Below are 54,816 nucleotides of genomic sequence, written 5' to 3' on the forward strand. Positions count from 1 at the left end.
CCCTCCCGCTCACCGCGGGAGGGGGCCCGGCTCCGTCCGCTCAGCCGCCGGCGCGCAAGGCCTTCTTGAGGACCTTGCCCATGTCGTTGCGGGGGAGGGCGTCGAGAAGGCGCACCACCCGGGGCCGCTTGTGCGGGGCGAGCAGGCTCGCGACGTGGTCGGCCAGCTCCTCCGCCGTCGGGGGCTTCTCCTCGTCCTCCGGCACCACCCAGGCCACGATCCGCTCGCCCAGGTCCGGGTCGGGTTCGCCGGTGACGGCCGCCTCGCGCACCCCGGGGTGGTCGAGGAGCGCGTTCTCGATCTCGCCCGCCCCGATCTTGTAGCCGCCGCTCTTGATCAGGTCGGTCGCCCTGCGGCCGACGAGCCGCACCGCGCCGTCCGCCTCCCGCACCGCCACGTCGCCGGTGCGGAACCAGTCGCCGTCGAAGGCCGCGGCCGTCGCGTCGGGCCGGTTGAGGTAGCCGGAGAACAGGTTCGGGCCGCGCACCTGCACCTCGCCGACCGTCTCCCCGTCGAGCTCCGCGAGGACGGAGCCGTCCTCCTCGACGAGCCGCAGGTCCACGCCCGAGAGCGGCGGGCCGACGGTCCCGGGACGCGGTTCGCCGCCCGGCCGGACGCTGGTGTTCATGAGCGTCTCCGTCATCCCGTACCGCTCCACGACCGTCCGGCCCGTCGCCGCCGCGATCCGCTCGTGGTCGTGCACCGGGAGCGCCGCCGACCCGGAGACGAGGAGCCGGGCCCCGGCCAGTGCCCGGACCAGCCCCGTGTCCTCGGTGAGCGCGTCCGCGAGCCGGTGGTACATGGTCGGTACGCCGAACAGCATCGTGCCGCCGCCGCCCAGCTCCCGCGTCACGCCCTCCACCGAGAACGCGCCCAGGTGCCGGACCTCGCCGCCCCGGCGCAGCGGCCCCAGGATCCCGAGGATCAGCCCGTGCACATGGAACAGCGGCAGTGCGTGCACGAGGACGTCGTCGGCCGTCCACGACCAGGCCTCGGCGAGCGCGTCGAGCGAGGCGGCGACCGCCCGCCGGGACAGCAGGACGCCCTTCGGCGGGCCGGTGGTGCCCGAGGTGTAGACGATCAGGGCGGGGGACTCGGCGTCGGCCGTCTCCGCGACCGGCGGACCGCTCACCGCCAGGTCGACGACGATCCGGGGCAGCCCGGCGAGGCCGGCGGGCAGCACGTCCTCGGCGCCGGCGAGCACGGCCGTGGGCTTGCTGTCGTCGAGTATGTGCGCCAGCTCGCGCTCGCCCGTCCGCGGATTGAGCGGCACGGCGGGCACCCCGGCGAGCAGGGCCGCGACGACCGCGACGGCCGTGTGCGCGGTCGGCGTGGCCCAGACGGCGACCCGTCCGGTCCCCCCGATCCGGGCGGCCAGGGCCCCGGCGGCCCGCGTCAGTTCCTCGTACGTCAGGGTGACAGGGCCGCAGCGCAGCGCGGGCCGGTCGGAAGGGGCCGCAAGGGCCGGGAAGAGCGCACTCACCGGTCGTACTCCTCGGGTCGATGTCGAGATCGAGGGTTCCGGGAGGCATTCTGCCGTCCGTCAGGGGCGGCCCGCCGTGACCTTCGTCGCCTCCGGCGCCGGGTCCTCGCCCTCCGGGCGGATGCCGCGCATGCGGCCCCACGCGTACACGCATCCCGCCAGCGCCAGGTCCGACAGCAGCATGAAGCCGATCGAGTACGAGCCCTTCGCGCTGTAGATCGCGCCCATCACCAGCGGCGGCAGGAACCCGCCCAGCCCGCCCATCGCACCGACGATCCCCGTCACGCTGCCGACCTTCGCCTGCGGGGTCACCTGTGAGACCAGCGCGAACACCGAACCGCTCGCCGTGCCCAGACCCGCCGCCATGATCAGCAGGGCGGTCGTGCCGCCCGGGTTCAACGGCGGGTCGAAGGCCTGGACGATCGCGAGGAGCGCCACCACGCCGAGCGCGGCGGCCGTGACGAGCGCCGGATGGATCCGGTCCGAGAGCCAGCCGCCGATCGGCCGGAAGACGACCGTCACCAGCGCGAATCCGGCCGCCTTGGTCCCCGCGTCCGTCGGGTCGAGCTCGTACCAGGTCTTCAGATACGTCGGCAGATAGACGCCGAACGCCACGATGCCGCCGAAGCCGATCGCGTACAGCGCCGACAGCTCCCACGTCACCCGCAGCCGCCCCGCCGCGCCGAGCCGGGTCGCCAGCGAGGCGGTGGGCACGGGCCGGTCGGGCCGGTCGGTGATGAGGAACGTCGCGAGCACCGCGTACGCCGCGAGCGCGATCGCCACCACGATGAACGGCAGGTTCTCGCCGTGCTTCGCGATCCGCGGCGTGAAGTAGCCGGAGAGCGCCACACCGCCCATGCCCATGCCGAACACGCCGAGCGCCAGACCGCGCTTCTCGGGCGGGAACCAGGAGTTGACCAGCGGGATGCCGATCGCGAACGTCGTGCCGCCGAGGCCGAGGAGGAACGCGACGACCAGCAGCAGGCCGTAGTTGTCCTTGACCACGATGAGCAGCAGGACGGGGATGATCGTCAGTGCCGAGACCAGCGGGAACATCAGCTTCGCGCCGTACCGGTCGGTCAGCGCGCCGGCCGGGATGCGGCCGAGCGAGCCGACGAGGACCGGGACCGCGACGAGCAGCGACTGCTCGAAGGAGCTGAGCCCGAGCCGGTCGCCGTACCAGCTGGCGAGGGGCGCGATCAGGTCCCACGCCCAGAAGGTGAGCGTGAAGCCGACGGTGGCCGTCACCAGGTTGCGGTAGGCCGCCGCGTTCGGGAGCTTGGTCTCGGTGTCCACGCCTCCAGTCAAGATCGGGGAGGGGTGGGCGGCGCGCGGGACTGCTCCGTACGAGTGTCCCCGAACGGGCAGGACCTACGGCCAGGTCACCGCCGTCGGCGGCGTGCCGTCGTCCGTGACCCGCAGCCGGGCCCCCTCGTCCCCGACCGACACCTCCACGGTCAGCGCGCCGACCCCCGACCGCCGGTGCGCCGCCGCGAGCGCCCCGCGCAGGGCGGCCAGGAGCCGGCCGGCCGTCTCCTCGTCGATGAGGGTGTCGACGGCTCCGGCGAAGTGCACGGACGGCTGGAAGCCGAGCAGGACCGCCGCCCCGCCGGTCTCCCGCAGCACCTTCCCCCGGAAGGACGTCGGAGCGTCCGCCGGGGGCTGCTGGAGGGCGAAGATGGTCGTACGGACCTCCTGGATCGTGGAGTCCAGCTCGTCCACCGCCCGCCCGAGCAGCGCGTTGTCCTCGGAGGAGTCGACCGCCCGCCGCCGGGTGGACTCCAGCATCATCTCGGTGGCGAACAGACGCTGGACGACCAGATCGTGCAGATCGCGGGCGATCCGGTCCCGGTCCTCGTACACCGCGAGCCGCTCCCTGTCGTGACGGGCGTCGGCGAGGACGAGCGCGAGCGCCGCCTGCGAGGCGAACTGCGAGGCGAGGAGCCGGTCGACGGCCGAGTACGGCCGGTCGCCGCGCCGCCGGGGGAGGGCGAGCGTGCCGATGAGCTTCCCGCCGCTCTGCAGCGGCAGCATCATCGACGGTCCGAATCGGGACCGGACGGGGGTGGTCATGCGGGGGTCCGTCGCCGAGTCCTCGACGAACACGGGCTCCCCGCCGAGGAGCTGGACGAGCACGGGGGAGCCGGGCGCGATCGCCGTCCCCACCAGATCGCCCGGGTCGTCCGTCGTCGAGGCGGCGACGATCTCCATCCCGCCCTCGACGGTGGGCTGGAGGACGACTCCGGCCGAGGCGCCGGCGAGGATGCGGGCCTGCTCGGCGACGGTCGTCAGCGCGTTCTCGGCGGACGCGCCGGTCAGCAGGGCCGTGGTCACCGCCGCCGCGCCCTCGATCCAGCGCTCGCGCTGCCGGGCGGTCTCGTACAGCCGGGCGTTGCCGATGGCGATGCCGGCCTGCGAGGCGAGGACCCGGAGCAGGGAGAGGTCCTCCTCGGTGAATCCGCCGTCGCGCTTCTCCGTGAGGTACAGATTGCCGAAGACCTCGGTGTGGACCCTGATGGGGACGCCGAGGAAGGAGCGCATCTCCGGGTGCCCCTCAGGCACGCCGGAGGAGCGCGGGTCGGCCGTCAGATCGTCGATCCGCAGCGGTCGCTGGTCCTGGACGAGGACGCCGAGGAGCCCGGTGTGACCGTCGGGGAGACCCCCGACGAGCCGCCGCTCCTCGTCCGTCATGCCGGCGGTGAAGAGCTCGGTGACGCGGCGGCGCTCGGGGTCGACGACCCCGAGCGCGCCGTAGCGGGCCCCGATGAGCTCGGCGGCTGAGTCCACGATGTGCTGGAGGGTGGCGCGGAGTTCGAGGTCCGTGCCGACGCTGAGGACCGCTTCGAGCAGCATGGGCAGGCGGGGCGCGTCCTCGTCCGTGTCCCCGTCCCTCTCCTCGTCCATGATCGTCATGGTCTCATTGTCGTACGAATCGTTCGGTTTCGCGGGATTGTGTCCGGCCGGTCCTCAGTCCTCGTCGGCCAGCGGGTTCCGCTCCGACAGGGGGTCGAGGACCATCGGCTGGACCTTGCCCTCCAGCATCGCGCCGAGGCCCAGCACCGCGCAGACGTCGGGCCGTTCGGCGATGTGCACCGGCATGCCGGTCGCCTCGCGCAGCATCTGGTCCAGACCCGGCAGCAGGGCGCTGCCGCCGACCATCATGATCCCGCGGTCCGCGAGGTCGGCCACCAGATCCGGCGGGCAGTCCCGCAGCACCTTCCCGATGCCGTCGAGGACCGCCGTCAGCGGGGTGTGGATGGCCTCCCGCACGGCGGCGGTGTCGACGGTCACCGAGCGGGCCAGGCCCGTGGCGACGTCCCGGCCGTGGATCTCGGTCCAGGCCGGACCGTGGGGCGTCAGGCCGTTCCCGCTGAGGGCGAGTTGGAGCGGGCGGACCGACTGGCTCGGCAGCATCAGCTCGTGGTGGTGGCGCAGGTGCTGGATGACGGCGTGGTCGATGGCGTCGCCGCCCACCGGCATCCGTTCCGCCGTGACGATCGAGCCGAGCGAGAGCACCGCGACCTGCGTGGTCGCCGCCCCGCACACCAGGATCATGGTGGCGGTCGGCTGCTCGACCGGCAGTCCGCAGCCGACGGCCGCCGCGATCAGCGTGTCGACCAGCTCGACGCGACGGGCCCCGAGACCGACGAGGGTCTCGACGGCGGCGCGCTGGGCGAGCGGGTCGCTGTCGTGCGGGGTGCAGGCGGCGGCGCGCAGCCGGGGCTTGCGGCGGAGCTGACGGCGCAGCTTCTCGCCGAGGAGGTGACGGAGCATGCGCTGCGCCATCTCGATGTCGACGACCGTGCCGCCCGAGACGGGGCGGACGACCCGGATGTAGTCGGGGGTGCGGCCGGTCATCTTCTCGGCCAGCGCGCCGACGGCGATCAGCGCTCCGGTGCGGGTGTTGACGGCGGCGACGCTCGGCTCGTCGACGACGAGTCCGGCGCCCTTGACGAAGACCCGGGTGCGGGCGGCACCCAGGTCGACGGCGACATGGCAACGACGCAGCTGCTCAAGGCTGACGGTCACGGCGGATCCTCCGGAGTGCGGTGCTGGCACGGGCGAGGTGGGTTCGCGTTACGCGTTCCTCCTGGAATCGTCCGGCCGTTCGGGGCTCGGCGCGCGTTGGGCTGCGCCGCCCGGGGCCCGCTCGGGCGGGCCCGGCAGGACGTACCGAAGCGGGAGAATCACGACGCACCGCCGACGACCTGCGGTTTCCTCACAGAATCCTCACTTCCGCGCCTACCTGTGGCCGTGCCCGGCCGCATAGCCTGCGGGCCCCATGGACTACTGCCACGCGTGCCGGCGGCATCTCAACGGGGCCCTCGCCTGTGCCGGGTGCGGGACTCCCGTCGAGGAACTGCGGTACGAGACCCCCCACATACCCGGCCGGCCGGCCGAGCCCGTCCAGACGTTCCCGCCGGCCCAGCCGGCACGGCCCGCCGGGCCCGGGTACGGCACCGGGCCCGGGTACGGCGCCGGGCACACGTACGGCGCCGGGCCCGAGTACGGCGCCGGACCTGAGTACGGTCCCGGGCACGAGACCAGCACCGGGCATGAGACCGGCACCGGGCATGAGACCGGCACCGGGCACGAGACCGGCACCGGGCATGAGACCGGTCCCGGGCGCGCGTACGCGCCGACGCCCGACCACGTCTACGAACTCGACGTCCTCGAACCGCCCCGCCCGGCCCCCGCCGGCCGCCGCGCCGCGCGCGGTGCCGAACAGGGCCGGTCCGCCGACCGGGGCCGCGCCGCCGCGCGCAAGGGCGGCCGTCGCGGGCGGAGCCGCCGGGGCCGTACGGTCCTGGTGGGAACCCTCGGCCTGGTGCTCGCGGCCGCCTCGCTGAGCATGGCCCGGCTCGCCATGGAGGAGCCGGATCAGGCGGGCGCCGCCACGGCGGTGGAGGAACTCGACGTCACCGAGTCCCCGCTTGCCCCCGAACCCGTCGGGACCACGGCCGCCCCGGACGGCGGCGCCCCGTCGCCGGTCACGTCCGCACCGACCCGCCCCCGCCAGGTGAGCGCGGACACGAGCACGGGCCCGGGCACGGGTTCGGGATCCGGGCCGGGCACAGGACCGGGTACGGGCTCCGGCACGGGTTCGGGTACGGGCACGGGCTCCGGCACGGGGAGCGGGGACGGGGGAGTCCCGCAGCACTCGTCGACGCCCACCGACCCGGTGACCCGGCCCGCGACCCCCACCGCGACCCCGTCGGCCACGAAGCCCCAGACGCCTCCGGCCGGCACGCCCACGGCCACCGGTCCGACCCCGTCGAGCACGGCCACGACCGCCACGCCCACCCCCACCCCGACTCCGACCCCGAGCCCGACCAAGACGTGCACCCCGTTCCTCTGGTGGTGCGTCTGAGCCGCGGCGGCCCGGTGGAGGCCCTTCGGCCGGTGTGAGCCGGCGTCAGTCGGCCTCGGGCCTGCCGAACTCCTCGATCAGGACCGGGTACTGCTCGCCGCCGTGGCCCGCCGCGATCGCGCGGTCGGCCATGGCCTTGAACAGCTTCGGGAGTTCGGCGTTGACACCCAGCGCCTCGCTCTCCCCGATCAGGTGCTCCATCGCCCGCGCGTCGGTCTCCAGGGCCGACACCTCGGCCGGGAAGGAGCCGGCGTCGATCTGCTCGGCGTACCCCGGGAGCCAGTCGGCGACTCCTGCGGCGATCTGCCGGGCGAACGGCGCGTACGTGGCCGCGTCGACGCCCGCCTTCCTCAGCATGGCCGTGCCCTGGAGCCAGGCGTTCAGGACGCTCCACATCATGGCCAGGCCCGCCACGTCGTACAGGGACGCGAGTCCGTGGTCCTCGCCGAGGTGGGTGACGGTGCCGAGCGCTTCGAGGGTGGGGCCGTGGGCGTCGAAGTCCGCCTTCGGGCCGCTGTGCAGGATGACCGCATCGGCGGTGCCGATCACCGGCGGGACGGCCATGACGGCGCCGTCCAGGTAGCGGGCGCCGCGCCGCTCCGCCCAGCGGGCGGTTTCGCGGGCCTGCGCCGAGTCGCCCGAGGTGAGGTTGACCAGGGTCGTGCCGTCGAGCTTCACGTCGTCCGGGGCGAGCAGCTCGTGCACGGCGTCGTAGTCGGTGAGGCAGACGATCGTCAGAGGGCTCGCGTCGAGCGCGGCGCCGATCGAGGGCGCCAGGTGTGCGCCCTGGGCCACCAGCGCGGCGGCCTTGGAACTCGTGCGGTTCCACACGGTGGTGGGATGTCCGGCCCTGAGGAAGGCGCCGGCGAGGGCCCGGCCCATCAGTCCGAGTCCGATGACGGTCACGGGTGCGGTGGCGGATGCGTTCACGGGTGCGGCTGTTCTGTCGGTCATGGCAGCATCGTGAACCTTGATACCGGTGTGAAGGTCAAGCGGGCGCGTGAGCGGACGAGGGCGAGGTTGCTGTGCGGATCGGGGAGTTGGGCCGTCGGACGGGTGTCCACACCCATCAGCTGCGTTACTACGAGGCTCAGGGCCTCCTGGAGGCCGACCGGGGCTCCAACGGCTACCGGGAGTACGACGAGAGTGCCGTGCTGCGGGTGAGGCAGATCCGGCATCTGCTCGGCGCGGGGCTGTCCTCGGAGGACATCGCGTACCTGCTGCCGTGCGCGGTCGGCGAGGTCCCGGAGCTGGCCGGCTGCCCCGAGCTGCTGGCCGCCATGCGGTCGCGGATGGGGCGGATCGAGGACCAGATGGAGCGGCTGGCCAGGTCACGCGACGCGCTCGCCGTCTACATCGACGCGGCCGAGCGCACGGGGGCCGAGAACTATCCGCCCTTCGACGGCTCGGACCGGGAGTCCGTCCCCGCCTGAGCGGCACGGGTTCCCCCGGTGTTACTGGACGTCCGGCTGGACGCCCAGCATCCGCTTCAGCAGGTCCCGCAGCAGCGTCCGCTCGGTCTCCGTCAGTTCGCCGAGCGGCTCGCGCGCGAAGTCCAGGGACTCGCGCAGCCGGTGGGCCGTCGCGCGGCCCTCCTCCGTGGGGACGGCCAGTTTGACGCGGCGGTCCGCCGGGTCGGGCCGGCGCTCCACCAGGCCGCGGGCCTCCAGACGGTCCACGATCCCGGTGATGTTGGACGGCTCGCACTTCAGCTTCTGGGCGATCCGGCGCATCGGCAGCGGATCCAGGGAGAGCAGGCCGAGGACACGGGCCTGTGCGCCGGTCAGCGCGTGCTGCGCGGCGGCCTGCTCGTACTCCTCGTAGTAGCGCGCGACGACCGTGCCGATCAGTTCGACGACTTCGAGGGTCACGGGGTCCGTGCGTGGGGTGGCCATGCCCTCCATCCTACCCAGATACTTGACAACATAAAATATCTAGGTGCATGGTTGTTTCAGGTAGTGAACCTTTTGTGATCTGAAGCTTTTCGTACGTTCTCTGGAGGCCGTGCTCATGTCCGTTCTTCCCGCGTCCAGCCGTGAGTGGCACCTCGTCGCCCGTCCGCACGGCTGGCCGACCCCCGCGGACTTCGCGCTCCGTGAGGCCCCCGTCACCGAGCCCGCCGAGGGCCGGATCCTGGTCAGGAACCTGCACTTCTCGGTCGACCCGTATATGCGCGGCCGGATGAACGACGTGAAGTCGTACATCCCGCCGTTCAAGCTCGACCACCCCATGGACGGCGGCGCGGTCGGCGAGGTCATCGCCTCGAACGCCGAGGGCTTCTCCGTCGGCGACCACGTCCTGCACGGCCTCGGCTGGCGCGAGTACGCCGACGTCCCGGCCCAGCACGCCACCAAGGTCGACCCGGCGCTCGCCCCCCTCTCCGCCTACCTCGGTGTCCTCGGCATGACCGGCCTCACCGCCTACGCCGGCCTCTTCGACGTGGCCTCCTTCAAGGAGGGCGACGCGGTCTTCGTCTCCGGCGCCGCCGGTGCCGTCGGCAGCCAGGTCGGCCAGATGGCCCGCCTCAAGGGCGCCTCCCGCGTGATCGGCTCGGCCGGCTCCGACGAGAAGGTCAAGTTCCTCGTCGAGGAGCTCGGCTTCGACGCCGCCTTCAACTACAAGAACGGCCCGGTCAAGGACCAGCTCCGCGAAGCCGCCCCGGACGGCATCGACGTCTACTTCGACAACGTCGGCGGCGACCACCTCGAAGCCGCGATCTCCTCGCTCAACGTGCACGGCCGCGCCACCATCTGCGGCATGATCGCCCAGTACAACGACACCGAGCCGGTCCCGGGCCCGCGCAACATGGCGATGATCATCGGCAAGCGGCTGCGCCTCCAGGGCGTCCTCGTCGGCGACCACTACGGCCTCCAGCAGCAGTTCGTCCAGGAGGTCGGCGGCTGGCTCGCGGCCGGCGAGCTCAAGCACCGCGAGACCTTCGTCGAGGGCATCGAGAACGGCGTGGACGCCTTCCTCGGACTGCTCCGCGGTGACAACACCGGAAAGATGATCGTCTCGGTGACCGGTTAGTCTTCCCTCAGCCGCCGCGATCGTGGGCGCGAGTCGCGGCGAACCCATGAAGGAAGTACCTCGCATGCCGATCCAGCACTCCGACGTCCTCTACACCGCCGTCGCCACCGCCGAGGGCGGGCGTGACGGCCGTGTCGCCACCGACGACGGCAAGCTCGACTTCGTCGTGAACCCGCCCAAGACCATGGGCGGCTCCGGCGAGGGCACCAACCCCGAGCAGCTCTTCGCGGCGGGCTACAGCGCCTGCTTCCAGGGCGCGCTCGGTGTCGTCGCCCGCAACGAGAAGGCCGACATCTCCGGCTCGACGGTCACCGCCGAGGTCGGCATCGGCAAGAACGACGACGGCTTCGGCATCATCGTCAAGATCTCGGCGTCCATCCCGAACGTGGACGCCGAGACGGCGAAGGGCCTGATCGAGAAGGCGCACCAGGTCTGCCCGTACTCCAAGGCGACCCGGGGCAACATCACGGTCGAGCTCGCCGTCTGAGCCCACCGGCCGACGGCTCGATCCACGGCTCGATCCACGGCTCGATCCACGACTCGATCCACCCCTTGATGGACGACGTGATCGACGACCTGACCGGCCACTGATCGACCGCTGCCCGAGGACCGCCCCCCGACCGCCGTCGGGGTGCGGTCCTCGCTGCGTGCGGGCCGCCGCGAGGGCCCCGATAAGGTGATCCTCATGCGCGATCTCGGGGTGGGTTTCGGTTACCTGGTAAAGGGCCAGAAGTGGGTGGGCACACACGGGCGGTGGTTCGGTTTCGGGCTGCTGCCCGGACTCGTGACCCTCGTCCTCTACGCGGGCGCCCTCGTCGGTCTCGGTTACGGCGCCGACGACCTGGCCGCCTGGGTGACCCCCTTCGCCGACGACTGGACCTCTCCCTGGCTCGGGATATTCCGCGGCACCCTGACCGCTCTCGTCGTCGCCTTCGGCCTCTTCCTCGCGGTCATCACCTTCACCGCGGTGACCCTGCTCGTCGGCCAGCCGTTCTACGAGTCGCTCTCCGAGGAGGTCGACCGCAGCGAGGGCGGCGAGGTGCCCGAGTCCGGGCTTCCGCTCTGGCGCGAGCTGTGGATCTCGGCCCGTGACAGCCTGCGGGTCCTGCTGCGGGTCGCGTTCTACGGCGTCCTGCTCTTCGCCTGCGGCTTCATCCCGGTGATCGGCCAGACCGTCGTCCCCGTCATCGGCTTCTGCGTCTCCGGCTTCTTCCTCGCCGAGGAGCTGACGTCCGTCGCGTTCCAGCGCCGGGGCGTCGAGCTCAAGGAGCGGCTCCAGCTGCTCCGCGGGCGCCGGATGGCCGTGCTCGGCTTCGGCGTCCCGCTGACCCTCGCCTTCATCGTGCCCTTCGTCGCCGTCTTCCTGATGCCGGGAGCCGTGGCCGGGGCCACCCTGATGGCCCGCGAGCTGGGCGGCGAGACCGGCGGCGACGACCGGGACGAGAACTCCCGGGACAACGATCACCCGGGCGGCAACCTTCCTTCCTCCGGTGGCGACCAGGGGGTGCACCACCTCCCCCACTGAAGGAAGAAGCATCATGACGTCAGCGTCACACCAGCGGAAGACGGGCCGCCGGCGGGCGGTCATCGGCGGTCTGAGCGCCCTCGGGGTCACCGGGGCCGCGATCGTCACCACCACCCTGCTCGCCCCGGCGGGCGCCGCGAGCGCCCCGCCCGCCTGGCCGCAGGCCAAGGGCGGCAAGCCGGTCCCCGCGTCCATCGAGGTCTCCGGCACCTACGACGGCAGGCTCCAGCGCTTCCACGGCACCGGTGAGCTCGGCTCGGACGGCCAGGACGAGAGCCAGCAGCCGCTCTTCGTCCTCGCGGACGGCGCGGTCCTGAAGAACGTGATCATCGGCTCTCCGGCCGCCGACGGGGTCCACTGCCTCGGCAGCTGCACCCTGCGGAACGTCTGGTGGGAGAACGTCGGCGAGGACGCCGCCACCTTCAAGGGCACCTCGGCGTCCTCGGTGTACACGGTGTACGGCGGCGGCGCGAGGAGCGCGTCCGACAAGGTCTTCCAGTTCAACGGCGCGGGCAAGCTGGTCGTGACCAGGTTCCAGGCCTCCGGCTTCGGCAAGCTCGTCCGGTCCTGCGGCAACTGCAGGAAGCAGTACACGCGGACGATCCTGGTCAGCGACGTCGACATCACCACGCCCGGCAAGTCGATCGTCGGGGTCAACGCCAACTACGGCGACACCGCGTCCCTGCGGAACGTCCGGATCCACGGCGACACCAGGAAGAAGATCAAGCCGTGCACCCGCTTCACCGGCAACAACACCGGCAAGGAGCCCGAGGAGACCGGCACAGGACCGGACGGCACGACGTGCCGCTACGCCGCCGGAGATCTCTCGTACGACTAGGCGGGCGCACCCGGTCCCCGGCGTCGTCTCAGACGTCGAGGACCGGGTGCAGTTCCGGCCGGGCGTCCCACCACTCCCGGTAGAAGGCGTTGTTGCCGACGTTCGCCAGATAGGCGTGGACCGCCGCCCGGTACAGCAGCTCCGCCTGCCGGGCGGGGACCGCCGCCCTGTTCCAGGCCAGCCGGATCCGGCCCAGGACCGGGTCGCCCTCCAGGGGGCGCAGGACCGTGCCCTCCGCGTGCGGGGCGGTCGGCTGGCTCATGGAGATCGCCCGGCCCGAGGCGATCAGGTCGTAGTGCATCTTCCGGTCGGCGACCCGGTGCCGCAGCGAGGGCGTGAACCCGGCCTTCGCGCAGGCGGCGACCAGCGCCTCGGGGCCGCCGTCGTCGTCCTCCACCAGCGTCATCCAGGACTCGCCGGCCAGCTCGGCCAGCGCGATCCGCTCCTTCCCGGCCAGCGGGTGCGCGGCCGAGAGGCGCACGCAGAACGGCTCCCTGGGAACCAGGGTCCTGGCCGTGGTGCCCTCGGGCAGGGCGACCTCGTGCTCGTTGACCTCCCCGTACAGCACGGCGTCGTACCGGCCCGCGCCGAGCTGCCGGGTCAGGGTGGTGGCCGAGTGCTCCACGGTCACCGAGATGTCCTGACCTGCCATCACCCGCTCCAGCTGCCCGAGCAGTCCGTCGACCAGGACGAGCAGGATGCAGCCGAGCCGCAGCGGGGTGCCGGGGGCGACGGCCCGCGCCCCGGCGGCGAGCGCGTCCATCTCGCCGAGCACGAGCCGCGCCTTGGAGAGGACGAACTCGCCGAGCGGAGTGGGCTCCACGCCGTTGCGGCCGCGCAGGAAGAGCTCCCCGCCCGCGACCCGCTCGATGCGCCGGAGCTGCGCGGAGAGCGCCGGCTGGGAGACCCCGAGCCGCCCGGCCGCGCGTCCCAGACTGCCCGCTTCCGCTATCCGGCAGACGGCCTCGAGATGCCTCAACTCCAGCTGCATTTCAGCAGCGTACGCAGCACCGCCCGGCCGCACCATAACCCGCGTCTTATGCCGGATGAGATGTCCCGAACCAGTCATGTCCACGCCCATACTCGGCGCGACGATCCGTCTCCCCCACCACGATCCCACCCCGATCGGAGCAGACGTTGCACCCCAGCAGAATCACGGCGGCCGTGGCCGCCCTGGCGCTCTCGGCGAGCCTCGCGACCGCCCTCGCCGGCACCGCCACCGCCACCGCCGGCGCGGCCCCGCAGGCGCAGCCCGTACCCCCGGGCCACGGCAAGTCCCTCGCGCTCGCCGCCGCCGACGGCGCCGCGGCCAGCGGCCTCGACGAACTCCGGCACGGCGCCGACGAGGACCTCGTCCGGACGTCCGTCACCCCCTGGACGAACGGCCTGTACTACGCGTCGTACGAGCGCACCTACCGCGGCCTCCCGGTTGTCGGCGGTGACGCGGTCGTCGTCTCCGACAGCTCGGGCAAGGTCCGCGAGGTCACCGGCGCCCCCGCGCCCGCCATCAAGGTCTCCACCCGGGCGAAGGTGACCGCCGCCGCGGCCCTCGCCACCGCCCGCGGCCAGCTGGCCGCGGTGGAGAGCGCGAGCGCCCCCGAGCTGACCGTGCTCCTCAAGGGCGGCAAGGCCGTGCTGACCTGGCACACGCTGGTCGTCGGCCGGACCGCGCAGGACGCCCCGAGCTCCCTCGACACCTACGTGGACGCCCGTACCGGCTCCGTCGCCCGGGCCACCGACAAGATCCTGCACGCCGACGGCCGCGGCTACCACAACGGCAACGTCACCATCGACACCGCCGCGAGCTCCATGACCGACACCAGCCGCGGCGGCTTCAAGTGCGGCGGGCAGAACGGCAGCGCGTACACGGGCTCCTCGCCCTGGGGCAACAACGGCGCCAACGACCTGGTGACCGCCTGCGTCGACATCATGTACGCGGCGCAGAAGGAACACTCCATGCTCAAGGAGTGGTTCGGCTACAACGGCCAGAACGGCCAGGGCGGCATGGTCCCGGCCCGCGCCGGGCTCTCCGAGGTCAACGCGTACTACGACGGCACGAAGACCACCTACGGGCGGGCCCAGACCGGCTCGAACCAGCTCACCGGCATCGACGTCGTGGCGCACGAGTACGGCCACGAGATCTTCGACCGGACGCCGGGCAGCGCCGGCTCCTCCAACGAGAACGGCGGGCTCAACGAGTCCACCGGCGACATCTTCGGCGCGCTCACCGAGCACTACGCCAACAACCCGAACGACACCCCGGACTACACGGTCGGCGAGAAGGTCAACTTCTTCGGCGACGGCAAGCCGATCCGGAACATGTACAACCCCTCGCTCGTCGGCAACGACCCCAACTGCTACCCGCAGTTGACCTCGGGCACGGAGGTGCACGCGGCGGCCGGACCCCAGAACCACTGGTTCTACCTGCTCGCCGAGGGCTCCAACCCGGGCGGCGGCAAGCCCAACAGCCCCATATGTTCCGGCGGTCCGTCCTCGGTGACCGGCATCGGCATCCAGAAGGCCGGCAAGATCTTCATGGGCGCCCTGCTCATGAAGACCTCCTCCTGGAACCACCTGGCCGCCCGCAGGGCGACCCTGACCAGCGCCAAGAACACCTACGGCAGCGTCGAGTGCAACGCCGTGAAGGCGGCCTGGAACGCGATCGGCGTCCCCGCCCAGTCCGGTGAGACCGACTGCGGCGGCACCACCACCCCGGACTTCTCGCTCGCCCTGAACCCGTCCTCGGGCTCGGTCCAGGCCGGTGCCTCCGTCACCTCCACGGTGAACACCAGCACCACCGGCGGCAGCGCGCAGACCGTCCAGCTCTCCGCGAGCGGCGCCCCGAGCGGTGTCACGGTCTCCTTCAGCCCGGCGTCGGTGACCTCCGGCAACGCGTCGACGATGACCGTCCAGGTCGCGGCGGGCACGGCCAACGGCACCTACCCGATCACCGTCACCGGTACGGGCTCCGCCACCCACACCGTCACCTACCAGCTGTCGGTCGGCACCACGACCCCGCCCACCGGCTGCGCGAACTCCGAGCACACCTACCAGGGCAGCCTGACCTCCGGCCAGACCGCGGTCCAGCCCGACGGCTCGTACTACTACTCGGCGACCTCCGGCACCCACGTGGGCTGCCTGCGCGGTCCGGCTGGCAAGGACTACGACCTCTACCTGCAGAAGTGGAACGGCGCGGGCTGGGTGGACGTCGCCGTCGGCGGCACCGCGACGGCCGACGAGGACACCAGCTACTACGGCACCGCGGGCTACTACCGGTACATCGTCCACGCGTACAGCGGCTCCGGCGCGTACACGCTGGGCCTGAGCGCCCCGTAACGGGGGGCGGGGCGCCGTCGCGGACCAGGGGGTTCCGTGACGGCGGTCCGCAGCCGGGCGGCCGTATGTCCCACGGCCGCCCGGCTCCTTCCCGTGAGCCGGCCGCCCACAGCCGGCCGCCCACAGCCGGCCGCCCGCAGCCGGCCGCCCGCAGCCGGCCGCCCGCAGCCGGCCGCCCGCAGCCGGCCGGCTCCTTCCGCCGCCGAGCCGGCTCCGCGGGTCAGCCGAGATCGGCGAGCACGAACCCCGGCTTGTCCGGGCCCGCGTCGGCGATCCGCTCGCCGTCCGGGCTCCAGGCCCCGGCCGCGCCGCCGCCCACGCCGTCCTCGTTGGCCCCGAGGACATTGCCGAGCACCACGTGGAGGCCGAAGTCCCGGGCCCGTACCGGATACACCGTCTCGAACGAGTCGTTGTCCGCGGAGAGCACCGAACTCGCCAGGTACACCGCGCACGTGTCGGCTGCGGCGCGCTCGGCCAGCTCGGGGAAGCGGTTGTCGTAGCAGGTGGCCGTGGCGAAGCGGACCCCGTCGAGCGTGAACCGCCCGTCGGTCGTGCCCGGCGCGAAGACCTCCTGCTCGATCCCGTACAGGTGCTGCTTGTCGTACCGGGTGAGGAGCTCGCCCTCCGGGCCGATGACCAGCGTCGTGACCGCGGGCCGGCCGTCCGCCGTCCGCACCGGCCCGTTGACGACGGCCGCCGCCGAGACGGCGCGGCAGGCCTCCCGTACGGGTTCGAGGCGGGGGTCGTCCTCGGTGAGGACCAGGTCGGGGGTGTCCCGGATCAGGGCCGGCTCGTAGCCGCTGAGGCAGAGCTCGGCGAAGACGACCACACGGGCGCCCTCGGCCCCGGCGGCCCGGACCATGTCGGCGACGGTCCGCACGTTGGCGGCGATGTCCCCGGCGACCGGGGCGAACTGGGTGGCTGCGACGATCATGCCCCCCATCATCCCGCCCGCCCGTCGCGCGGGAACCCCCGGGACCGGCCACGGAGGACGCTTCGCCGCGGGACCGGGCGGCCCTCGCCCGCTAGCCGATCTCCGGCGGGTTCCTGTCCTCGCCTCCGTGCAGCAGGTGCAGGAAGTCGCGGAAGGCGGCCGGCATGTCCACCGCAGCCGGGTCCAGGAGCCACTGGTACTGCAGTCCGTCCATCACCGCCGTCAGCAGCGGCGCCGCGCGCTCCGGGCTCAGTCCGCTGGGCAGCCGGTCGCCGAACTCCAGGCGCAGCACCTGCGCCATGTTCGCCCGCACCAGTGCGTACCGCTCGGTGAAGAACCTCCGCGCCGGGTGCTCATCCGTCACGCTCTCGCCGAGCAGCGCGGAGAAGGTCTGCACGATGCCGGGCCGCATCGCGTTGTACTCGACGAGCGATTCGAGCAGGTCGAGCCGCCAGCCCTCGCGGTCCCGGCCGCCGCTCGTGTCCCAGCGGTCGCGCTCCTCCAGAACGGCGACGAGCAGCGCCTCCTTCGTCGGGAAGTAGTGCAGGAGCCCCTGCTGGGTGAGCCCGACGCGCTCGGCGACCGAGCCGAGGGTGGCGCCCCGGTAGCCGCGCTCGGCGATCACTTCGAGGGCCGCGCGCAGGATGTCCGCCCGCCGCTCCTCGCTCCTGGCCCGCGCCATCGCCGTGGCCCCTCTCCGCTCGTCGTACCGACAGGACCGTACCCCGTCCATAAGATAACGAAAAGATAACATCACCTACCGATCTACAGGTATGTGGGTGCACGATGGCGTCATCGGGGTCATCGGTACGTCAACGAGGAGGTACGGCCATGACGGAGACCAGCGCGGACACGGCACGGGCAGCGGCGGACGCCGCACGGGAAGAGGCCGTCGAGGCGGCGCTCGCCAAGCTCGACCTGGACACCAAGACCCGGCTGCTCGCCGGCCAGGACATGTGGTCCCTGCCCGCCCTGCCGGAGATCGGACTGAAGTCCCTGGTCATGTCCGACGGCCCCATCGGTGTCCGCGGCGTCCGCTGGACCGCCGACGACCCGTCCGTCGCCCTGCCGTCCCCGACCGCGCTCGCCGCGGCCTGGGACCCCGCCCTCGCCCGCCGCGCCGGCCGCCTCCTCGCCCAGGAGGCCCGCCGCAAGAGCGTCCACGTCCTGCTCGCGCCCACGGTCAACCTGCACCGCACCCCGCTCGGCGGCCGCCACTTCGAGGCCTACAGCGAGGACCCCTTCCTCACCGGCGCCGTCGGCACCGGCTACGTCCAGGGCGTCCAGGACGGCGGCGTCGGCACCACCGTCAAGCACTTCGTCGCCAACGACGCCGAGACCGACCGCTTCACCGTCGACAACCGGATCGCCCCGCGCCCCCTCCGCGAGCTCTACCTCGCCCCCTTCGAGGCCATCGTCAGGAACGCCCACCCCTGGGGCATCATGACCGCCTACAACCGGGTCAACGGCGTGACCATGACCGAGAACCGCCACCTCGTGAACGAGGTCCTGCGCGGCGAGTGGGGCTTCGACGGCTACAACGTCTCCGACTGGATGGCCGCCCGCTCCACCACCGGCGACATCGAAGGCGGCCTCGACGTCGCCATGCCCGGCCCGCAGACCGTCTACGGCGAGGCGCTCGCCGCCGCCGTCCGCTCCGGCGAGGTCGAGGAGTCCACGGTCGACGCGGCCGTACGCAACGTCCTGCGGCTCGCCGCCCGCGTCGGCGCCCTCGAAGGCGCCCCGCCGGTCGTCACCGAACCCCCGGCCGCCCTGGACGGCGACGCGCTCGCCCGGGAGATCGCCCGCCGCGGCTTCGTCCTCGTCCGCAACGAGAACGGCGCGCTGCCCCTCGCGGCCGGAACGACCGTCGCCCTCTCCGGCGCCGCCGCCCGCGACGCCCGCGTCCTCGGCGGCGGCTCCGCCCAGGTCTTCCCCGAGCACATCGTCTCCCCGCTGGCCGGCCTCACCGCCGCCCTGGCGGCCGGTCCCGACGGGGGTGCGCTCACCTACACCGTCGGCGCCGACCCCAGCGACGAACTCACCCCCGCCGAGCAGGGGTTCACCCTCCGTGCCCGCTGCCGCGACGCCTCCGGCGCCGTGCTCGGCGAGGGCTCCCTGCCCAACGGCCAGGTCCAGTGGATCGGCGACGACCTCCCGGCCGGCGTCACCCACGAGGCCCTCGCCTCCATCGAGGTCGTCGGCACCTTCACCCCGCGCGAGTCCGGCGAGCACTCCTTCGGCACCCGCGGCCTCGGCTCCTACGCCCTCACCGTCGACGGCGAGACCCTCTACGAGGGCGTGCAGGCCATCGGCCCCGAGACCGATCCCTTCGAGGCCTTCTTCGGCTCCCCGGTCGAGCGCGCCAAGGTCGCGCTCACCGCGGGCGAGACCGTCGAGGTGTCCCTGCTCCACACCCTCGACAAGGAGTTCGCGGCCCCCCTGCCCGCGGTCATGTTCTCCTTCGTCCACCTCGGTCCGCGCCGTGACCCCGACGAACTGATCGCCGAGGCCGTCGAGGCGGCCCGCGCCGCCGACACCGCCGTCGTGGTCGTCGCCACCACCGAACGCGTCGAGTCCGAGGGCTTCGACCGCAAGGACCTCGCCCTCCCCGGCCGCCAGGACGACCTCGTACGGGCCGTCGCCGCCGCCAACCCGAACACCGTCGTCGTGGTCAACGCCGGCTCCCCGGTCGAACTGCCCTGGCGCGAGGACGTGGCCGCGGTCCTGCTCAGCTGGTTCCCCGGCCAGGAGGGCGGCGCCGCCCTCGCCGACGTCCTCACCGGCGCCGAGGAGCCCGGCGGCCGCCTCCCCACCACCTGGCCCGTCGCCCTCGCCGACGTCCCCGTCACCGAGACCACCCCCACCGAGGGAGAACTCGACTACTCCGAGGGCGTGTTCATCGGCTACCGCGCCTGGGACAAGGCCGGTGCCGTCCCCGCGTACGCCTTCGGCCACGGCCTCGGCTACACGACCTGGTCGTACGAGGCCCTGACGGCCGGCCCCGACAGCGTCACCGTCCGGCTCACCAACACCGGTGACCGCGCCGGCCGCGAGGTCGTCCAGGTCTACCTGGCGCCCGTGGACGACTCCGTGGAGCGCCCCGCCCGCTGGCTGGCCGGCTTCGCGAACGTCGAGGCGGGCCCCGGCGAGACCGTCGAGACCGCCATCGAGCTGCCCCGCCGCGCCTTCGAGATCTGGGACGAGGAGAAGAACGACTGGACCCTCGTCGCCGGAACCTACGAGGTCCTGGCGGCGCGCTCCCTCACGGACGCCCGTCTGACCACCACGGTCGAGGTCTGACCGCGGGGGTCCTCACGACCGGCCCCGGGGCGGCACCTGACAACCGTCCCGGGGTCCTCACTCCTCCGTGATCCGCCGGTACGCCAGCTCCGCGAGCCGTGCCTGCCCGTCCCGGCTCGGGTGGAAGAAGTCCCAGGGGCTCAACTGCCCGGTGTCGAAGCGGAATCCGAAGACCGCCCCGCCGTCGTACCGGCACCGGTCATCCTTCGCGCACACCTCCGAGAGCACCCGGTTGTACGCCACCACCCGGTCCTGCACCTCGGCGCGCCGCCGCTCCGCCGCGGCGCTCAGGTCCTCCGCGTCCGACAGCATCGCGCCGCAGATCCCCAGCTTCCACACCTCGAGCCCCATCGGGCTGACCCGTCCCGTGGACCACAGATGCATCAGGGACGGCACGCTCGCCACGTACACCTGCGCCTTCGGCGCTCCCTTCCGCAGCCGGGCGAGCGCCGTCTCGAAGTGCGTCCGGAAGTCGGCGACCGGGGTCATCAGGTCCGGGGTGGCCCGGCAGGCGTCGTTCGCGCCCATCATCACCGTGACCAGCTCGGGCCGTTCGGCGGCCGCCACGGCCATCTGCTCCGGAAGCTCCGCCATGCGCGCCCCGGTCCGCGCCAGGTTCCAGCTGCGGGTGGCGACCTTCTCCGGGCCGAGCAGGCGCAGCGCGAGGCTGTTCACGGCGGTGTCCGTGCCCGTCGCCCAGGACGACTCGGGGCAGTCCGCGAGGACCGCGCAGGCGTCGAAGGCGCGGGTGACGGAGTCGCCGACGGCGGCGACGGAGGCGGGGGAGACGTTCCACGGAGAGGTCGGCTCCGGAGCCGGTTCCGTTGCGGCCTTCGGTGCCGTCTTCGGTGCCGGCCCCGGGGTCGCTCTCGCCTCCGGGGTCTTCGCCCCGGGCTCCCCGGCGGTGCAGCCGGACAGCGCCCCCGCGCACAGCAGCGCCGCCGTCGCGGTGGCGACGGCGGTACGAATTCTGCGTCGGCCGCGCATCCCCGGCCCCTCCTTCGGCGTCCTGGCGGGTGAAAGCTTCGTGTTCACCCGCCCCCGGACCGACCGTACGTCACACCGATGACGGTGCGGCACGGTAGCTTTTCCCCCGTCGAACCAGAGGCACCTTTGCCGACCGGCTCCGGTAAATTACATCACGTCACATCCTGTCCCCTTTTTAAGGGTTTGTGACCTTTTGCTCCTGATGCTGTTTACTGAGGCCGCTGGGAAAGGCGAACCTCGTCCCACACTGGAGGTCCCGGTGACGACACGTGGAGTCCTGTACGTTCACTCCGCACCGCGCGCGCTGTGCCCGCACGTCGAATGGGCGGTCGCGGGTGTCCTCGGTGCGAGGGTCCAGCTCGACTGGATCCGTCAGCCGGCTTCCCCCGGCACCTGGAGAGCCGAGTTCTCCTGGCAGGGCCGTACCGGCACCGCCTCCGAACTCGCCTCCGCGCTGCGGGGCTGGCAGATGCTCCGCTTCGAGGTCACGGCGGAGCCCTGTCCCACCGCCGAGGGCGAGCGCTACAGCGCCACCCCCGACCTGGGCATCTTCCACGCCGTCACCGGCATGCACGGGGACATCCTGATCCCCGAGGACCGGCTGCGGGCGGCCCTCGCGCGCTCCGCGCAGGGCGAGACGCAGCTGGAGGCAGAGATCGCCCGGCTGCTCGGCAAGCCCTGGGACGACGAACTGGAGCCCTTCCGGTACGCGGGCGAGGGAGCCCCCGTCCGCTGGCTGCACCAGGTCGTCTGACCGGTCGTCACCGACGAGCGGTAGATTCCGCCCGGGTGCGCAGGGGGCGCGCCGGGTGGGAGAGAAGTGACGCGAGGACGTACGGCGCCGGTCACGGCCGCCGTTCTGCTGTCGGGCGCCGCGTTCGGCGCCGCGGCGACGTTCCTGGGAGCCGGGGTCGTCGCCGGTTCCTGGCCGAGGGGCTGGACGGCGCTGGGGTGCGCACTGGCCCTGGTGGCGGCGGGGGTGACGGGACTCCTGGCGGGCCGGCGCAGCCGTACGACCGCGGAGCCCCAGGACGGGGTGCCGGGCCCGGACCTCGCCAAGGCCGACGGCGGCACGACGGCAGGCCGCTCCCCGGCGCTGGTGGCCGGAGTCGTCTGGCTGCTCGCGCTCGCCGCGGCCGGGACCTGGGGCCTGACGGCGGCGGGCGACGACGAGGACGACGAAGAGGGCCGGGCCTCCGGGCAACCCGCCGCGAGCGCCTCCGCGTCGGCGGCCCCGCGGAAGGCGGGGATCGCGTGGTCCGTCCCGCCCGTCGGCGCGAAGCACGACGAGGGGGTCGGTGCCTGGGCCCTCGGCGACGCCGTCGCGCAGGGGCGGCTCGACGGGCTGTACGCGTACGACTCCGCGACCGGAGCGGTCCGCTGGAACGTTTCCGCCCCGACCCGCCAGGCCCTCTGCGGAATGTCCTCCGACGCCGAACAGGGCATCGGCCTGATCGCCCACGGCCGGCACGAGAAGTCCTGCGCCGAACTCCTCGCCGTCCGTGTCTCCGACGGCAAGGTCATGTGGCGCAGGACCCTCCCCGGCACGGGCCTCCTCGCCCGGGGCGCCGCCGTCGGCGGCGGCACCGCCGTCACCGCCGAGGACGGCGCCGTCCGGGGCCGGTCCTCCGAGACCGGCGACCAGCGCTGGCAGCGGCCGCTCGCGAAGGGCTGCCGGGTGCTCGCGGTCGACGCGGACGCCACCCGCACCCTCCTCGCCGAACAGTGCGGCACGGGGGCACGGCTCGTCGCCCTGGACACCCGTACCGGCGCGCAGCAGTGGCTGAGGGAACTCCCCGTGGAGTCCCGTGCCACGGCGGCGGTGGTCTCCGTCGCCCCGGTCGTCGTCGCCGTCCACGAGGACGACAAGCGCGGCACCCACGCCTTCCTCGGCTTCGACGGCAAGGGCACGCCGACGGTGACGATCCCGCTCTCCGGCCCCGAGGGAGAGCTGACCGCCCCCGGGGAGGCGGGCGACGGGCGCACCGCGCGGATCGTCGTCCGCGACGGTCGCCTGATCACGACGGCCGAGCGGGACGGCCTGGTGCCCGACCGGGTCGTCGCGTACTCCCTCACGGACGGCCGGAAGGCCTGGGAGTACGCCTCCGAGCATCAGACGGCGGCGCTGACGACCGAGCGGGACGGCCGGGTCGCGGTCCTGGAGGACGCCGCCGGAGCGAGGATCGTGCTCCTCGACGCCGGCACGGGCAGGCCGGGCACGGTGATCGCCCCGGAGAACACCGAGGCGCAACTCTCCATCGCACCGGAACTCGTCGTCGCCGCCGACGGCGGGCACATCGTCGTCAACCACCTCCTGATGCAGGCGGAACCGTCGGCCTTCGCCCTGCGCTGAGCACCGACACGCGAGGGAGGCCCACCCCGAGAAGGGAGCGGGCCTCCGTCGTCTGCCGGGCACGGCGAAGGCCCGGCTCCCGGGTCGGGGAGTCGGGCCTCTGCCGCGTCAGGTGCGGGTCAGATCGTGCGGAACGCCAGGACCACGTTGTGGCCGCCGAAGCCGAACGAGTTGTTGATCGCGGCGATCGTGCCCTGCGGGAGTTCGCGGGGCTCGTCGCGGACGATGTCCGCGTCGACCTCCGGGTCCAGCTCGTCGACGTTGATCGTCGGCGGGGCCAGACGGTGGTGGAGCGCCAGGACCGTCGCGACGGTCTCGATGCCGCCCGCGCCGCCCAGGAGGTGGCCGGTCATCGACTTCGTCGCGGAGATCGCGACGTGGTCCAGGTCGTCGCCCAGGACCTTCCGCAGCGCCTTGATCTCGGCGACGTCACCCTGCGGCGTCGACGTGGCGTGCGCGTTGAGGTGGACGACCTCGGACGGCTTGAGGTCCGTCGCGTCGAGCAGGTTCTGCATCGCGGCGGCGATGCCCCGGCCGGTCGGCTCGGGCTGCGCGATGTGGTGGCTGTCGGCCGACAGGCCCTGGCCGAGCACCTCGCAGTAGACGCGGGCGCCGCGGGCCTTCGCGTGCTCCTCGGACTCCAGGATCACGACGCCCGCGCCCTCGCCGAGCACGAAGCCGTCACGGCCGGTGTCGTAGGGACGCGAGGCCTTCGTCGGCTCGTCGTTGCTCTTGGACATCGCCATCATGTTGGCGAAGGCGGCGATCGGCAGCGGGTGGATCGCGGCCTCGGTACCGCCGGCGACGACCACGTCGGCACGGCCGGTACGGATCATCTCGACGGCGTAGCCGATCGCCTCGGCACCCGACGCACACGCGGAGACCGGGGTGTGGACGCCCGCCCGGGCGTTCACCTCGAGGCCCACGTTCGCGGAGGGGCTGTTCGGCATGAGCATGGGCACGGTGTGCGGGGAGACGCGGCGGACGCCCTTCTCCTTGAGCACGTCGTACTGGTCGAGCAGAGTCGTTACGCCACCGATGCCGGAGGCGATGACCGACCCGAGCCGCTCGGGCGCGATGGACGCGTCCTCGCCTGCGGGGGCGGTGTAGCCCGCGTCGGCCCAGGCCTCACGGGCCGCGATCAGCGCGAACTGCGCCGAGCGGTCCAGCTTGCGGGCGAGCGGGCGGGGCAGGACGTCACCGGGGTCGACGGCGGCGGTCGCGGCGATCTGCACGGGCAGTTCGGCGAAGCGCTCGCCCTCCAGGGGCCGGACGCCGGAGCGCCCCGCGAGAAGACCTTCCCAGGTCGACGCGGAGTCGCCACCCAGCGGTGTGGTTGCGCCGATACCGGTGACGACCACGGTGCGATTGGTCGAGCTCACAGGAATTCGTTCTCCATGTGTGTGATGGTCGGAATACGGCGCCACCGCCGGGTGGCGGACCGAGTCAGCGAGGGCCGAATCAGGCCTGGTGCTTCAGGATGTAGTCGGCAGCGTCGCCAACCGTCTTGAGGTTCTTGACGTCCTCGTCCGGGATCTTGACGTCGAAGCGCTCTTCGGCGGCGACGACGACCTCGACCATGGAGAGCGAGTCGACGTCCAGGTCGTCGGTGAAGGACTTGTCCAGCTGGACGTCCTCGACCGGGATGCCGGCGATCTCGTTGACGATCTCGGCGAGGCCTTCGACGATCTGGTCCTGGGTGGCGGCCATGGTGGCGCTCCTTCTTGTGATTACTTGTGAAAAGGCTTCCGGGAGAACCGGAGTGCCTAGGGGAGGGTAACGACCGTCGCGGCGAAGACGAGACCCGCCCCGAAGCCGATGATGAGCGCCGTGTCGCCGCTCTTCGCCTTGCCGGTCGCCAGGAGTCGTTCCATGGCGAGCGGAATCGAGGCCGCGGACGTGTTGCCGGTGGTCTCGACGTCACGGGCGACCGTGACGTGCTCCGGCAGCTTCAGCGTCTTCACCATCGAGTCGATGATCCGCATGTTCGCCTGGTGCGGGATGAAGACGTCCAGATCGTCCGCCGAGATGCCGGCGGCGTCCAGAGCCTGCTGGGCGACCTTCGCCATCTCGAAGACGGCCCAGCGGAAGACCGCCTGACCCTCCTGCGTGATGGCGGGGAACTTGATCTCGCCCTGCTCGTTGAGCGGAAGCTTGGAGACGTCGCCCACGTGGAACTCGTTCCACGGCACGGTCTGCTTGATCGTCTCGGACTTGTCGCCCTCGGAACCCCAGACGGTGGGGCCGATGTGCGGCTCGTCCGAAGGACCGACGACCACGGCACCGGCGCCGTCGCCGAACAGGAAGGCCGTCGCGCGGTCCTCCAGATCCGTCAGGTCGCTGAGCCGCTCGACACCGATGACGAGCACGTACTCCGCGGAACCCTCGACGATCATGCCCTTGGCGAGCGTCAGGCCGTAGCCGAAGCCCGCGCAGCCGGCGGAGATGTCGAACGCGGCCGGCTTGCCGGCGCCGATCTTGTCGGCGATCTCGGTGGCGACGGCCGGGGTCTGCTTGAAGTGCGAGACCGTGGAGACGATCACGGCACCGATCTGCTCGGGGTTGATCCCGGCGTCGGCGATGGCCTTGCCCGAGGCCTCCACCGACATGGCGGCGACGGTCTCCTCGGGAGAGGCCCAGTGCCGGGTGGCGATACCGGAGCGCGAGCGGATCCACTCGTCGGACGAGTCGATCGTCTCGAGGATCACCTCGTTCGGCACGACCCGGGTGGGGCGGTAGCCGCCGACACCGAGGATCCGTGCGTACGGGGCGCCCTTGCTGGGCTTGATCTTCGACATGCTTCTCGACACTCCTTGTCAGACGGCCGCGTGCTCAGCGATGAGCGTACGGGCCGCGTCGAGGTCGTCGGGAGTCTTGAGGGCGACCGTGGACACGCCCGGCAGGGCGCGCTTGGCGATGCCGGTCAGGGTGCCGCCGGGGCACACCTCGATCAGCGCGGTCGCGCCGAGCGCCTGGAAGGTCTCCATGCACAGGTCCCAGCGGACCGGGTTCGCGACCTGGCCGACCAGGCGGGCCACGACCTCGGCGCCGTCGGTGACGACCTGCCCGTCCTTGTTCGAGACGTAGCGGGTGGCCGGGGCGGCCGGGGACAGCTCCTTCGCGGCCGCTTCGAGCTTCGCCACGGCCGGGGCCATGTGATGCGTGTGGAAGGCACCGGCGACCTTGAGCGCGACGACCCGGCGGACACCCTCGGGCTTGTCGGCCTCCAGGGCGGCCAGCTGCTCCATGGTGCCGGCGGCCACGATCTGGCCCGCGCCGTTCACGTTGGCCGCGGTCAGGCCGAGCTTCTCCAGATGCGGGACGGTCACCTCGGGGTCGCCGCCGAGCAGCGCCGACATGCCGGTCTCGGTGATCGCGGCGGCCTCGGCCATCGCGAGCCCACGGGTCCGTACGAGACGCAGCGCGGCGGTGTCGTCGAGGACGCCCGCGAACGCGGCGGCGGTGAACTCGCCGACGCTGTGACCGGCGACGACGCCGGGGGAGACGTCGCCGAGGGCGGCGGCGGACAGCAGGCCGGCGGCGACGAGGAGCGGCTGGGCCACTGCGGTGTCACGGATCTCGTCCGCGTCCGCCTTCGTGCCGTAGTGGGCGAGGTCGAGCCCGATGGCGTCCGACCAGGCCGCGATGCGGTCGGCGGCGCCGGGGAGTTCGAGCCAGGGGGTCAGGAAGCCGGGCGTCTGGGCGCCTTGGCCGGGAGCGACGAGTACGAGCACCCTCACACTCTCTCTTGCGGACGGCTCCGAGCGCCCGTGGGGACAGGGACGAAGAACCGTCGGGGGAATTGTTGGTGTTCGACAAAAGTCTAGGACTGCGGATCTCCGTCGGCCAAGCGCCCGAGAATGAGCGCGATCCGCAGCGTGAACGCGGAACGGACATCAGAGGGTGACCAGCCGGTGACGTCGGTCACACGTCGAAGCCGGTAGCGCACGGTGTTGGGGTGCACGAACAGCATCCGCGCCGCGCCTTCCAGGCTGCTGGCCTGCTCCAGATAGACACTGAGAGTTTCGAGCAGCGCCGACCCGGCTTCTTCCAGCGGTCTGTAGATCTCCTCCACCAGCTGCTCGCGCGCCGAAGGGTCGGACGCGATGGCGCGCTCCGGCAGGAGATCGTCCGCGAGGACCGGGCGGGGAGCGTCCTGCCAGGCGGAGCAGGCCTTCAGGCCCGCCGCGGCGGCCTGCGCGGAGCGCGTGGCGGCCAGCAGGTCGGGGACCACCGGGCCCGCGACGACCGGGCCCGCCGCGTACGGGCCGATCAGGGCCTTCGCCACGGCCAGCGGGTTGTCGTTGCCGCCGGCGATGACGACCAGGCGGTTGCCGAGGACCCCGGTGAGGACCTGGAGCTTGGCGTGCCGGGCCGCGCGGCGGATCGCCTCCACGGTCAGCTCGCTGTCCCCGTCGGGGGCCGTGCCGAGGATCACGCACACATGGTCCGGGGAGTTCCAGCCGAGCGCCGCGGCACGCGAGACCGCGCCCTCGTCGGCCTCGCCGGAGAGGACCGCGTTCACCACGAGCGACTCCAGGCGCGCGTCCCAGGCGCCCCGGGCCTCGGCGGCCTGGGCGTACACCTGGGCGGTCGCGAAGGCGATCTCCCGGGCGTAGACGAGGAGCGCCTCGCGGAGGATGGACTCGTCGCCGGGGGCGGCGACCTCCTCGATCGCGGTCTCCATGACCTCGATGGTGGTCCGCACCATCTCGACGGTCTGGCGCAGGGTGATCGCGCGGGTCAGCTCGCGGGGCGCGGTGCCGAAGACGTCCGTCGAGATGGCCTGCGGGGTCTCCGGGTGCCGGAACCACTCGGTGAACGCGGCGATGCCGGCCTGGGCGACCAGACCGATCCACGACCGGTTCTCGGGCGGCATCGCCCGGTACCACGGCAGCGTCTCGTCCATGCGGGCAATGGCGTTGGCGGCGAGCCGCCCGGAGGACTGTTCGAGGCGCTTCAGGGTCGCGGCGTGCGGGTGAGGGGCGTTCGTGGGTTCTGGCACGGGGACAAGACTGCCTTATCGGGACGGCAGTGTGCGGGGTCGGGGCGGTTCGTCTCCGTCGGGGTCGGCGGCCGGACCCCGCAGGAACCGCCGGGAACGCCTCGCGGCGGGACCCGGCCGGAACCGCCGGGAACGCCTCGCGGCGGGACCCCGCCGGAACCACCGGGAACGCCTCGCGGCGGGAGCCGGGTACGGCCCCGGGCGGCCGCACTACCGTAGGACCCGTGATACGCATCCAGCGCGCGGCGGAGCGGTACCCCGGGGGCGACCCGGCCGCCGGGATCGAGACCCGGCACGCCCTGTCCTTCGGGCCGCACTACGACCCCGACAACCTCCGCTTCGGCGCCCTGCTCGCCTGCAACGAGGAGCGGCTGGCGCCCGGCGCGGGCTTCGACGAGCATCCGCACAGCCACACCGAGATCGTCACCTGGGTCGCCGAGGGGGAGCTCACCCACCACGACACGGCCGGCCACACCACGGTCGTCCGCCCCGGCGACCTCCAGCGGCTGAGCTCCGCCGGGGGAGTCCGGCACGTCGAACGCAACGACGCGGACGTGCCGCTCGTCTTCGTGCAGATGTGGCTCGCACCGCTGTCGCCGGGCGGGGAGCCCTCGTACGAGGTGGTGCGCGGGCTCGGGGAGCCGTACGACCTCCCGGCGGCCGGTGCGCGGCTGCACGTCCGCCGGCCGAGCGCGGGCGAGAGCGTCGCCGTACCGGCCGCCGACCTCGTGTACGTCCATGTCGTGCGCGGCACGGTGGGGTTCGGAGAGGAGGAGCCCGGCGCCGAGTCCGGCGAGGGGCCCGACAGCGAGCCGCTGCGCCCCGGCGACGCCGCCCGCATCACCGACGCCCGGGGGCACACCCTCGTCGCCACGTCCGATGCGGAGGTCCTGATCTGGGAGATGCGGGACTGGCGCAAGGCCCTCGGCTGAACGGCCGGGGGCCGGCGCTTCAGGCGAGCGCGCTCTTCTTCTTCCACTGCTCCCAGCTCAGGTTCCACGCCCCGTAGCCGTTGCCCTCGTCGACCGTGCCCTTGGTGTCCTTGCCGGTGATCTCGAAGGGGTCGCCGACGTTCACCGCGCCGTAGAAGGACGCGGCGTTCGCGTCGCTCATGCCGATGCAGCCCGAGCTCTTGTTGGCGTTGCCGAAGTACGCCGCGTTCCACGGGGCCGCGTGCGCGTACATGCCCGACCAGGTCAGCCGCATCGAGTAGTCGACCATCTTGTCGTAGGCGTCCCCGAGGCCGACCGTCTCCGAGTTCATGTTGATGGTGCCCTCCTTCGCCATCAGCACGGCCGTGCCCCGCCAGGACCGCTTGTCGCCGCCCGGGGTGCCGCCGGAGACCGGGATCGTACGGACCGTGCGCCCCGCCTTGTCGAGGGTCAGCCTGTGGCGGTCCAGGTCGACCTTGACGATCTGCGCCGCGCCGATCGTGAAGCCGGTGCGGTAGTCGCGTACGAACCAACCGCCGCCCGAGTCGGTGCCGTTCAGATTCGCCTCCAGGGTGACCTTCGTCCCGGGCTTCCAGTACGTACGGGGGCGCCAGTCCGCCCTGTCCCGGCCCGAGTAGTCCTTGACCCAGCCCCAGGAGCCCTCGGTCGCGTTCGAGGTGGTCACCTTCAGCTGCTTCTCCACGTCCGCCTTCTTCGTGACCGGCAGGTCGAAGACGATCGAGACGGGGTGGGCGATGCCGACGGTGGTGTTCTTGCCGGGGGCGAGGGTCAGCTTGTTGACCTTGTCCGCCGCCGCCGTCCTGAAGGAGGACCGGGTGGTCGACTCCCTGCCGTCGGCCGTGCGCGAGGTGACCTCCACGGTGTACGCGGTGCCCGGCGCCGCCTTGCGGTCCGAGACCCAGCGGGTGCCGCCCGCGGCCGCCCGCCCGGCGAGCGAACCGCCGTCCGCGTCCACGACCTTCACCTCGGAGATCGTGCCGCCCGTCGCGGTCACCGTCACCGGGACGCCGGCCGCCGGCTCCACGACCGTCACCTTCGCCGGCGGAGCCTTCGACGCGTCCGCCGCGGTCCCCCCGGTCCCCCCGGGACCGCTCGCCGCCTGAGCCGAACAGGCCGTCAGGGAGACGGTCAGCGCGACTGCCGCGAGAACGGGACGGGGTGTGCGTATGCGCAGCACGGGAGACCTCCGCAGTGATGAGGAGCGAGTGGGATGTTTCGGACTGTAGGTCGCTCCCCGCGCCGCACGGGGGGCCCGGGACCCGTATGACAAGGGCTGCGGCAAAACGGTCATCGTCCGGTCACATACGCCGCGCGACTCCGTCGAATTCGGCTGTGAGCCTGCTGTGCGCCCCACCACCGAGGGGCGGAACAAGGAGGCTCCCGTTGTGTCAGCCCTGCTCGTGACGGCCGCACCCACCGAGCGCCGCGCCCTGCGGCTCGGCCCCGTGACCCCCGAGGTCTACCGCGCCTTCCTCGCGTCCCGCTCCGGTGCGGACGGGCCCAGCTTCCTCCAGGTCCCGGCCTGGGCCCAGGTGAAGGACGGCTGGCAGCACCAACTGATCGGCTGGGGACCGGAGTCCGGTGGACCGACCGGCGTCGCCCTCGTCCTCCTGCGGCCCTTCCCCGGTACCCGCAAGTACTTCGCCTACCTGCCCGAAGGCCCCGTCGCCGACTGGGCAGACGCCGACATCGACAGCTGGCTCGGCCCGCTCCTCGGCCATCTCCGCTCCTGCGGCGCCTTCGCCGTACGCATCGGCCCCGGGCCCGCCTACCGGCGGTGGAACGCCGCCACCGTCAAGGCCGCCACCGGCCCCGGCCGCAGGCTCTCCGACGTCCTCGCCGACGAGGTCGACCCGCTGGGGACCGCCGTCGCCGAACGGCTCCGCGCCCGCGGCTGGCGCCGCTGCGGCGGGGAGTCGGAGGACGGGGCCGACGCCCAGCCCCGGCACGTCTTCCAGGTGCCGCTCACCGGGCGCACCCCCGACGACCTGTGGACCGGCCTCAACCAGGAATGGCGGCGCAACGTCCGCAAGGCCCGCAAGTCCGGGGTCGAGATCACCGTCGGATCCGCCGCCGACCTCCCCGAGTTCTACCGGCTGCTCCGCATCACCGAGGAGCGCGACGGCTTCCGGCTCGGCCGCTCCCTCGCCTACTACGAGCGCCAGTACGCCGTCCTCAACGCCGAGCACCCCGGCCGGATGAAGCTCTACCTGGCCCGCCACGAGGGCGAGATCCTCGCCGCCCACACCATGGTCACCGTCGGCGGACGCGTCTGGTACCAGACCGGTGCCTCCGCCGATCACCGCCGCGAGGTCCGCCCCTCCAACGCCCTCCAGTGGCGCATGATGCTGGACGCCCACGCCCTCGGCGCCGCCGTCTACGACCTGCGCGGGGTACCCTCCACCCTTGATCCGGGCGACCGGTCCCACGGGCTGCTCCGCTGGAAGCTCGGTACGGGCGGACAGGTCGTCGAGACGCTGGGGGAGTGGGAGACACCGATGCAGGGCACGACCAACCACGCGCTGTTCCGCGCCTTCCAGGCGTACATGGCCCGCCGATGACGGCCACGCTCACCGCTCAAAGGCCCGGCAGCGGCCGGGCGAAGGCCAAGCCGTCCGCGCTGCGCAGCAGCGCGCTGATGGCCGCCGGCTCGCTCGTCTCCCGTGCCACCGGCTTCGTCCGCGCCGCCGTCGTCGCCGCGGCGCTCGGCGCGGCCGCCGTCGCCGACGGCTACGCGGTCGGCAACACCGTCCCCACCATCATCTACACGCTGCTCCTCGGCGGCGCCCTCAACGCCGTGTTCGTCCCCGAGCTGGTCAAGGCCGCCAAGGAGCACGAGGACGGCGGAGCCGCCTACACCGACCGGCTGCTCACCCTCTGCGTGCTCGCCCTCCTCGCCCTCACGGCCGGCGCGGTGTTCGCCGCGCCCCTGATCGTCGACACGTACACCGACTACGTGGGCGAGCAGCGGGAGATGACCCTCGCCTTCACGCGCGCGTGCCTGCCGCAGATCTTCTTCCTCGGCCTGTTCACCCTGCTCGGCCAGGTCCTCAACGCGCGGGGCCGCTTCGGCGCCATGATGTGGACCCCCGTCCTCAACAACGTGGTCGTCGTTGCCGTCTTCGCCCTGTTCCTCGTGGTCAGCGACGGCGGCGCCCTCACCCCCGGGGAGACCGCGCTGCTCGGCTGGGGCACCACCGCCGGCATCGTGCTCCAGGCGCTCGCCCTCGTCCCCTCGCTGCGCGCCGCCCGCTTCCGCTGGCGGCCCCGCTTCGACTGGCGCGGCAGCGGCCTCGCGACGCCCCTGCGCTCGGCCGGCTGGCTGGTCCTGCTCGTCCTCACCAACCAGGGCGCGTACTGGGTGACCACCCTCCTCGCCACCTCGGCGGGCGGCACCGTCAGCGGCGGCGGCCTCGCCGCGTACAACAACGCCTATCTGCTGTGGACCGTCCCGCACGGCATCATCACGGTCTCCCTCGTCACCGCGCTGCTGCCGCGGATGAGCGCGGCCGCCGCCGACGGCGACCTCGCCGGGGTCCGCCGGGACGTCTCGTACGCCCTGCGGACCAGCCAGGCCGCCGTCGTCCCGGCGGCCTGCGCCCTGCTCGCGCTCGCCGTGCCGCTGATGACGGTCGTCTTCCGGTACGGGGCGACCACCGGCGACGACATCCGCGCGATGTCCTGGATCCTGATGGCCTTCGCGCCCGGCCTCGTCGCCCTCTCCGGGCAGTACGTGTGCAACCGCGCCTTCTACGCGCTGCGGGACACCCGTACCCCGTTCCTGCTCAACCTGGTGATCGCCGGGCTCAACGCGGGGCTGTCGTTCGCCGCCCACCACTACCTGCCCACCAGGTGGGCCGTGGCCGGCATGGCCGCCGGGTACACGCTCGCCCTCTGGGCGGGCTGGGGCCTCACGGCGTACGTGCTGAGGAGGCGGCTCAAGGGGGCAGGCCCGGCGTCCGGGACCGGCCCTGCGTCCGGAGGCGCGGGCGGTCCGGCCTCCTCGGGCGCCGGGAGTCCGGCCTCCGTGGGCGCGGCCGGTCCGGCCTCCGGCGGTTCCGTCTCCGCGATCGTGCGGCTGCTGTCCGCCGCCGTACCCGCCGCCGGTTACGGGCTCCTCATCACCGACCTCACCGGTCCGGCCGGAGCCGTCCCCTCCGGGATCGCCGGCGCGCTGACCGTCCTCGCCGTCTTCGCCGTCCTCGCCCGGCCCCTCCGGCTCACCGAGGTCCAGGCCCTCATCGGGGCCGGGACCGGCCGGCTGCGCGGCCTCGCCCACCGCGCCTGAGCCACCCCTCCGCGCAGGAGGGACCCTTCGACCTTGGATACTTCACAGATGCCCCGCGTGCTCCTGATAGAAGACGACCCCTCCGTCCGCGAAGGCGTCGAGCTCGGGCTCCGGCGCCGCGGGCACGAGGTGCGCACCGCCGCCACCGGGGAGGCCGGGCTCGACGCGCTCGCGGAGTTCCGGCCGGATCTGCTGCTGCTCGACCTCATGCTGCCCGGCATCAACGGCGTGCAGGTCTGCCGCCGGGTCCGCGAGAGCAGCCAGCTGCCGATCATCATGCTGACCGCACGCGGCGACGACTTCGACGTCGTCATAGGTCTGGAGGCCGGCGCCGACGACTACATCGTCAAGCCCGCCCGTACCGAGGTCATCGAGGCACGGATACGGGCCGTGCTGCGCCGCATCGAGGAGCCGGCCGGCGGCCGGGCCGCCGTCGAGTTCCACGGGGAGCTGGCCATCGACCGGGCCGGACTCACCGTCGCGAAGGCGGGCGAGCGGATCGCCCTCGCCCCCTCCGAGCTGAAGCTGCTGCTCCACCTCACCGCCGCGCCCGAGCAGGTCTTCAGCCGGCAGCAGCTCCTCGAACACGTCTGGGAGCACAGCTACCACGGGGACGCCCGGCTGGTCGACGCCTGCGTCCGCCGGCTGCGGAACAAGATCGAGGACACCCCGGGCGACCCCCGCTACATCCAGACCCTGCGCGGTTTCGGCTACCGCTTCGGTCCGCTGGGACCGCAGTGAAGGCCTGCGTCACCCCGGACGAGGACACCGGGGACGCGGGGCCCGGCGGCCACGCCGGTCATGACGGTCACGGAGCGACGGGGCGCGCGTCCCGGCGCGGGGGCCGGAGCCCGCGGCTGCGGCCGCACCCCTTCGGGCTCCGCACCCGGCTCGTCCTCGCCTTCCTGCTCGTCGCGGCCGTCGGCTGCGGCACCACCGCCGCCCTCACCTACCGGGCCGCCCGCAACGCCATCCTGGAGCAGACCCAGGACACCGCCGTCTCCGCCTTCCGCGAGCAGGTCGACGCCCTCGGCACCGAACTGCCCGTCAACGCGGAGAGCCTGCGGGACTCGCTCATGCTCGTCGCCCGCCAGGGCAAGCCCCGCGCCTGGCGCGTCTACGCCGAGTACGGCACCCTCCGCGTCTCCTCCACCGACCGGCCCACCTCCTCCGTCATCACCCCGGAGCTGCGGGCCCGCGCCGCCGACGACGAGGCAGTCCCGCACGGCAGTTTCCAGCGGGTGGTCAAGAACGGCACCCCGTACCTCACGATCGCCGTCCCCGCCGTGTTCCTGGCCCGCTCGGCCGACGGCCCACCGCAGCGCACCGGTCTCGTGTTCTACGCCGTCATGGAACTCTCCGAGGAGGAGGCGAACGTCGAGGCCATGGTCACGGCGGCCCGCGACGGAGCCCTGCCCGCGCTCGCCATCGCCCTGATCCCCGCCCTGATCGCCGCGCGCGGCGTGCTCCGGCCCGTGCGGGAGCTGCGCCACGCGGCCCACAGCATGGGCCGGGGCCGGCTCGACACCCGTATCCACGCCAAGGGCAGCGACGAACTCGCCGACCTCGCCCGGACGTTCAACGAGTCCGCCGCCGAGCTGGAACGTTCCGTCGCGGAACTCCGCAACGCCGAGGCACGCGCCCGCCGCTTCGCCTCCGACGTCTCGCACGAACTCCGCACCCCGCTCGCCGGGATGCTCGCCGTCACGGAGGTCCTCGACGAGGACGCCGGGAGCCTCGACAGCGACACCGCCCGCGCCGTCCGCCTGATCAGCGCCGAAACCGGGAAGCTCGCCGTTCTCGTCGAAGACCTCATGGAGATCTCCCGCTTCGACGCCCGCGCCGCAGAGCTGCACACCGACGAGGTCGACGCCGCCGACTGCGTCCGCAAGACCCTCCAGCACCGCTACTGGACCGATCCGGCGCAGGTCGTCCCGTACCTCACGGAGGGGATCAGGGCCCGGCTCGACCCGCGCCGCTTCGACGTGGTCGTCGCCAACCTCGTCGGGAACGCGCTGCGGCACGGCGGTGCGCCGGTGACGGTCCGGCTCCGGGCGGAGGGGGACCAGCTGGTGACGGAGGTCGCCGACCGGGGTCCCGGCATCCACCCGGACGTCCTGCCGCACGTGTTCGACCGCTTCTACAAGGCGGACCAGGCCCGTACCCGCTCCGCGGGCAGCGGCCTCGGCCTCGCGATCACCCTGGAGAACGTACGGCTCCACGGAGGCACGGTCACGGCCGCCAACGACCCCGAGGGCGGGGCCGTCTTCACCGTGCGGATGCCGCTGTGAACGGCCCGGATGCCGCTGTGAACGGCGCGGCTGCCACCGCCGCGCACCGCCGCCGGGCGGGGGGAGCCGCGAAGCGCCGCCGAGCGGCCGCCGCGGCCCTGCTCGCCCTGCTGACCCCGCTCGCGCTGGCCGGCTGCGGCATACAGAAGACCGATGTCGTCGAGGCGGGCGGGGCGGCGACGCTCCACGTCGGGCCGCCGCTGCCCGAGGAACGGATCGTGCTCTACTTCGTCGGCCCCGACGGCCGGTCGATGCCGGTGGTCCGCGGCTTCGGCCTGCCCTACCCGGACAACACCCCCCCGACGGGGGACTCGGGAGAGCATGTCCCGACCGATGTGTTCGGTCCCGGCTACGAGATATCCCGCGACGACCTGAACCGCGGCGGGATCGTCACCGACAAGATCCTCGCCATGCTCCTCGCCGGCCCCAGCGAGCACGAGAGGGCGGCGGGCATCACCACCGCCCTGCCCGAGGCGAAGGGGGACACCCCGACCATGCTGCAGGCCTCCAAGGGGACCACCTCGCCGGGGAACCCGGCGCGCCGGCTGGTCTGGGTCCGTACGCCCTTCCCGGTCAAGAAGCTGTCGGAGGCCGCCGTCCGCCAGCTGGTCTGCACGGCCGCCTACGCGGAGCACCCGGCCGGCCTGGTCGAGGTGTCGCTCAGCGGCCCGGACGGGATCCTGCCCACCACCCGCTGCGACGGATAGCGGCGTCCGCGGACAGCCGCGCCTCAGGCCGTCCGCAGGTCGGCGAGGACCGCGTCGGTGAACGGCGGCCAGGCCTCGACCGCCCACGCCCCGAAGGGCCGGTCGGTCAGCGCCACGCACGCGGCACGCGCGTCCGGGTCGATCCACAGGAACGTGCCCGACTGCCCGAAGTGCCCGAAGGTACGCGGCGAGGACGTGGCGCCGGTCCAGTGCGGGGACTTGCCGTCGCGGATCTCGAAGCCGAGGCCCCAGTCGTTGGGCCGCTGGTGCCCGTAGCCGGGCAGGATGCCGGTCAGACCGGGGTACGCGACGCTCATCGCGTCCAGGACGGTGCGCGGGTCGAGCAGCCGCGGCGCCTGCACCTCGGCGGCGAACCGCACCAGGTCGTCGACGGTCGAGACGGCGTCCTTGGCCGGCGAGCCCTCGAGCGTCGTCGACGTCATGCCCAGCGGCGCGAGGACCGCCTGGTGCAGGTACTCGGCGAAGGGGATGTCGGTCGCCTTGGCGAGGTGGTCGCCGAGGGCCTCGAAACCGGTGTTGGAGTAGATCCGGCGGGTGCCCGGCGCGGCCATGACCCGGTTCTCGTCGAACGCGAGCCCCGAGGTGTGGGCGAGGAGATGGCGCACGGTCGCGCCCTCGGGCCCGGCCGGCTCGTCGAGGTCGATCGCCCCCTCCTCGTACGCGACGAGGACGGCGTACGCCGCGAGCGGCTTGGTGACGGAGGCGAGCGGGAAGCGCTGCCCGGTGGGGCCGTACGCCCCGGCCAGGGTGCCGTCCGCGCGGACCACGGCGGCCGCCGCGGTGGGGACGGGCCAGTTCTCGATCGACGCCAGGCTCGGCACGCTGCTCTGCATGGGGCCGAGCCTACTTGCTTGGAGTGCACTCCAACGTTTTAGCGTGGGGGCATGAGCGTGATGGCGAGCACGAGCACGACGACAGGCACGAGTACGAGCACCGGCACCAGCGGTACCCGGATCCCCCGGGCGTACTACACGATCAGCGAGGTCGCGGCCCTGACCGGGCTCACCGCCCACACCCTGCGCTGGTACGAGCGGATCGGACTCATGCCGCACGTCGACCGCTCGCACACCGGCCAGCGCCGGTTCACCGAGCGGGACCTGGGCTGGCTCGCCTTCGTCGGCAAGCTGCGGCTGACCGGGATGCCGGTCGCCGACATGGTCCGGTACGCGGAGCTCGTCCGCGAGGGAGACCACACCCGCGAGGAACGACGGGAACTCCTGGAGACCACCAGGCGTGACGTGCTCTCCCGGATCACCGAACTCCAGGACACGCTCGCCGTGCTCGACATCAAGATCAGTCATTACGGGACCGCATGCGGAGGCACATCTTCATGACCAGCGTGACCAGGATCGACACCGTACGGCTCGGCGGCCAGGACGGACCCGCGATCGGCGTCCAGGGCTTCGGCGCCATGGGCATCAGCGAGTTCTACGGCGACACCGACGAGGCCGCCGCCCGCGACACCCTCGACGCGGCCCTGGAGGCCGGCGTCACCCTGATCGACACCGCCGACGCCTACGGCAACGGCGCCAACGAGCGGTTCCTCGCCCCGTTCCTCGCCGCCCACCGCGACGAGGTCACCCTCGCCACCAAGTTCGCCCTGGAACGGCGCGCCGACGACCCCGCCTACCGGGGGATCCGCAACGACCCCGCGTACATCAGGACCGCCGTCGAGGGCAGCCTGAGCCGCCTCGGCATCGAGACCATCGACCTCTACTACATGCACCGCCGCGACCCGGACGTCCCGCTCGCCGAGTCCGTCGGCGCGATGGCCGAACTCGTCCGGGAGGGCAAGGTCAAGCACCTCGGCCTCAGCGAGGTCACCGGCCCCGAGCTGCGCGAGGCCCACGCCGTCCACCCCATCGCCGCCCTCCAGTCGGAGTGGTCGCTGTTCTCCCGGGACGTGGAGCGCAGCGCCGTCGGCGCCGCCGCCGAACTCGGCGTCACCGTCGTGCCGTACTCGCCGCTCGGCCGCGGCTTCCTCACCGGATCCTTCGCCGACGCCGGCAAGGACCTGACGGGCGGCGACTACCGCCGGCACCAGCCCCGGTTCACCGGCGAGAACGCGGAGCGGAACGCGGCCCTGCTCGACCCGGTCCGCAAGATCGCCGCCGCGCACGGCGCGACCCCCGCGCAGATCGCCCTCGCCTGGGTGCAGCAGCGGGCCTCCGTCCACGGTCTGACGGTCGTCCCGATCCCCGGCACCCGCAAGCGCTCCCGCCTGGAGGAGAACGCCGCCGCCACCCGGATCACCCTCACCGCGGCCGAACTCGCCGAACTCGAGCCGATCGCCGGTCTGGTGGCGGGCGACCGCTACCCGGACATGCGCTTCACGGCGGTGTCGCGCGAGGTCTGAGGGACCGCGCGTCACGCGATCCCCAGGGGCGCGCGTCACGCGATCCCCAGGGCGAAGGCCGCGAATCCCGCCGCCAGCAGCCCCGCCAGGGTGCGCCGGCCCGGGCCGGTCCTCGCCCACGGCGACTCGAACCCGCGCGCGTACCGCCCGATCAGGACGAGGAGTCCGGCGAAGACCGGCATCCACGCAAGCCGTGCCAGGATCCAGCCGACCGAGTCCGGTGCGCCGACCAGACCCGGGACCTCCCCGAGGAACGAGGCGGGGACGGCCGCGGCGAGCATCGCCGTCTGGTGCCAGCACAGGATCGTCATCGCCGAGAGGTTGACGACCACGACCGGCGCCCACAGCGCGGGCCGCTTCAGGAGCCTGCCGAGCCGGTCCCTGAGCAGGATCGCGGCGCCGCTCTGCGCGGCGGCCAGGGCGAGGACGAGCAGCGACGGCGGGTGGGAGTTGGTGCGGGCCTCGCCGGGGACGCCGACCATCGAGGCCGGGTAGCCGAAGGCGAGCAGCAGGGCGGCGAAGAGCGCGGCCCCGCCGATCAGCAGCGCCCAGGCGTGCCGCCTGGTGACCCGGCCCTCGCCCCAGGAGACGCCGAGCTGATAGGCGAAGAGCCAGCCGGGCAGGATGTTGAGGAGGCTGAGCCAGGACGGTACGGCGTCGGCGTACGGGCCGTACCGCAGGAAGTCGACGACGGCCACCGAGCCGAGCAGTGGGGCCGCGGCCCACACCCCGAGGCGGCGGGCGGCCCGGACGCACAGCGGGGTGAGCGCGGTGACCACCGTGTACACCCCGACGAACCACAGCGGCTGGATCACCAGCGTGGACGCGGTCCGCAGGGTGTCCACGGGCACGTCGAACCCGAAGTGCAGCACGGGCAGCAGCGCCGCCCAGACGGCCGTGACACCGAGCACCGGGCGGCCGAGCCGCGCGAGCCTGCCACCGAGCCACGCGCGCGTGGAGCCCTTCCTGCGCCGGTACGAGAGGACGGAGGCGTAGCCGCCGACCAGGAAGAAGATCCCCAGCATCTGGAGGACCCAGCTGACCGGCGCCAGTCCCGCGAACGCACCCAGCGGGCTGGCGTTGTGGACGGCCCCGTCGGAGGAGAGCGTGAAGCCGCCGAGCAGCCAGTGCCCGGTGGGCACGGCCAGCAGGGCCAAGGCGCGCAGCCCGTCGATCGCCCGGTCGCGGTGGGCGGGAGTGCCCGACTCGATCTTCCGGGTCGTGCGGCGGGCCATGGTCGCGAGGGAGCTCATCGGACGTCTCCCTCGGTGCGGGCGCCGGCGGTGGTGCGAACGTCGTCGGTGCCGCGGACGGAGCCGTCCGCGATCGCGGCGAAGGTGCGGAGCGAGGAGGTGCCCGGCGCGAAGTAACCGCCGTGGCCGGCCGCGTCGTCGGCCGCGATCCGGCGGGCGCCGAACGCCGCGTCGGTGGGGTCGGCGCCGTGCCCGAGGTCCCCGACCTCGACGTTCGGGATCCGGTCGATCCAGTCGGTGGGATCCTTCGCCGCCCAGACGCGTGCTGCGGTGCCGAGCTCGTTCACGTTCCCGGCGCGCATCCCGGGGGAGCCGAAGACCACCAGGTCCTTGGCCTTCAGATCATGGGCGGCGAGGCCGCAGACCACGGAGCCGTAGCTGTGGCAGAACAGGGACGGCTCGGGCGCCCCGACGGCCGCGAGACCGTCCGTGAAGCGGGTGAGCCGGTCCGCCCCCGCCTCGGCGAGCCGGCCGGTGGCCGCGTCCAGACCGACGCCGACCGGGGTGGTGTACCCGGCCCAGGCGACGACCGCCGTGTCCCCGCCGGTGGCCTGCCGCAGCGAGGCCGCCATGTCGGTGAGCGGCCGCACGTGGCCCGCGTCGATGTCCGAGCCGGGCACGATCACCGCGATGTGCTCGGCCCGGGTCAGATCCCCGTACACCAGGGCGACCTGGCCCCGGCCGCGGGTGTCGTGGGCGAGGACCCGCGCCCCGCCGAACGCCCCCTGCGTGGTGCGGGCGTTGGCCTCGTACCGCAGCTCGAGCGGTGCCCCGTCGAGGTTCCCGACGACCGTCGGGTGCGTCCGGGCCAGCTCCCGCTGCCGTACGGGGCTCAGTCCGGCGAAGAACCGCGCCACCCCGGCCGGGTCCATCCGCTCCGGGTCCGGCAGCCCGGCGGCCCGCCACTCCGCCGTACCGACCGGCGCCCCGGTGACGGCCTCCTGGCTGTCACCGGACGCCCAGCCGGCCGTCCCGCCGACCACGGCGGTCACCAGGGCCGCGGTGATCAGGGTCCTCGAAATACGGCGCATGGGGTCGCCCTCCCTCTCCGGTACTCGCTCGTTCGCTGGCGAGAGGAAGGTAGGAAGACGACGGGTGACGGCACGTCACACCGGGGAGCCAACTCCCGGTTGATACCGGGGTAGGGGGTGGAGGAGCAGGCAACACCACCCGGGGGGTGGGGTTTTCCCCCGGGGGACAGCTACCCGGCCGTCAGGACGTGCCGGGGGTCACGAGCCCCGGTAGCCGTCAGGACGTGCCGGGGGTCACGAGTCCCGACTCGTACGCGAAGACCACCGCCTGCGCCCGGTCGCGCAGGTCCAGCTTGGCGAGGACCCGGCCGATGTGGGTCTTCACCGTCTGTTCGGCGAGGACGAGGTGGTCCGCGATCTCCTGGTTGGACAGGCCGCGGGCGATGAGTTCGAGGACCTCGGTCTCGCGCGGGGTGAGTCCGTTCAGCCGCAGCGCCGTGGTGTCCTTGCGCGGCGCGGGCCGCGAGGCGGCGAAGTCGGCGATCAGCCGCCGGGTGACGGACGGGGCGAGCAGGGCCTCGCCCGCCGCCACCACCCGTACCGCCGCGATCAGGTCGGCCGGCGGCGCGTCCTTCAGGAGGAAGCCGGACGCGCCGGCGCGCAGCGCCTCGTACACGTAGTCGTCCACGTCGAAGGTGGTCAGCATGAGGACCTTCGGCCGGTGGGTGACCCCGGCCGGCGGGTGGAGGATCTCCCGTGCGGCGGCGAGTCCGTCCAGCTCCGGCATCCGGACGTCCATGAGGACCACGTCCGGGTGCGTCGAGCGGGCCACGTCGACGCCCTGCCGCCCGTCGGGGGCCTCGCCCACGACGTCGATGTCGGGCTGCGCGGCGAGCAGCGCGGCGAATCCGGCCCGCACCATGGCCTGGTCGTCGACGATGATCACGCGGATGGTCACTCGGAGTCCTCGGCGTTCGGGGGCGGGGTCGGCGGTGGGGTCGGAGACGCGGCCGGCGCCGGGTCCCGGGCCGGGGGCGTCTTCACGGCGGGGGCCGGGTCCGGGGTCAGCGGCAGCCGCGCGGCGACCCGGAAGCCGCCGTCCGGCAGCGGCCCGGTGTCGAGCGAGCCGCCCGTCAACCGTACGCGTTCCCGCATGCCGACGAGTCCGTGCCCGGTGCCGGACGCGCCGCGCTCCACCGCGGAACCCGGCTCCGTCGAGGGCCCGTTGACGACGAGGACCGTCAGCCATCCGTCGTCCGCCCGGACCGACACGCGGGTCGACGCCCCCGGCGCGTGCCGGACGACGTTCGCGAGGGCCTCCTGCACGATCCGGTACGCGGAGAGGTCCACCGCCTGCGGTACGTCGCCGAGGTCGGTGGCGAGCCGCAGCTCGGCCGGCACCCCGGCCCGTACGGTCGCCTCGACGAGCTGCTGGACCCGGTCGAGGCCCGGCTGCGGGGCCCGCTCGCCCTCGCTGCCGTCACTGCGCAGCACGGACAGCAGCCGTCGCATCTCGGCCAGCGACTCGCGGGCGCTCGACGCGATCGAGGTGAACTCCTCGCGTGCCGCGTCCGGGAGGTCCGGGATGCGGTACGGGGCCGAGTCGGCCTGCACGGTGATCACCGACATGTGGTGGGCCACCACGTCGTGCAGCTCGCGCGCGATCCTGGCCCGCTCCTCCAGGAGCGTGCGGCGGGACCGCTCGGCCTCGCTGATGGTCTCCTGCTCGACGAGGCGCCGCTGGGCGTCGCCACGCGCGCGTACCGCCGAGGTGAGGAGGAGCAGGACGCCGCTGAGGACGACGAGCAGGGTGTGGACGCTGGTGTACCCGGCCGGCCGGAAGATCTCCAGGACGTACCCCGCGACGCCGGTCGCCAGCCACACCCCGAACAGCGCCCGGCGGGACTCGCGCAGGCCGAGCGCGATCATCAGCGCGCAGTAGCCGACGACGATCGGCGGTGTCCAGGGCCAGAGTTCGGCACGCGGCCCGTCGGCGGCGAGCAGCACCACCGCGCCGAGCACGTCGGCGGCGAAGATGATCCACCAGGCCTGGAGCGGGCGGGCGACGGCGAGCAGCAGCGGCGCGGTCTGGGCGGTGCCGATGGCCCCGGCGAGCGCGCCGTTGACGCCGTAGTCCCCGGCGAGGAGGTGGACCGTGGTGGGCAGCAGCGAGGCGACGAACGCGAGGGCGACGGCGTACGGCAGCAGGCGCACCCATCGCGAGGAGGCGTCGGCGAGGAGCGGCGCCCCCGGGGTGGTGGGCGTGGTGAGCGCGGTCCCGAGCCCCTGGAACGTCTCGCGTGTCCGGGTGCTGAGCTGCCGCAGGGTGGGGGTGGGCGGCTCGTGCCGCGGTTCGGTAGCCATGACCAGCTCAGGGTAGGCAGGGGGCCCGGTCCCCGACGTCATACCGCGGACCGGGCTCTGGCCTGATACCGGGGTATGACGGCGGGGTCCGCGGGGTCTGCGGGGTCCGCCGGATCAGCCGGGTCCGCCGGGCTGCGGGATCTGCCGGGTCTGCGGGATCTGCCGGGCCTGCCGGGTCTGCCAGGTCTGCGGTGCGCGTGGTGCGTGTGGTGCGTGCGGTGCGCGTGGCGCGCGCGTGGTGCTTGTCCGCCTACAGCTCCGCGAGGAGTTCCGCCTTCTTCGCCGAGAACTCCTCGTCCGTCACCAGTCCCGCCTGGTGCAGTTCACCCAGGTGCCGAATCCTTTCAGCGACGGCCCCGGGAGCGGCGGCCGTACGGGCCGGGACGCGGTCCGAGGTCCTGATCGCCGCGAGGACCGCCGCCGCGAAGGGAAGGGACAGGTGCACCGGCCCGTATCCGAGGCCGAACACGACCGAGGCGGGGTCGCGGTCCGGCTGGGGCGCGCGGGGTTCGCCGCCTCGCGGAACCAGCCGCAGATGCCCGTCCAGGACGTCGGGCGAGCGCCACTCGACCCCGCAGAGATCCCGTACGTGGAAGAACTGGTCACCCGCCTTCCACTTCTCGGAGGACGCCCCGGTCCAGGACCAGCGGAACGAGACCTCCGACTGCCCGTCGAAGCTCGCCTTCCCGTCGTACGCCTTGAAGGACTGCGGACCCTGCGGCGGCGCCACGAGGAAGCGGTCGGCGGGCGTCACCTCGTCCCCGTCCCCGGGGTCGTCCGCGTACGCCGCCCCCTCCGTCCCGGGCCCGAGGACCGCCCGCAGCTCGTCCCGGTAGTACTCGGCGAGCGTCTCCCGGTCCGCCGGCAGCACCAGGCGGTACGGGTCGCAGTTCTCCGAGAGCTGCCCCGCGGCCGCCTCCATCAGCGGATCGGCGCCCGGTCTCGGCACGGCGTGCAGCACGACGGTGCCCCGCTTGCCGGGCGAGAGCGTCACGGACGCCAGCGCCTCGTGCGGTACACGTCGTTCGCGCAGCACGCCGAAGAGCCTTGGCGCACGGTTCCCCCGGTCGAAGCGGATGACGAGGGCGTCGCTCTCGAACTCCCAGGTGGCATGAATTCCGGCCAGCACATCACCCATACGCCTCATCGTAAGCGGCGGGTGCCCGTGCGTCGCCCCCGCGAAAGGTCCCGAAATTACGTGATCTACGCGCGTCAGCGCCCTTCCGTACCGGATATTCCCCCGTGGCAAGCGCTGTCGGCACGTGCGCAGACCAGCTCCCCGTAGGAGCCGACGCCTATCGCGGCGAAGTTGCCGAGGCTCTCGGTGCCCGGCTCGAAATAGCCGCTGTGGCCGATGGCGCCGCGTGCCGAGAGCAGTCGGGCGCCGAACTCCGGGGCCACCGGGTCGGCTCCGTGCCCGACCCCGCCCACCTCCACGTGCGGCACGCCCGCGATCCAGTCGTCGGCGTCCCGCATGGCCCACACGCGCGCGGGGGTACGGAGTTCCGTCGCCCGCTCGACCCGCATACCCGGACTTCCGGCCACGGCCAGGTCCGTCACCCGGGCGGGCAGCCGGGGCGCGGCCACCCCGCAGAGCACGGAGCCGTAGCTGTGGCAGAACAGCGCCACGCGCGCGTCGCCGGGGAGCGCCTCGGTCAGCCGGACGAGCCGCGCGGCGCCTCCCTCGGCCAGGCGGCCGGTCATGGCGTCGACGCCGACCCCGGCGGGCGCGGTGTAGTCGGCCCAGGCGATCACGGCGACCCTGGCTCCGGGGGAGGCGCGCCGCTCGGCGCGGTAGAGGGACTCGGCCATGCCGGCGGGAGCCCCGTACCGCCCGTGGGTCTTCTGGAAGGTGAGGAGGTTGGTGTCGACGCCGGGCACGATCACCGAGACGTGCCGGGCCCGCCGCAGGTCCCCGAGGACCTCGGCCGTCCGCCCCGTACCCGTCGGGTCGAAGGCCAGGATCTGCCGGCCGGGCCGCAGCAGCGAGACGAAGCGGTCGAGGCGGCGCTGCGCCTCGTGCCGTCCCTCGGGGGAGAGCCGGGTGTCGTGGATCCTGGCCCGTTCGACGGTGAGGGCGCGGCCCAGGGTGATCCGGTTGGCGCGGTAGCGCAGGGAGACCGGGGCACCGTCGAGATTGCCGACGACGAGCGGATGCCGTTCGGCGAGCCCGGCCGCGCGCGCGTGGCCGAGCCGGGCGAAGAACGCGGCTATGCCCCCGGCGGAGGTGTTCGGTCCGGGCAGGGGGCGGTGGTCGATCCGGTCGCCCGCCCAGGCGGCGAGCGCGGCCTCGCGGGACGGACCGGGCACCGGACGGTGCTTGATCGTCGTCCAGCCCGTGGTCGTGAGCAGCACGAACACGACGGCGAGCGCGAGCAGGGCGCGCAGGACGACGAGCGTGGGGGAGTCGGCTTCGACGGGGGTCACGGGCGGCCACCCTACGGGTCGTGGGTGAACGACCCGACCGTCCGGCGCTACGTCCGGTCGCGCCAGCGGGGTGCGAGGGCCGGTGCGAGGTGGTCCAGATACCGCTCGGTGAGGGCGCGGATGGCCTCCAGGCTCTGGTCCGCGCCCCGTCCCCACATCTGTCCTGTCACACGCATCACACCGCTGAACGCCGCCACCGCGATCCGCGGGCGCGGGTCCGCGTCGACGTCGAGGCCCTCCCGCTCGGCGATGATCCGGGCGAGGGTCTCCTCCATCTCGGTGGAGCGGCGCAGATGGACGGCGAGCAGTGCGGGCGTCGACTCGATCATCTGGAAGGTGCGCAGATACAGCTCCAGCGGTACGACCTCGGTGATGGCGTCGCCGATGGTGTCCCAGCCGGAGAGCACGGCGTTGCGCAGCGCGTCGAAGGGGCCCTCGCCGGGGGGCCGCCGCCGGAGGGCCTCGACGAAACGCTCCTCCACCATCTGCTGGACGGCGAAGGCGACCTCCTCCTTGGAGGAGAAGTAGCGGAAGAAGGTGCGCTGGGAGACCTCGACGGTGTCGACGATCTCGTCGACGGTCGTCCGCTCGTAGCCGTGCGCGGTGAAGAGCTCGAGGGCCACCTTGATCAGCGCCTCGCGCGTACGTTGCTTCTTCCGCTCGCGCAGACCGGGCAAGGTCACGTCAGGATCCTCTTTTCACGCATTTCGTCCGGCTCAGCGTACCTGTGAGCTACGTGACAGTTACCGGCGCGTGAATCGCTTTGTCAATTGTCAGTGACTGTCACTAGCCTCGTTCGCATGACTAGTCAGATCACCGTGGAAAAGGCCCCGCAGGGTCAGGGGGATGCCCGGGAACCCGTACCGGCCCCGGCGAAGGGACTGCGTGGCCATCCGTGGTTGACGCTGTTCGGAGTCGCGGTCGGCGTGATGATGGTCGCGCTCGACGGCACGATCGTCGCCATCGCCAACCCCGCCATCAAGACCGACCTCGGCGCCTCCCTCGCCCAGGTCCAGTGGATCACCAACGGCTATCTGCTCGCGCTGGCCGTCGCCCTGATCACCGCCGGCAAGCTCGGTGACCGCTTCGGCCACCGGCAGACCTTCCTGATCGGCATCGCCGGCTTCGCCCTCGCCTCCGGCGCCATCGGCCTCTCCGACTCCATCGGGGCCGTGATCGCCTTCCGTATCCTCCAGGGCCTGTTCGGCGCCCTGCTCATGCCGGCCGCGCTCGGCCTGCTGCGCGCCACCTTCCCCGCCGAGAAGCTGAACATGGCCATCGGCATCTGGGGCATGGTCATCGGCGCGTCCACCGCGGGCGGCCCGATCGTCGGCGGCCTGCTCGTCGAGCACGTCAGCTGGCAGTCCGTCTTCTTCATCAACGTGCCGGTCGGCATCGTCGCGCTCGTCCTCGGCCTGGTCATCCTCAAGGACCACCGCGCCGAGAACGCGCCGCGCTCCTTCGACGTCCTCGGCATCCTGCTGCTCTCCGGCGCCATGGCCTCCCTCGTCTGGAGCCTCATCAAGGCCGGCGAGTCCTGGGGCTGGTCCAGCGGCAAGACCTGGGGCGGCCTGCTCGGCGCGGTGCTGCTCTTCGCGGTCTTCGCCTTCTGGGAGACCAAGGTCAAGGAGCCGCTCATCCCGCTGGCCATGTTCCGCTCCGTGCCGCTCTCGGCCGGTGTGGTGCTGATGGTCCTGATGGCCTTCGCCTTCATGGGCGGCCTGTTCTTCGTGACCTTCTACCTCCAGGGCGTGAAGGGGCTCAGCCCGGTCGACAGCGGTCTGCACCTCCTGCCGCTGACCGCGATGATGATCGTCTCCTCGCCGCTCGCGGGCGCGCTGATCACCAAGTTCGGCCCTCGGGTGCCGCTCGTCGGCGGCATGGTCTGCACGGCCGTCGCGATGTTCGGCATGATCACGCTCTCCGCCGGCACCGGCACCTTCGTCATGTCCCTCTGGTTCGCCCTGCTCGGTCTCGGGCTCGCCCCGGTCATGGTCGGCGCCACCGAGGTCATCGTCGGCAACGCGCCCCTGGAGCTCTCCGGCGTGGCCGGCGGTCTCCAGCAGGCCGCCATGCAGGTCGGCGGCGCGCTCGGTACGGCGGTGCTCGGCGCCGTCATGTCCTCCAAGGTCGCCGGCGCCTTCGAGGGCAACTGGAAGGACGCCGGCATCCCGGCCCCGGTCAACCCGCAGCTGGAGCAGGCCGCCGAGTTCGGCATGGCCCCGCCGGAGCTGGCCCAGGCGCCGGGGATGACCCCCGACGTCCTCCAGAAGATCACCGGCGTCATCCACGACACCTTCCTCGACGGCATGGGCCTGGCCTTCACCGTCGCGGGTGTCGTCGCCGTCGTCGCCGCCCTCGTCGCCACGCTCACCAAGCGCGGCGAGAACGCGGAGGCCGGCGGCATGGGCGGTCACATCTGACGTCCGGTCCGGCGTCCCGCGGGGTCCCCGCGGTCCGACGATTCGGGGTTCCCATGAGGGGCCGTCACCCGTTCGCGTGAACGGGGGCGGCCCCTCTTCCGTCTCAGGGTGACCTCCGCGATGATTTTGGTTACGGAGAGTGACTGAACGGGGGATCATCAGCATGTACGTGTATACGAAGACGGCACTGGTCGTCGCGGCCGTCCTGACCGCCTTCCTCGCGGTCCCGGCGGCGGCCGCACCGTCCGGGACCGCACTGGGGGCCTGTGGGCCGGGGCGGCTCTGCCTCTGGTCCAAGCCCGACTTCAAGGGCAGGGCGCAGAGCCACGAGCTGGCGACGACCGACATCGAGAGCTGCGTCGCGCTGCCGCCTGGCACCTCGGCCCAGTCCCTCGCCAACCGCACGGGACGGCCGGTCACCACGTACCAGTCGGCCGAGTGCGCGGAGGCGGGGGAGTTCGAGACCTACCCGGGGCGCGGGACGTGGGTGCCGCAGACGCCCTACGAGGTCAGAGCGTTCAAGCTCTGGGAGCGGTAGGCGCGGGGACGTCCTGGGGCTCCGGCCCGGGAGCCCCGGCCGGTACGGGCGCTGCGGGGGCGGCCGCAGCCGGTGCTGCCGCTGCGGGTACCGCCCCAGCCGGTGCGGTCTCTGCCGGCGCGGACCCGGCCGCCACCGACAGCCGCGCGACCTCCGCGCGCAGTTCGCGGACCTCCCGGGTCAGCGCCTCGAGGAGTTCGGTCTGACGGCGCTCCACCGCGTCGTCGCGGTCGAAGCGGGAGATGAACCAGGCCGCGATGTTGGCGGTGACGACACCGAGCAGGGCGATGCCCGAGAGCATCAGGCCCACCGCGAGGACCCGGCCGAGACCCGTGGTGGGGGCGTGGTCGCCGTAGCCGACCGTGGTCATCGTGGTGAACGACCACCAGACCGCGTCCCCGAGCGTCTTGATGTTGCCGTCGGGCGCGTCCCGCTCGACGTGCAGCACGGCCAGCGAGCCGAACATCATCAGCCCGACGACCGCGCCCGCCACGTAGGTGGTGAGCGTTATCTGAGGGGCCATCCGGGCCCGCCGGCCCACGAGGAGGAGGGTGGAGACGACCCGCAGCAGCCGCAGCGGCTGCACCATCGGCAGCAGGACCGCGAGCAGGTCGAGGGGGTGGGATCGGACGAAGGCCCAGCGGGCCGGGGCGAGGGCCAGCCGGACCAGATAGTCGAGGGCGAAGGCCGCCCAGACCGCCCACTCGACATGGGTGCACAGCCGGTGCACCCAGGGTGCGGCGCCGGGAGCCACGATCGGCACGGCGTAGGCGACGCCGAACGCCACGGCCAGCACGAGCAGCGGAGCCTGTGTGCGTTCTTCCCAGCGATCCTTCATGCGGGGAATCGTAGAGAACGCCGAAGGGCGGCGAGACCGAGGTCCCACCGCCCCTCACCAGGTGCGCCGTGCTACCGGAGAACCCCCGGAGGGGTGCTCCGAGGGCTACTCCGAGGGCGGCCCGAGGGCTGCCGGATCAGGCGTCGCCGCCCGCGGCGCCCGGGTCGGCGGCCGCCACGTCGAGCAGCTGGTAGCGGTCCACCGCCTGCTTCAGGGCCGAGCGCTCGACCTTGCCCTCACGGGCCAGCTCGGTCAGCACGGCCAGCACGATCGACGGGGCGTCGATGTGGAAGTAGCGACGGGCCGCGCCCCGCGTGTCCGCGAAGCCGAAGCCGTCCGCGCCCAGCGAGCCGTACGGGCCCGGCACCCAGCGGGAGATCTGGTCCGGCACCGCCCGCATCCAGTCCGAGACCGCCACGAACGGGCCCTCGGAGCCCTGGAGCTTGCGCGTCACGTACGGGACGCGCTGCTCCTCGTCCGGGTGGAGCAGATTGTGCTCCTCGACGGCCACGGCCTCGCGGCGCAGCTCGGTCCAGGAGGTCGCGGACCAGACGTCGGCCCGGACGTTCCACTCCTCGGCCAGGATCCGCTGCGCCTCGATCGCCCACGGCACGGCGACACCGGAGGCCATGATCTGCGCCGGGATGGTGCCCGCCTCGGCCGGCTTGAAGCGGTGGATGCCCTGGAGGATGCCCTCGACGTCCACGTCCGCCGGCTCGGCCGGGTGCTGGATCGGCTCGTTGTAGACGGTCAGGTAGTAGAAGACGTCCTCGGCCTCGGAGCCGTACATGCGGCGCAGACCGTCCTTGACGATGTGCGCGATCTCGAAGCCGTACGCCGGGTCGTAGGCGATGCAGGCCGGGTTGGTCGAGGCCAGCAGGTGGGAGTGGCCGTCCGCGTGCTGGAGGCCCTCACCGGTCAGGGTCGTCCGGCCGGCGGTGGCACCGAGCACGAAGCCGCGGGCCAGCTGGTCGGCCATCTGCCAGAACTGGTCGCCGGTCCGCTGGAAACCGAACATCGAGTAGAAGACGTACACCGGGATCAGCGGCTCGCCGTGCGTGGCGTACGCCGAACCGGCGGCGATCAGCGAGGCCGTGCAGCCGGCCTCGGAGATGCCGTCGTGCAGCATCTGGCCGGTCGGCGACTCCTTGTAGGCGAGGAGGAGTTCGCGGTCCACCGCCTCGTACTGCTGGCCCAGCGGGTTGTAGATCTTGGCGCTCGGGAAGAACGCGTCCATGCCGAAGGTGCGGTACTCGTCGGGGGCGATCAGCACGAAGCGCTTGCCGATCTCCTTGTCCCGCATGAGGTCCTTCAGGATGCGGACGAAGGCCATCGTGGTGGCGATCGACTGCTGCCCGGAGCCCTTCTTGGCGGCCGCGTAGGTCGTGTCGCCGGGGAGGACCAGCGGCTTCGCCCGCACGACACGGGTGGGGACGTATCCGCCCAGCGCCTTGCGGCGGTCGTGCATGTACTGGATCTCCTCGGAGTTCCGGCCCGGGTGGTAGTACGGCGGCAGGCCGTCCTCCAACTGCCGGTCGGTCACCGGGATGTGCAGCCGGTCGCGGAAGCGCTTCAGGTCGTCGACCGTCAGCTTCTTCATCTGGTGGGTCGCGTTGCGGCCCTCGAAGTTGGGGCCCAGCGTCCAGCCCTTGACGGTCTGGGCGAGGATCACCGTCGGCTGGCCGGCGTGCGCCTTCGCCGCCGCGTAGGCCGCGTAGATCTTCTTGTGGTCGTGACCGCCGCGGCCCAGGTGCAGCACCTGCTGGTCGCTCATGCCCTCGACCATCGCCCGCAGCCGGTGGTCGTCGCCGAAGAAGTGGTCGCGGATGTAGCCGCCGGTCTCCGTGGCGTACGTCTGGAACTGGCCGTCCGGCGTGGTGTTCAGCTTGTTGACGAGGATGCCGTCGCGGTCCTGCGCGAGCAGCGGGTCCCAGGAGCGGTCCCAGATCAGCTTGATGACGTTCCAGCCGTTGCCCCGGAAGATCGACTCCAGCTCCTGGATGATCTTGCCGTTGCCGCGCACCGGGCCGTCGAGGCGCTGGAGGTTGCAGTTGACGACGAAGGTGAGGTTGTCCAGGCCCTCACGGGCCGCGATGGACAGCTGGCCGAGCGACTCGACCTCGTCCATCTCGCCGTCGCCGAGGAAGGCCCAGACGTGCGACTTGGACGTGTCGGCGATCCCGCGCGCCTCCATGTACCGGTTCATCCGGGCCTGGTAGATCGCGCCGAGCGGGCCGAGGCCCATCGACACCGTGGGGAACTCCCAGAAGTCCGGCATCAGCCGCGGGTGCGGGTACGACGAGAGCCCGTTCGGGAACTTCGACTTCTCCTGGCGGAAGCCGTCGAGCTGCGTGTCGTTCAGCCGGTCCAGGAGGTACGCGCGGGCGTAGATGCCGGGCGACGCGTGCCCCTGGAAGAAGATCTGGTCGCCGCCGTCGCCCTCGTCCTTGCCGCGGAAGAAGTGGTTGAAGCCGACGTCGTACAGCGAGGCCGAGGAGGCGAAGGTCGCGATGTGGCCGCCGACGCCGATCCCCGGACGCTGGGCGCGCGAGACCATGACGGCCGCGTTCCACCGGGTGGCGTTGAGGACCTTGCGCTCGATCTCCTCGTTGCCGGGGAAGAAGGGCTCGTCCCTGGTCGCGATCGTGTTGACGTAGTCCGAGCTGCGCATCTCGGGCACGGCCACGCGCTTCTCGCGGGCCCGCTCGATCAGCCGGAGCATGAGGTAGCGGGCCCGTTCACGGCCCCGCTCGTCCACGGCCGCGTCGAGGGAGTCGAGCCATTCCTGGGTCTCTTCCGGGTCGAAATCCGGGACCTGGCTGGGAAGGCCGCCAATGATGATCGGGTTGCGATCGGATCCGGGAGCCACGCTCTTCCTTCGCTGTTCGGTGGTGCCCACGAGGCCACGAAGTGGTCGGGATGTCCATCGTGTACCCCGTGTGCGCCAGACGTCACATTTACCGAGGGGTAACCCCCAGCGGTGTCCTCCACGTGTCTGGGTGCGGTCAAATCGCAACCTTACGCTCAACCCGCGCATGCGTTTCGTCCGGGCGTTCGGCAGACTGAAACCTCAGAAGTCCTTAAACCGGGATGAATCGTGTGTGCCTGATCACGGAGCGGGGTCCCTGCGGTGCCGGAAGTTGCGGCGAGACGGCCCCAAACGTCACCGTTTCGGCGGTCTCCACGGCCGGGTACTTGCGCGATCCACCCCGGCACGTGTGGACTACGGCCAGCGCCGCGCGCATACGCGCGGCCCAAGCATTTACCGAATGAGCAGGAGGCAAGCCGTGAGCGCGACCGCGGACCACGCGGAGGAGCGGACCAACCCGGCCGTCAGGCTGGGGTTCGAGCCCGGACAGGTGGTCCAGGAGATCGGCTACGACGACGACGTCGACCACGATCTCCGTGAAGGCATCGAGTCCATCATCGGGGCCGAGCTCGTGGACGAGGACTACGACGACGTCGCTGACGCCGTCGTGCTCTGGTTCCGCGACGAGGACGGCGATCTCACCGACGCCCTGGTGGACGCCATCGGTCTTCTGGAGGACGGCGGCACCATCTGGCTGCTGACGCCGAAGACCGGCCGCGACGGCTACATCGAGCCGAGCGACATCAACGATGCCGCGCAGACAGCTGGTCTCTCCCAGACCAAGAGCATCAGTGTCGCCAAGGACTGGACGGGCACCCGCCTGACCGCCCCCAAGCGCTGATCACCACGCTGCGAGTAGCCCCCGCCGGTCCCCCGGCGGGGGCTTTCGTGCGCGCGGGCCCGCCGGGCCGCCGGGCCTCGCGGGAGCTCGCGCGGACAGGCCGTAGGGTGGGGTTCACCGGTTCGGCCCAAGGTCAGGGCCCCGTCGAAGGGATGCGTACGCGATGGCGATCGAGGTCGGCACCGAGGCCCCGGATTTCGCGCTCAAGGACAACCACGGGCGCACCGTCCGGCTCTCCGACTTCCGCGGCGAGAAGAACGTGGTGCTGCTCTTCTACCCCTTCGCCTTCACGAGCGTCTGCGCGGGCGAGCTCGGCGAGCTGCGCGACAACCTTCCGGCGTTCGTCAACGACGACACCCAGCTCCTCGCCGTCTCCAACGACTCCATCCACACCCTGCGCGTCTTCGCCGAGCAGGAGTCCCTGGAGTACCCGCTGCTCTCCGACTTCTGGAAGCACGGCGAGGCCTCCCGTGCCTACGGTGTGTTCGACGAGGAGAAGGGCTGCGCGGTGCGCGGCACCTTCATCATCGACAAGGAGGGCGTCGTCCGCTGGACCGTCGTGAACGCCCTGCCGGACGCACGCGACCTCGGCGAGTACGTCAAGGCCCTCGAAGCGATCTGAGCTCCGCCGGGAGCGCCGACGGGACCCGCCCGCGGTGCGATCCGGCAGCCCTCCGGGACCCGACACCCGGATTCACCGGGCGAATCGACTGTTTCGAGCGGGAACCCGTCACTAGGATCCACTCGTTGATCCGATGCCAACGCACGACTGGGGGCGCTGCCCCTGGAAACCACATGGAGGGACTCGTGGGAGTCAGCCTCAGCAAGGGCGGCAACGTCTCGCTGACCAAGGAGGCCCCTGGCCTCACCGCCGTGACCGTCGGTCTGGGCTGGGACGTCCGCACCACCACCGGTACGGACTTCGACCTCGACGCCAGCGCCATCCTGGTGAGCGCTGAGGGCAAGGTCCGCAACGACCAGGACTTCGTGTTCTTCAACAACCTGAAGAGCGCCGACGGCTCCGTCGAGCACACCGGTGACAACCTCACCGGTGAGGGCGAGGGTGACGACGAGCAGGTCAAGGTCAGCCTGGCCACGGTGCCGGCCGACGTCGCCAAGATCGTCTTCCCGGTGTCGATCTACGACGCCGAGAACCGCCAGCAGTCCTTCGGCCAGGTGCGCAACGCGTTCATCCGCGTCGTGAACCAGGCCGGCGGCGCCGAGATCGCCCGGTACGACCTCTCCGAGGACGCCTCGACCGAGACCGCCATGGTCTTCGGCGAGCTGTACCGCAACGGCGACGAGTGGAAGTTCCGCGCCGTCGGCCAGGGGTACGCCTCGGGCCTGCGCGGTATCGCGCAGGACTTCGGCGTCAACGTCTGAGCCGAACCGCTCGAACCGTCCGGGGCCGCCCCACCCCGGCGGCGCCCGGCGGGGCCCCGCACCCCCCCGGGGGGAACCCAACATGGGGGGGACGCGCGCCCAAGGGGGCCCAATATCCCACGACCAAG

General features: G+C 72.6%; 49 protein-coding genes. 23 read left to right on the forward strand and 26 right to left on the reverse strand.

The window, feature by feature from the left end; translation table 11 throughout:
* Positions 1 to 40: 40 nt before the first annotated feature.
* The 4 genes from ACFQ79_RS23075 to ACFQ79_RS23090 all read right to left on the reverse strand — a co-directional run bounded on the left by ACFQ79_RS23075 (position 41) and on the right by ACFQ79_RS23090 (position 5,512).
* Complete coding sequence (locus ACFQ79_RS23075) at positions 41 to 1,483, reverse strand: acyl-CoA synthetase (protein ID WP_383586391.1); 1,443 nt, start codon at positions 1,481 to 1,483, stop codon at positions 41 to 43.
* Between the two features lie 60 nt (positions 1,484 to 1,543).
* Positions 1,544 to 2,779 (reverse strand): nitrate/nitrite transporter, encoded by a 1,236-nt coding sequence (locus tag ACFQ79_RS23080; protein ID WP_383586393.1) that lies wholly within the window; start codon positions 2,777 to 2,779, stop codon positions 1,544 to 1,546.
* Positions 2,780 to 2,854: 75 nt separating this feature from the next.
* Positions 2,855 to 4,396, reverse strand: coding sequence for a GAF domain-containing protein (locus ACFQ79_RS23085; RefSeq protein ID WP_383586395.1), 1,542 nt, complete (start codon positions 4,394 to 4,396; stop codon positions 2,855 to 2,857).
* 54 nt (positions 4,397 to 4,450) lie between these two features.
* Positions 4,451 to 5,512, reverse strand: a complete 1,062-nt coding sequence (locus ACFQ79_RS23090; protein ID WP_073917763.1) for a rod shape-determining protein — start codon at positions 5,510 to 5,512, stop codon at positions 4,451 to 4,453.
* 253 nt (positions 5,513 to 5,765) lie between these two features.
* Here ACFQ79_RS23090 and ACFQ79_RS23095 point away from each other — a divergent pair, with 253 nt between their 5' ends.
* A complete protein-coding gene (locus ACFQ79_RS23095; protein WP_383586397.1) occupies positions 5,766 to 6,854 on the forward strand; it encodes a hypothetical protein in 1,089 nt (362 codons plus the stop codon).
* A 45-nt stretch (positions 6,855 to 6,899) separates the two neighbouring features.
* Here ACFQ79_RS23095 and ACFQ79_RS23100 read toward each other — a convergent pair whose 3' ends face one another.
* A complete protein-coding gene (locus tag ACFQ79_RS23100; RefSeq protein WP_383586399.1) occupies positions 6,900 to 7,808 on the reverse strand; it encodes an NAD(P)-dependent oxidoreductase in 909 nt (302 codons plus the stop codon).
* Between the two features lie 71 nt (positions 7,809 to 7,879).
* On the opposite strand from ACFQ79_RS23100, the gene ACFQ79_RS23105 reads away from it, so the two are divergent.
* Positions 7,880 to 8,287, forward strand: coding sequence for a MerR family transcriptional regulator (locus ACFQ79_RS23105; RefSeq protein WP_383586400.1), 408 nt, complete (start codon positions 7,880 to 7,882; stop codon positions 8,285 to 8,287).
* Positions 8,288 to 8,308: 21 nt separating this feature from the next.
* Here the strand turns inward: ACFQ79_RS23105 and ACFQ79_RS23110 are convergent, their stop codons facing one another.
* The gene (locus ACFQ79_RS23110; protein ID WP_383586402.1) at positions 8,309 to 8,749 is read right to left on the reverse strand and encodes a MarR family winged helix-turn-helix transcriptional regulator; all 441 of its coding nucleotides are present in this window, start codon (positions 8,747 to 8,749) and stop codon (positions 8,309 to 8,311) included.
* Positions 8,750 to 8,864: 115 nt separating this feature from the next.
* Here ACFQ79_RS23110 and ACFQ79_RS23115 point away from each other — a divergent pair, with 115 nt between their 5' ends.
* The 4 genes from ACFQ79_RS23115 (at position 8,865) to ACFQ79_RS23130 (ending at position 12,247) form a co-directional block, all read left to right on the forward strand.
* Positions 8,865 to 9,884, forward strand: a complete 1,020-nt coding sequence (locus ACFQ79_RS23115) for an NADP-dependent oxidoreductase (RefSeq protein ID WP_383586404.1) — start codon at positions 8,865 to 8,867, stop codon at positions 9,882 to 9,884.
* 64 nt (positions 9,885 to 9,948) lie between these two features.
* Positions 9,949 to 10,371 (forward strand): organic hydroperoxide resistance protein, encoded by a 423-nt coding sequence (locus ACFQ79_RS23120; protein ID WP_383586406.1) that lies wholly within the window; start codon positions 9,949 to 9,951, stop codon positions 10,369 to 10,371.
* A gap of 198 nt (positions 10,372 to 10,569) precedes the next feature.
* Positions 10,570 to 11,409 (forward strand): EI24 domain-containing protein, encoded by an 840-nt coding sequence (locus ACFQ79_RS23125; protein WP_383586408.1) that lies wholly within the window; start codon positions 10,570 to 10,572, stop codon positions 11,407 to 11,409.
* Positions 11,410 to 11,422: 13 nt separating this feature from the next.
* Positions 11,423 to 12,247 carry a pectate lyase gene (locus ACFQ79_RS23130; protein WP_383586410.1) on the forward strand — a complete coding sequence of 275 codons (825 nt, stop codon included), beginning with the start codon at positions 11,423 to 11,425 and terminating at the stop codon, positions 12,245 to 12,247.
* Positions 12,248 to 12,275: 28 nt separating this feature from the next.
* Here ACFQ79_RS23130 and ACFQ79_RS23135 read toward each other — a convergent pair whose 3' ends face one another.
* Positions 12,276 to 13,238: a LysR family transcriptional regulator gene (locus tag ACFQ79_RS23135; RefSeq protein WP_383586412.1), complete on the reverse strand. Its 963-nt coding sequence runs from the start codon at positions 13,236 to 13,238 to the stop codon at positions 12,276 to 12,278.
* A 146-nt stretch (positions 13,239 to 13,384) separates the two neighbouring features.
* Between ACFQ79_RS23135 and ACFQ79_RS23140 the strand changes: the two genes are divergently transcribed.
* A complete protein-coding gene (locus ACFQ79_RS23140) occupies positions 13,385 to 15,583 on the forward strand; it encodes a M4 family metallopeptidase (protein WP_383586414.1) in 2,199 nt (732 codons plus the stop codon).
* Positions 15,584 to 15,803: 220 nt separating this feature from the next.
* Here ACFQ79_RS23140 and ACFQ79_RS23145 read toward each other — a convergent pair whose 3' ends face one another.
* Both ACFQ79_RS23145 and ACFQ79_RS23150 read right to left on the reverse strand, forming a co-directional pair.
* Positions 15,804 to 16,517 (reverse strand): carbon-nitrogen hydrolase family protein, encoded by a 714-nt coding sequence (locus ACFQ79_RS23145; protein WP_383586416.1) that lies wholly within the window; start codon positions 16,515 to 16,517, stop codon positions 15,804 to 15,806.
* 91 nt (positions 16,518 to 16,608) lie between these two features.
* Positions 16,609 to 17,199: a TetR/AcrR family transcriptional regulator gene (locus ACFQ79_RS23150; RefSeq protein WP_383586418.1), complete on the reverse strand. Its 591-nt coding sequence runs from the start codon at positions 17,197 to 17,199 to the stop codon at positions 16,609 to 16,611.
* A 149-nt stretch (positions 17,200 to 17,348) separates the two neighbouring features.
* Between ACFQ79_RS23150 and ACFQ79_RS23155 the strand changes: the two genes are divergently transcribed.
* The gene (locus tag ACFQ79_RS23155; protein ID WP_383586420.1) at positions 17,349 to 19,820 is read left to right on the forward strand and encodes a beta-glucosidase; all 2,472 of its coding nucleotides are present in this window, start codon (positions 17,349 to 17,351) and stop codon (positions 19,818 to 19,820) included.
* A 57-nt stretch (positions 19,821 to 19,877) separates the two neighbouring features.
* Here ACFQ79_RS23155 and ACFQ79_RS23160 read toward each other — a convergent pair whose 3' ends face one another.
* Complete coding sequence (locus ACFQ79_RS23160; RefSeq protein ID WP_383586422.1) at positions 19,878 to 20,807, reverse strand: SGNH/GDSL hydrolase family protein; 930 nt, start codon at positions 20,805 to 20,807, stop codon at positions 19,878 to 19,880.
* Positions 20,808 to 21,066: 259 nt separating this feature from the next.
* Between ACFQ79_RS23160 and ACFQ79_RS23165 the strand changes: the two genes are divergently transcribed.
* A complete protein-coding gene (locus tag ACFQ79_RS23165; protein ID WP_073807023.1) occupies positions 21,067 to 21,561 on the forward strand; it encodes a DUF3145 domain-containing protein in 495 nt (164 codons plus the stop codon).
* Between the two features lie 66 nt (positions 21,562 to 21,627).
* Positions 21,628 to 23,160, forward strand: coding sequence for a PQQ-binding-like beta-propeller repeat protein (locus ACFQ79_RS23170; protein WP_383586424.1), 1,533 nt, complete (start codon positions 21,628 to 21,630; stop codon positions 23,158 to 23,160).
* Positions 23,161 to 23,279: 119 nt separating this feature from the next.
* On the opposite strand, the gene fabF is transcribed toward ACFQ79_RS23170, so the two are convergent.
* From fabF to ACFQ79_RS23195, 5 genes are all read right to left on the reverse strand, one after another.
* On the reverse strand, positions 23,280 to 24,542 hold the full coding sequence (gene fabF, locus ACFQ79_RS23175) for a beta-ketoacyl-ACP synthase II (RefSeq protein WP_383586426.1): 1,263 nt from the start codon (positions 24,540 to 24,542) through the stop codon (positions 23,280 to 23,282).
* Positions 24,543 to 24,621: 79 nt separating this feature from the next.
* Positions 24,622 to 24,870 carry an acyl carrier protein gene (locus tag ACFQ79_RS23180; protein WP_015033413.1) on the reverse strand — a complete coding sequence of 83 codons (249 nt, stop codon included), beginning with the start codon at positions 24,868 to 24,870 and terminating at the stop codon, positions 24,622 to 24,624.
* Between the two features lie 56 nt (positions 24,871 to 24,926).
* Positions 24,927 to 25,958 carry a ketoacyl-ACP synthase III gene (locus ACFQ79_RS23185; protein WP_383586427.1) on the reverse strand — a complete coding sequence of 344 codons (1,032 nt, stop codon included), beginning with the start codon at positions 25,956 to 25,958 and terminating at the stop codon, positions 24,927 to 24,929.
* Positions 25,959 to 25,976: 18 nt separating this feature from the next.
* Positions 25,977 to 26,894, reverse strand: coding sequence for an ACP S-malonyltransferase (locus tag ACFQ79_RS23190; protein ID WP_383586429.1), 918 nt, complete (start codon positions 26,892 to 26,894; stop codon positions 25,977 to 25,979).
* Between the two features lie 89 nt (positions 26,895 to 26,983).
* Positions 26,984 to 28,165 (reverse strand): CdaR family transcriptional regulator, encoded by a 1,182-nt coding sequence (locus tag ACFQ79_RS23195; protein WP_073917732.1) that lies wholly within the window; start codon positions 28,163 to 28,165, stop codon positions 26,984 to 26,986.
* Between the two features lie 224 nt (positions 28,166 to 28,389).
* Here ACFQ79_RS23195 and ACFQ79_RS23200 point away from each other — a divergent pair, with 224 nt between their 5' ends.
* Positions 28,390 to 29,097 (forward strand): pirin family protein, encoded by a 708-nt coding sequence (locus ACFQ79_RS23200; RefSeq protein ID WP_383586431.1) that lies wholly within the window; start codon positions 28,390 to 28,392, stop codon positions 29,095 to 29,097.
* 19 nt (positions 29,098 to 29,116) lie between these two features.
* On the opposite strand, the gene ACFQ79_RS23205 is transcribed toward ACFQ79_RS23200, so the two are convergent.
* Positions 29,117 to 30,295, reverse strand: coding sequence for an Ig-like domain-containing protein (locus ACFQ79_RS23205; protein ID WP_383586433.1), 1,179 nt, complete (start codon positions 30,293 to 30,295; stop codon positions 29,117 to 29,119).
* A 208-nt stretch (positions 30,296 to 30,503) separates the two neighbouring features.
* Here ACFQ79_RS23205 and ACFQ79_RS23210 point away from each other — a divergent pair, with 208 nt between their 5' ends.
* From ACFQ79_RS23210 to ACFQ79_RS23230, 5 genes are read left to right on the forward strand one after another with little or no spacing between them, the layout of a single operon-like run.
* Positions 30,504 to 31,679, forward strand: a complete 1,176-nt coding sequence (locus ACFQ79_RS23210; RefSeq protein WP_383586435.1) for a lipid II:glycine glycyltransferase FemX — start codon at positions 30,504 to 30,506, stop codon at positions 31,677 to 31,679.
* Positions 31,676 to 33,406, forward strand: coding sequence for a murein biosynthesis integral membrane protein MurJ (murJ, locus tag ACFQ79_RS23215; RefSeq protein WP_383586437.1), 1,731 nt, complete (start codon positions 31,676 to 31,678; stop codon positions 33,404 to 33,406). The genes ACFQ79_RS23210 and murJ overlap by 4 nt, the downstream gene beginning before the upstream one ends.
* A 48-nt stretch (positions 33,407 to 33,454) precedes the next feature.
* Positions 33,455 to 34,147, forward strand: a complete 693-nt coding sequence (locus ACFQ79_RS23220) for a response regulator transcription factor (protein ID WP_030321847.1) — start codon at positions 33,455 to 33,457, stop codon at positions 34,145 to 34,147.
* A complete protein-coding gene (locus tag ACFQ79_RS23225) occupies positions 34,144 to 35,697 on the forward strand; it encodes an ATP-binding protein (protein WP_383586439.1) in 1,554 nt (517 codons plus the stop codon). Before ACFQ79_RS23220 ends, ACFQ79_RS23225 begins: the two co-directional genes overlap by 4 nt.
* Complete coding sequence (locus ACFQ79_RS23230) at positions 35,694 to 36,404, forward strand: hypothetical protein (RefSeq protein WP_383586441.1); 711 nt, start codon at positions 35,694 to 35,696, stop codon at positions 36,402 to 36,404. The genes ACFQ79_RS23225 and ACFQ79_RS23230 overlap by 4 nt, the downstream gene beginning before the upstream one ends.
* A gap of 23 nt (positions 36,405 to 36,427) precedes the next feature.
* Here the strand turns inward: ACFQ79_RS23230 and ACFQ79_RS23235 are convergent, their stop codons facing one another.
* A complete protein-coding gene (locus tag ACFQ79_RS23235) occupies positions 36,428 to 37,258 on the reverse strand; it encodes a serine hydrolase domain-containing protein (RefSeq protein WP_383586443.1) in 831 nt (276 codons plus the stop codon).
* Between the two features lie 51 nt (positions 37,259 to 37,309).
* Between ACFQ79_RS23235 and ACFQ79_RS23240 the strand changes: the two genes are divergently transcribed.
* The gene (locus tag ACFQ79_RS23240) at positions 37,310 to 37,759 is read left to right on the forward strand and encodes a MerR family transcriptional regulator (protein WP_383586445.1); all 450 of its coding nucleotides are present in this window, start codon (positions 37,310 to 37,312) and stop codon (positions 37,757 to 37,759) included.
* On the forward strand, positions 37,756 to 38,781 hold the full coding sequence (locus ACFQ79_RS23245; RefSeq protein ID WP_383586447.1) for an aldo/keto reductase: 1,026 nt from the start codon (positions 37,756 to 37,758) through the stop codon (positions 38,779 to 38,781). Before ACFQ79_RS23240 ends, ACFQ79_RS23245 begins: the two co-directional genes overlap by 4 nt.
* Before the next feature lie 35 nt (positions 38,782 to 38,816).
* Here the strand turns inward: ACFQ79_RS23245 and ACFQ79_RS23250 are convergent, their stop codons facing one another.
* From ACFQ79_RS23250 to ACFQ79_RS23280, 7 genes are all read right to left on the reverse strand, one after another.
* Positions 38,817 to 40,034 (reverse strand): acyltransferase, encoded by a 1,218-nt coding sequence (locus ACFQ79_RS23250; RefSeq protein ID WP_383586449.1) that lies wholly within the window; start codon positions 40,032 to 40,034, stop codon positions 38,817 to 38,819.
* Positions 40,031 to 41,065: an alpha/beta hydrolase gene (locus tag ACFQ79_RS23255; protein ID WP_383586451.1), complete on the reverse strand. Its 1,035-nt coding sequence runs from the start codon at positions 41,063 to 41,065 to the stop codon at positions 40,031 to 40,033. Before ACFQ79_RS23255 ends, ACFQ79_RS23250 begins: the two co-directional genes overlap by 4 nt.
* A gap of 217 nt (positions 41,066 to 41,282) precedes the next feature.
* Positions 41,283 to 41,963, reverse strand: a complete 681-nt coding sequence (locus ACFQ79_RS23260) for a response regulator transcription factor (RefSeq protein ID WP_328944840.1) — start codon at positions 41,961 to 41,963, stop codon at positions 41,283 to 41,285.
* Positions 41,960 to 43,369 carry a sensor histidine kinase gene (locus ACFQ79_RS23265; RefSeq protein WP_383586453.1) on the reverse strand — a complete coding sequence of 470 codons (1,410 nt, stop codon included), beginning with the start codon at positions 43,367 to 43,369 and terminating at the stop codon, positions 41,960 to 41,962. Before ACFQ79_RS23265 ends, ACFQ79_RS23260 begins: the two co-directional genes overlap by 4 nt.
* A 250-nt stretch (positions 43,370 to 43,619) precedes the next feature.
* Positions 43,620 to 44,507, reverse strand: a complete 888-nt coding sequence (locus ACFQ79_RS23270; protein ID WP_383586455.1) for a DUF4429 domain-containing protein — start codon at positions 44,505 to 44,507, stop codon at positions 43,620 to 43,622.
* A gap of 74 nt (positions 44,508 to 44,581) precedes the next feature.
* A complete protein-coding gene (locus ACFQ79_RS23275) occupies positions 44,582 to 45,796 on the reverse strand; it encodes an alpha/beta hydrolase (RefSeq protein ID WP_383586457.1) in 1,215 nt (404 codons plus the stop codon).
* A 47-nt stretch (positions 45,797 to 45,843) separates the two neighbouring features.
* Entirely contained in the window at positions 45,844 to 46,479 is a 636-nt protein-coding gene (locus tag ACFQ79_RS23280; RefSeq protein WP_383586459.1) for a TetR/AcrR family transcriptional regulator, read from the reverse strand.
* A 117-nt stretch (positions 46,480 to 46,596) separates the two neighbouring features.
* On the opposite strand from ACFQ79_RS23280, the gene ACFQ79_RS23285 reads away from it, so the two are divergent.
* Positions 46,597 to 48,219 (forward strand): MFS transporter, encoded by a 1,623-nt coding sequence (locus ACFQ79_RS23285; protein ID WP_383586462.1) that lies wholly within the window; start codon positions 46,597 to 46,599, stop codon positions 48,217 to 48,219.
* Between the two features lie 163 nt (positions 48,220 to 48,382).
* The gene (locus ACFQ79_RS23290; protein WP_383586464.1) at positions 48,383 to 48,757 is read left to right on the forward strand and encodes a peptidase inhibitor family I36 protein; all 375 of its coding nucleotides are present in this window, start codon (positions 48,383 to 48,385) and stop codon (positions 48,755 to 48,757) included.
* On the opposite strand, the gene ACFQ79_RS23295 is transcribed toward ACFQ79_RS23290, so the two are convergent.
* Together ACFQ79_RS23295 and aceE are read right to left on the reverse strand one after the other, a co-directional pair.
* Complete coding sequence (locus tag ACFQ79_RS23295) at positions 48,738 to 49,595, reverse strand: potassium channel family protein (RefSeq protein WP_383586466.1); 858 nt, start codon at positions 49,593 to 49,595, stop codon at positions 48,738 to 48,740. The two genes, ACFQ79_RS23290 and ACFQ79_RS23295, sit on opposite strands and share 20 nt — an antisense overlap.
* Positions 49,596 to 49,731: 136 nt before the next feature.
* Entirely contained in the window at positions 49,732 to 52,464 is a 2,733-nt protein-coding gene (gene aceE / locus ACFQ79_RS23300; protein WP_383586468.1) for a pyruvate dehydrogenase (acetyl-transferring), homodimeric type, read from the reverse strand.
* Between the two features lie 418 nt (positions 52,465 to 52,882).
* Between aceE and ACFQ79_RS23305 the strand changes: the two genes are divergently transcribed.
* The 3 genes from ACFQ79_RS23305 (at position 52,883) to ACFQ79_RS23315 (ending at position 54,688) form a co-directional block, all read left to right on the forward strand.
* The gene (locus tag ACFQ79_RS23305; RefSeq protein ID WP_030321821.1) at positions 52,883 to 53,305 is read left to right on the forward strand and encodes a DUF3052 domain-containing protein; all 423 of its coding nucleotides are present in this window, start codon (positions 52,883 to 52,885) and stop codon (positions 53,303 to 53,305) included.
* Positions 53,306 to 53,468: 163 nt separating this feature from the next.
* Entirely contained in the window at positions 53,469 to 53,927 is a 459-nt protein-coding gene (locus ACFQ79_RS23310; protein WP_383586470.1) for a peroxiredoxin, read from the forward strand.
* A gap of 185 nt (positions 53,928 to 54,112) precedes the next feature.
* Positions 54,113 to 54,688 carry a TerD family protein gene (locus tag ACFQ79_RS23315; protein ID WP_015033386.1) on the forward strand — a complete coding sequence of 192 codons (576 nt, stop codon included), beginning with the start codon at positions 54,113 to 54,115 and terminating at the stop codon, positions 54,686 to 54,688.
* Positions 54,689 to 54,816: the final 128 nt, after the last annotated feature.

It is taken from the genome of Streptomyces sp. NPDC056480 (assembly GCF_042795405.1).
In the GTDB taxonomy this organism is placed as follows: domain Bacteria; phylum Actinomycetota; class Actinomycetes; order Streptomycetales; family Streptomycetaceae; genus Streptomyces.

What these genes read in the sequence shown, in the direction of transcription:
- ACFQ79_RS23085 (WP_383586395.1), bottom strand. Translation starts at nt 4,396, where the DNA reads ATGACGATCATGGACGAGGAGAGGGACGGGGACACGGACGAGGACGCG.
- ACFQ79_RS23095 (WP_383586397.1), top strand. Translation starts at nt 5,766, where the DNA reads ATGGACTACTGCCACGCGTGCCGGCGGCATCTCAACGGGGCCCTCGCC.
- ACFQ79_RS23100 (WP_383586399.1), bottom strand. Translation starts at nt 7,808, where the DNA reads ATGACCGACAGAACAGCCGCACCCGTGAACGCATCCGCCACCGCACCC.
- ACFQ79_RS23110 (WP_383586402.1), bottom strand. Translation starts at nt 8,749, where the DNA reads ATGGCCACCCCACGCACGGACCCCGTGACCCTCGAAGTCGTCGAACTG.
- ACFQ79_RS23115 (WP_383586404.1), top strand. Translation starts at nt 8,865, where the DNA reads ATGTCCGTTCTTCCCGCGTCCAGCCGTGAGTGGCACCTCGTCGCCCGT.
- ACFQ79_RS23120 (WP_383586406.1), top strand. Translation starts at nt 9,949, where the DNA reads ATGCCGATCCAGCACTCCGACGTCCTCTACACCGCCGTCGCCACCGCC.
- ACFQ79_RS23125 (WP_383586408.1), top strand. Translation starts at nt 10,570, where the DNA reads ATGCGCGATCTCGGGGTGGGTTTCGGTTACCTGGTAAAGGGCCAGAAG.
- ACFQ79_RS23130 (WP_383586410.1), top strand. Translation starts at nt 11,423, where the DNA reads ATGACGTCAGCGTCACACCAGCGGAAGACGGGCCGCCGGCGGGCGGTC.
- ACFQ79_RS23135 (WP_383586412.1), bottom strand. Translation starts at nt 13,238, where the DNA reads ATGCAGCTGGAGTTGAGGCATCTCGAGGCCGTCTGCCGGATAGCGGAA.
- ACFQ79_RS23145 (WP_383586416.1), bottom strand. Translation starts at nt 16,517, where the DNA reads ATGATCGTCGCAGCCACCCAGTTCGCCCCGGTCGCCGGGGACATCGCC.
- ACFQ79_RS23150 (WP_383586418.1), bottom strand. Translation starts at nt 17,199, where the DNA reads ATGGCGCGGGCCAGGAGCGAGGAGCGGCGGGCGGACATCCTGCGCGCG.
- ACFQ79_RS23155 (WP_383586420.1), top strand. Translation starts at nt 17,349, where the DNA reads ATGACGGAGACCAGCGCGGACACGGCACGGGCAGCGGCGGACGCCGCA.
- ACFQ79_RS23160 (WP_383586422.1), bottom strand. Translation starts at nt 20,807, where the DNA reads ATGCGCGGCCGACGCAGAATTCGTACCGCCGTCGCCACCGCGACGGCG.
- ACFQ79_RS23180 (WP_015033413.1), bottom strand. Translation starts at nt 24,870, where the DNA reads ATGGCCGCCACCCAGGACCAGATCGTCGAAGGCCTCGCCGAGATCGTC.
- ACFQ79_RS23185 (WP_383586427.1), bottom strand. Translation starts at nt 25,958, where the DNA reads ATGTCGAAGATCAAGCCCAGCAAGGGCGCCCCGTACGCACGGATCCTC.
- murJ (WP_383586437.1), top strand. Translation starts at nt 31,676, where the DNA reads ATGACGGCCACGCTCACCGCTCAAAGGCCCGGCAGCGGCCGGGCGAAG.
- ACFQ79_RS23220 (WP_030321847.1), top strand. Translation starts at nt 33,455, where the DNA reads ATGCCCCGCGTGCTCCTGATAGAAGACGACCCCTCCGTCCGCGAAGGC.
- ACFQ79_RS23235 (WP_383586443.1), bottom strand. Translation starts at nt 37,258, where the DNA reads ATGCAGAGCAGCGTGCCGAGCCTGGCGTCGATCGAGAACTGGCCCGTC.
- ACFQ79_RS23240 (WP_383586445.1), top strand. Translation starts at nt 37,310, where the DNA reads ATGAGCGTGATGGCGAGCACGAGCACGACGACAGGCACGAGTACGAGC.
- ACFQ79_RS23245 (WP_383586447.1), top strand. Translation starts at nt 37,756, where the DNA reads ATGACCAGCGTGACCAGGATCGACACCGTACGGCTCGGCGGCCAGGAC.
- ACFQ79_RS23250 (WP_383586449.1), bottom strand. Translation starts at nt 40,034, where the DNA reads ATGAGCTCCCTCGCGACCATGGCCCGCCGCACGACCCGGAAGATCGAG.
- ACFQ79_RS23255 (WP_383586451.1), bottom strand. Translation starts at nt 41,065, where the DNA reads ATGCGCCGTATTTCGAGGACCCTGATCACCGCGGCCCTGGTGACCGCC.
- ACFQ79_RS23265 (WP_383586453.1), bottom strand. Translation starts at nt 43,369, where the DNA reads ATGGCTACCGAACCGCGGCACGAGCCGCCCACCCCCACCCTGCGGCAG.
- ACFQ79_RS23270 (WP_383586455.1), bottom strand. Translation starts at nt 44,507, where the DNA reads ATGGGTGATGTGCTGGCCGGAATTCATGCCACCTGGGAGTTCGAGAGC.
- ACFQ79_RS23285 (WP_383586462.1), top strand. Translation starts at nt 46,597, where the DNA reads ATGACTAGTCAGATCACCGTGGAAAAGGCCCCGCAGGGTCAGGGGGAT.
- ACFQ79_RS23290 (WP_383586464.1), top strand. Translation starts at nt 48,383, where the DNA reads ATGTACGTGTATACGAAGACGGCACTGGTCGTCGCGGCCGTCCTGACC.
- ACFQ79_RS23295 (WP_383586466.1), bottom strand. Translation starts at nt 49,595, where the DNA reads ATGAAGGATCGCTGGGAAGAACGCACACAGGCTCCGCTGCTCGTGCTG.
- ACFQ79_RS23310 (WP_383586470.1), top strand. Translation starts at nt 53,469, where the DNA reads ATGGCGATCGAGGTCGGCACCGAGGCCCCGGATTTCGCGCTCAAGGAC.